This is a genomic window from Ruegeria sp. A5 (assembly GCF_056543005.1).
In genome coordinates this window covers 1-57671 of sequence record NZ_JBQGAV010000012.1, presented here as the reverse complement: position 1 = coordinate 57671, position 57671 = coordinate 1, and the positions used below count along the sequence as shown (strand labels likewise).

General features: G+C 57.2%; 54 protein-coding genes and 1 tRNA gene (1 of these 55 running past the window's edge). 35 read left to right on the top strand and 20 right to left on the bottom strand.

Annotated elements, in window-relative coordinates; genetic code table 11:
• Positions 1 to 703, bottom strand: partial view of a LacI family DNA-binding transcriptional regulator gene (locus ACR0AY_RS19915; protein ID WP_170392925.1) — the 5' portion only. 335 nt of this gene lie to the left of the window's left edge; the window shows 703 of its 1038 coding nt (coding positions 1-703); the start codon lies at positions 701 to 703; the stop codon falls past the left edge of the window.
• 171 nt (positions 704 to 874) lie between these two features.
• Here ACR0AY_RS19915 and ACR0AY_RS19910 point away from each other — a divergent pair, with 171 nt between their 5' ends.
• The 15 genes from ACR0AY_RS19910 (at position 875) to ACR0AY_RS19840 (ending at position 13426) form a co-directional block, all read left to right on the top strand.
• Positions 875 to 1066, top strand: coding sequence for a hypothetical protein (locus ACR0AY_RS19910; protein ID WP_170513627.1), 192 nt, complete (start codon positions 875 to 877; stop codon positions 1064 to 1066).
• A 32-nt stretch (positions 1067 to 1098) separates the two neighbouring features.
• Positions 1099 to 2244, top strand: coding sequence for a TRAP transporter substrate-binding protein (locus ACR0AY_RS19905; RefSeq protein ID WP_170392537.1), 1146 nt, complete (start codon positions 1099 to 1101; stop codon positions 2242 to 2244).
• 102 nt (positions 2245 to 2346) lie between these two features.
• Positions 2347 to 2862: a TRAP transporter small permease gene (locus tag ACR0AY_RS19900; protein ID WP_170392538.1), complete on the top strand. Its 516-nt coding sequence runs from the start codon at positions 2347 to 2349 to the stop codon at positions 2860 to 2862.
• A gap of 15 nt (positions 2863 to 2877) precedes the next feature.
• Positions 2878 to 4209 (top strand): TRAP transporter large permease, encoded by a 1332-nt coding sequence (locus ACR0AY_RS19895; RefSeq protein ID WP_170392539.1) that lies wholly within the window; start codon positions 2878 to 2880, stop codon positions 4207 to 4209.
• Positions 4210 to 4245: 36 nt separating this feature from the next.
• Positions 4246 to 5553 (top strand): histidinol dehydrogenase, encoded by a 1308-nt coding sequence (gene hisD, locus ACR0AY_RS19890; protein ID WP_170513561.1) that lies wholly within the window; start codon positions 4246 to 4248, stop codon positions 5551 to 5553.
• An 8-nt stretch (positions 5554 to 5561) separates the two neighbouring features.
• Positions 5562 to 6299: an SDR family oxidoreductase gene (locus ACR0AY_RS19885; protein ID WP_170402129.1), complete on the top strand. Its 738-nt coding sequence runs from the start codon at positions 5562 to 5564 to the stop codon at positions 6297 to 6299.
• Positions 6296 to 7258, top strand: coding sequence for an alcohol dehydrogenase catalytic domain-containing protein (locus ACR0AY_RS19880; RefSeq protein ID WP_170513558.1), 963 nt, complete (start codon positions 6296 to 6298; stop codon positions 7256 to 7258). Before ACR0AY_RS19885 ends, ACR0AY_RS19880 begins: the two co-directional genes overlap by 4 nt.
• An 18-nt stretch (positions 7259 to 7276) precedes the next feature.
• On the top strand, positions 7277 to 7582 hold the full coding sequence (locus ACR0AY_RS19875; RefSeq protein ID WP_170392543.1) for a UxaA family hydrolase: 306 nt from the start codon (positions 7277 to 7279) through the stop codon (positions 7580 to 7582).
• Between the two features lie 12 nt (positions 7583 to 7594).
• A complete protein-coding gene (locus ACR0AY_RS19870; protein WP_480454525.1) occupies positions 7595 to 8773 on the top strand; it encodes a UxaA family hydrolase in 1179 nt (392 codons plus the stop codon).
• A 209-nt stretch (positions 8774 to 8982) separates the two neighbouring features.
• Positions 8983 to 9399: a universal stress protein gene (locus tag ACR0AY_RS19865; protein WP_170513555.1), complete on the top strand. Its 417-nt coding sequence runs from the start codon at positions 8983 to 8985 to the stop codon at positions 9397 to 9399.
• A gap of 155 nt (positions 9400 to 9554) precedes the next feature.
• Positions 9555 to 10442, top strand: a complete 888-nt coding sequence (locus ACR0AY_RS19860) for a helix-turn-helix domain-containing protein (protein ID WP_170392546.1) — start codon at positions 9555 to 9557, stop codon at positions 10440 to 10442.
• 113 nt (positions 10443 to 10555) lie between these two features.
• Positions 10556 to 11509 carry an alpha/beta hydrolase gene (locus ACR0AY_RS19855; protein WP_170513551.1) on the top strand — a complete coding sequence of 318 codons (954 nt, stop codon included), beginning with the start codon at positions 10556 to 10558 and terminating at the stop codon, positions 11507 to 11509.
• 58 nt (positions 11510 to 11567) lie between these two features.
• Positions 11568 to 12062 (top strand): nuclear transport factor 2 family protein, encoded by a 495-nt coding sequence (locus tag ACR0AY_RS19850; protein WP_480454524.1) that lies wholly within the window; start codon positions 11568 to 11570, stop codon positions 12060 to 12062.
• 53 nt (positions 12063 to 12115) lie between these two features.
• On the top strand, positions 12116 to 12622 hold the full coding sequence (locus ACR0AY_RS19845) for a nuclear transport factor 2 family protein (protein ID WP_170513548.1): 507 nt from the start codon (positions 12116 to 12118) through the stop codon (positions 12620 to 12622).
• Between the two features lie 111 nt (positions 12623 to 12733).
• On the top strand, positions 12734 to 13426 hold the full coding sequence (locus ACR0AY_RS19840) for an SDR family NAD(P)-dependent oxidoreductase (RefSeq protein ID WP_170513545.1): 693 nt from the start codon (positions 12734 to 12736) through the stop codon (positions 13424 to 13426).
• Between the two features lie 3 nt (positions 13427 to 13429).
• On the opposite strand, the gene ACR0AY_RS19835 is transcribed toward ACR0AY_RS19840, so the two are convergent.
• On the bottom strand, positions 13430 to 14266 hold the full coding sequence (locus tag ACR0AY_RS19835; protein ID WP_170513542.1) for a LysR family transcriptional regulator: 837 nt from the start codon (positions 14264 to 14266) through the stop codon (positions 13430 to 13432).
• Between the two features lie 91 nt (positions 14267 to 14357).
• On the opposite strand from ACR0AY_RS19835, the gene ACR0AY_RS19830 reads away from it, so the two are divergent.
• Entirely contained in the window at positions 14358 to 15353 is a 996-nt protein-coding gene (locus ACR0AY_RS19830; protein ID WP_170513539.1) for a zinc-binding dehydrogenase, read from the top strand.
• Positions 15354 to 15390: 37 nt separating this feature from the next.
• A complete protein-coding gene (locus ACR0AY_RS19825) occupies positions 15391 to 16131 on the top strand; it encodes an SDR family oxidoreductase (RefSeq protein WP_170513536.1) in 741 nt (246 codons plus the stop codon).
• Positions 16132 to 16159: 28 nt separating this feature from the next.
• Here ACR0AY_RS19825 and ACR0AY_RS19820 read toward each other — a convergent pair whose 3' ends face one another.
• Positions 16160 to 17047 (bottom strand): MurR/RpiR family transcriptional regulator, encoded by an 888-nt coding sequence (locus ACR0AY_RS19820; protein WP_170392553.1) that lies wholly within the window; start codon positions 17045 to 17047, stop codon positions 16160 to 16162.
• 130 nt (positions 17048 to 17177) lie between these two features.
• Here ACR0AY_RS19820 and ACR0AY_RS19815 point away from each other — a divergent pair, with 130 nt between their 5' ends.
• From ACR0AY_RS19815 to ACR0AY_RS19800, 4 genes are all read left to right on the top strand, one after another.
• Positions 17178 to 18260, top strand: coding sequence for an alcohol dehydrogenase family protein (locus tag ACR0AY_RS19815; protein WP_480454523.1), 1083 nt, complete (start codon positions 17178 to 17180; stop codon positions 18258 to 18260).
• Positions 18257 to 18835: a dimethylsulfonioproprionate lyase family protein gene (locus ACR0AY_RS19810; protein WP_170513533.1), complete on the top strand. Its 579-nt coding sequence runs from the start codon at positions 18257 to 18259 to the stop codon at positions 18833 to 18835. The genes ACR0AY_RS19815 and ACR0AY_RS19810 overlap by 4 nt, the downstream gene beginning before the upstream one ends.
• Positions 18836 to 18860: 25 nt before the next feature.
• Positions 18861 to 19967, top strand: coding sequence for an enolase C-terminal domain-like protein (locus tag ACR0AY_RS19805; protein ID WP_170513530.1), 1107 nt, complete (start codon positions 18861 to 18863; stop codon positions 19965 to 19967).
• A gap of 107 nt (positions 19968 to 20074) precedes the next feature.
• Positions 20075 to 21196, top strand: a complete 1122-nt coding sequence (locus tag ACR0AY_RS19800) for an aminotransferase (protein ID WP_170513527.1) — start codon at positions 20075 to 20077, stop codon at positions 21194 to 21196.
• Here ACR0AY_RS19800 and ACR0AY_RS19795 read toward each other — a convergent pair.
• The 5 genes from ACR0AY_RS19795 to ACR0AY_RS19775 all read right to left on the bottom strand — a co-directional run bounded on the left by ACR0AY_RS19795 (position 21193) and on the right by ACR0AY_RS19775 (position 27533).
• Positions 21193 to 22275, bottom strand: a complete 1083-nt coding sequence (locus ACR0AY_RS19795) for a sn-glycerol-3-phosphate ABC transporter ATP-binding protein UgpC (protein WP_170392556.1) — start codon at positions 22273 to 22275, stop codon at positions 21193 to 21195. The genes ACR0AY_RS19800 and ACR0AY_RS19795 overlap by 4 nt on opposite strands.
• Positions 22276 to 22278: 3 nt before the next feature.
• On the bottom strand, positions 22279 to 23934 hold the full coding sequence (locus tag ACR0AY_RS19790; protein WP_480454522.1) for an alpha-amylase family glycosyl hydrolase: 1656 nt from the start codon (positions 23932 to 23934) through the stop codon (positions 22279 to 22281).
• Positions 23935 to 23943: 9 nt separating this feature from the next.
• Positions 23944 to 25092, bottom strand: a complete 1149-nt coding sequence (locus ACR0AY_RS19785) for a carbohydrate ABC transporter permease (RefSeq protein WP_170392558.1) — start codon at positions 25090 to 25092, stop codon at positions 23944 to 23946.
• Positions 25093 to 25104: 12 nt separating this feature from the next.
• On the bottom strand, positions 25105 to 26112 hold the full coding sequence (locus ACR0AY_RS19780) for a carbohydrate ABC transporter permease (RefSeq protein WP_170402173.1): 1008 nt from the start codon (positions 26110 to 26112) through the stop codon (positions 25105 to 25107).
• Positions 26113 to 26177: 65 nt separating this feature from the next.
• Positions 26178 to 27533, bottom strand: coding sequence for an ABC transporter substrate-binding protein (locus ACR0AY_RS19775; RefSeq protein ID WP_170512843.1), 1356 nt, complete (start codon positions 27531 to 27533; stop codon positions 26178 to 26180).
• Between the two features lie 214 nt (positions 27534 to 27747).
• Here ACR0AY_RS19775 and ACR0AY_RS19770 point away from each other — a divergent pair, with 214 nt between their 5' ends.
• Together ACR0AY_RS19770 and ACR0AY_RS19765 are read left to right on the top strand one after the other, a co-directional pair.
• Positions 27748 to 28779, top strand: a complete 1032-nt coding sequence (locus tag ACR0AY_RS19770) for a substrate-binding domain-containing protein (protein WP_170512845.1) — start codon at positions 27748 to 27750, stop codon at positions 28777 to 28779.
• A 1-nt stretch (position 28780) separates the two neighbouring features.
• Positions 28781 to 30100: a GH1 family beta-glucosidase gene (locus tag ACR0AY_RS19765; RefSeq protein ID WP_170513519.1), complete on the top strand. Its 1320-nt coding sequence runs from the start codon at positions 28781 to 28783 to the stop codon at positions 30098 to 30100.
• A 34-nt stretch (positions 30101 to 30134) separates the two neighbouring features.
• Here ACR0AY_RS19765 and ACR0AY_RS19760 read toward each other — a convergent pair whose 3' ends face one another.
• Complete coding sequence (locus ACR0AY_RS19760; protein ID WP_170513516.1) at positions 30135 to 30674, bottom strand: ZrgA family zinc uptake protein; 540 nt, start codon at positions 30672 to 30674, stop codon at positions 30135 to 30137.
• Positions 30675 to 30905: 231 nt separating this feature from the next.
• On the opposite strand from ACR0AY_RS19760, the gene ACR0AY_RS19755 reads away from it, so the two are divergent.
• The 10 genes from ACR0AY_RS19755 to speB all read left to right on the top strand — a co-directional run bounded on the left by ACR0AY_RS19755 (position 30906) and on the right by speB (position 41983).
• Positions 30906 to 32174 carry an imelysin family protein gene (locus ACR0AY_RS19755; protein ID WP_170513513.1) on the top strand — a complete coding sequence of 423 codons (1269 nt, stop codon included), beginning with the start codon at positions 30906 to 30908 and terminating at the stop codon, positions 32172 to 32174.
• A gap of 128 nt (positions 32175 to 32302) precedes the next feature.
• Positions 32303 to 32596, top strand: coding sequence for a (2Fe-2S)-binding protein (locus ACR0AY_RS19750; protein WP_170512852.1), 294 nt, complete (start codon positions 32303 to 32305; stop codon positions 32594 to 32596).
• Positions 32544 to 33029, top strand: coding sequence for a bacterioferritin (bfr, locus tag ACR0AY_RS19745; protein ID WP_170392566.1), 486 nt, complete (start codon positions 32544 to 32546; stop codon positions 33027 to 33029). Before ACR0AY_RS19750 ends, bfr begins: the two co-directional genes overlap by 53 nt.
• On the top strand, positions 32989 to 34536 hold the full coding sequence (locus tag ACR0AY_RS19740) for a di-heme oxidoredictase family protein (protein ID WP_170513510.1): 1548 nt from the start codon (positions 32989 to 32991) through the stop codon (positions 34534 to 34536). The genes bfr and ACR0AY_RS19740 overlap by 41 nt, the downstream gene beginning before the upstream one ends.
• A 3-nt stretch (positions 34537 to 34539) precedes the next feature.
• Positions 34540 to 35550: an imelysin family protein gene (locus ACR0AY_RS19735; RefSeq protein WP_170513507.1), complete on the top strand. Its 1011-nt coding sequence runs from the start codon at positions 34540 to 34542 to the stop codon at positions 35548 to 35550.
• 3 nt (positions 35551 to 35553) lie between these two features.
• The gene (locus ACR0AY_RS19730) at positions 35554 to 36639 is read left to right on the top strand and encodes a DUF1513 domain-containing protein (protein ID WP_170513504.1); all 1086 of its coding nucleotides are present in this window, start codon (positions 35554 to 35556) and stop codon (positions 36637 to 36639) included.
• A gap of 102 nt (positions 36640 to 36741) precedes the next feature.
• Positions 36742 to 38631, top strand: a complete 1890-nt coding sequence (speA, locus tag ACR0AY_RS19725) for a biosynthetic arginine decarboxylase (RefSeq protein ID WP_170609702.1) — start codon at positions 36742 to 36744, stop codon at positions 38629 to 38631.
• A 22-nt stretch (positions 38632 to 38653) separates the two neighbouring features.
• Positions 38654 to 39865, top strand: a complete 1212-nt coding sequence (locus ACR0AY_RS19720) for a saccharopine dehydrogenase family protein (RefSeq protein ID WP_170513498.1) — start codon at positions 38654 to 38656, stop codon at positions 39863 to 39865.
• A 109-nt stretch (positions 39866 to 39974) separates the two neighbouring features.
• Positions 39975 to 41144 carry a carboxynorspermidine decarboxylase gene (nspC, locus tag ACR0AY_RS19715; protein ID WP_170513619.1) on the top strand — a complete coding sequence of 390 codons (1170 nt, stop codon included), beginning with the start codon at positions 39975 to 39977 and terminating at the stop codon, positions 41142 to 41144.
• Positions 41141 to 41983 (top strand): agmatinase, encoded by an 843-nt coding sequence (speB, locus tag ACR0AY_RS19710; protein ID WP_170513495.1) that lies wholly within the window; start codon positions 41141 to 41143, stop codon positions 41981 to 41983. Before nspC ends, speB begins: the two co-directional genes overlap by 4 nt.
• Here the strand turns inward: speB and ACR0AY_RS19705 are convergent.
• A complete protein-coding gene (locus ACR0AY_RS19705; protein WP_170513492.1) occupies positions 41980 to 42570 on the bottom strand; it encodes an HD domain-containing protein in 591 nt (196 codons plus the stop codon). The genes speB and ACR0AY_RS19705 overlap by 4 nt on opposite strands.
• A gap of 102 nt (positions 42571 to 42672) precedes the next feature.
• Between ACR0AY_RS19705 and ACR0AY_RS19700 the strand changes: the two genes are divergently transcribed.
• A complete protein-coding gene (locus tag ACR0AY_RS19700; RefSeq protein WP_170513489.1) occupies positions 42673 to 43506 on the top strand; it encodes a LysR family transcriptional regulator in 834 nt (277 codons plus the stop codon).
• Between the two features lie 2 nt (positions 43507 to 43508).
• On the opposite strand, the gene lptF is transcribed toward ACR0AY_RS19700, so the two are convergent.
• From lptF to ACR0AY_RS19660, 8 genes are all read right to left on the bottom strand, one after another.
• Positions 43509 to 44648, bottom strand: a complete 1140-nt coding sequence (lptF, locus tag ACR0AY_RS19695; protein ID WP_170392575.1) for an LPS export ABC transporter permease LptF — start codon at positions 44646 to 44648, stop codon at positions 43509 to 43511.
• Positions 44649 to 44720: 72 nt separating this feature from the next.
• Entirely contained in the window at positions 44721 to 46136 is a 1416-nt protein-coding gene (gene qhpG / locus ACR0AY_RS19690) for a flavin-dependent monooxygenase QhpG (protein WP_480454521.1), read from the bottom strand.
• A 4-nt stretch (positions 46137 to 46140) separates the two neighbouring features.
• Positions 46141 to 47451: a radical SAM/SPASM domain-containing protein gene (locus ACR0AY_RS19685; RefSeq protein WP_170513483.1), complete on the bottom strand. Its 1311-nt coding sequence runs from the start codon at positions 47449 to 47451 to the stop codon at positions 46141 to 46143.
• Entirely contained in the window at positions 47448 to 49208 is a 1761-nt protein-coding gene (locus ACR0AY_RS19680; RefSeq protein ID WP_170513481.1) for a ferritin-like domain-containing protein, read from the bottom strand. Before ACR0AY_RS19680 ends, ACR0AY_RS19685 begins: the two co-directional genes overlap by 4 nt.
• Positions 49201 to 50874: a hypothetical protein gene (locus tag ACR0AY_RS19675; protein WP_170513478.1), complete on the bottom strand. Its 1674-nt coding sequence runs from the start codon at positions 50872 to 50874 to the stop codon at positions 49201 to 49203. The genes ACR0AY_RS19680 and ACR0AY_RS19675 overlap by 8 nt, the downstream gene beginning before the upstream one ends.
• 39 nt (positions 50875 to 50913) lie before the next feature.
• Positions 50914 to 52479 carry an FAD-binding oxidoreductase gene (locus ACR0AY_RS19670; protein ID WP_170513476.1) on the bottom strand — a complete coding sequence of 522 codons (1566 nt, stop codon included), beginning with the start codon at positions 52477 to 52479 and terminating at the stop codon, positions 50914 to 50916.
• Positions 52480 to 52599: 120 nt separating this feature from the next.
• On the bottom strand, positions 52600 to 55905 hold the full coding sequence (locus tag ACR0AY_RS19665; RefSeq protein ID WP_170513473.1) for an adenylate/guanylate cyclase domain-containing protein: 3306 nt from the start codon (positions 55903 to 55905) through the stop codon (positions 52600 to 52602).
• A 228-nt stretch (positions 55906 to 56133) separates the two neighbouring features.
• Positions 56134 to 56209 (bottom strand) — tRNA-Trp (locus ACR0AY_RS19660).
• Positions 56210 to 56351: 142 nt separating this feature from the next.
• Between ACR0AY_RS19660 and ACR0AY_RS19655 the strand changes: the two genes are divergently transcribed.
• Positions 56352 to 57056 carry a DUF374 domain-containing protein gene (locus ACR0AY_RS19655; RefSeq protein WP_170402235.1) on the top strand — a complete coding sequence of 235 codons (705 nt, stop codon included), beginning with the start codon at positions 56352 to 56354 and terminating at the stop codon, positions 57054 to 57056.
• A 34-nt stretch (positions 57057 to 57090) separates the two neighbouring features.
• Here ACR0AY_RS19655 and ACR0AY_RS19650 read toward each other — a convergent pair whose 3' ends face one another.
• Complete coding sequence (locus ACR0AY_RS19650; RefSeq protein ID WP_170420395.1) at positions 57091 to 57312, bottom strand: hypothetical protein; 222 nt, start codon at positions 57310 to 57312, stop codon at positions 57091 to 57093.
• 270 nt (positions 57313 to 57582) lie between these two features.
• Positions 57583 to 57671, bottom strand: an 89-nt coding sequence (locus tag ACR0AY_RS19645; RefSeq protein ID WP_206020970.1) for an EF-Tu C-terminal domain-related protein, incomplete at its 5' end; no start/stop codon positions are given.

The following is a 57671-nucleotide window of genomic DNA, read 5'->3' as shown; positions in this document are numbered from 1 at the left end:
CACCAGTTTCAACGCCGTAAGCGGTCTCGACAAGAAACATTGTATTCGGGTCCTGACCGGCCTCTTGTTTGGCATCCCGAATGCCTTGAACGCGTTCCCTTGCCCGATCATTCGAAGCGGTTGGAGCAGAGATACACGCGATATGCTGATGCCCATATCCAATGACCTGCCGGGCAAGGGCAAACATCGCAGCCCGATTGTCAAAGCCGATGGCAGGCGGGGATTGGTCAGGATCAAATGACCAGGCGATCAAAGTTGGTACACGCTGCTTTTCCAGAAACGCATAGATTTCCGGTTCGCGATCGTACCCAATCAGCAGCAACCCATCTGCACCCCGCGCTACTAACGCACGCACCTGTTGTTCTTCCAGCTCTGAATCATAGGCGGACGAAGCAACCAGAAGCGTTTTACCATGCCTCACCAGCTCTTCCTGAAACGCCTGTAATCCGCGTGCAAAAACAGCGTTCTCCATAGTCGGTATCACGGCGGCGATGGTATTTGTCTGCCTTGCTGCAAGGGCTTGGGCTCCGAAATTTGGCGCGTACCCAAGTTCTCGTACGGCTGCCAGAACTCGTTCCCTTGTGCTTTGCCCTACCCGCTCTGGCGAGTTCAGGCACCGCGAGACAGTTGCGGTGGACACGTTCGCATGTCGGGCAACATCTGCAAGGGTTGGGACTGTGTTTTCGTGACCGCTTTGAGGCATGGTTTTTCTTGTCATTTTGGATGGGCAACTAGCTCAAGACGAATTCTATCAAAAGCACGATTTGTCGGGAACCTACAACACATGTGCAATGTAAGCGCTTGCATAACAAAATGTAAGCGCTTACATTGCGGGCGACTCAGTGCGAGGCATTAGATGGGTTGGGGAGGACGCATGCCATACTTGATAGCTGGAATATTGCTGCTCGCGTTTGTAGCGAACGTAGTGATCGGAGCAGTGTCGAATGCGCCCTTGGTCAACAATATCTGGGAAATGTTGATCTTGTTTGCCGCGGCCATCGCCTTTTCGATCGGCATTCTGCGGAGCGAAGCAAAAGAAATTTCGGATAAAAAATCAAAGGAATAAATCCGAAAAAAAGTCCAACGGGAGGAGAACACATGGACAAGACTAAACAGGAGCTGGCTTCGGCCGAGCGTCGGAATTTTTTGAAACTCGCGGGCACCGGCTCGTTCACGGCGGCCATGGTCGCCGGCGCGGCTGGGACATTGTGGTCCAGCGAAGCGGCAGCACAGACCGCCGCCGAGGAACGCGATCGCGAAAACGCGGCTGAATTCAAGATGACGTTGGCAACGGCCTATGTTCTGGGCGCGTCTCGCAGCTATCCGATCATGCAGCTGGACCTGAAAGAAAACATCCAAAACATGACGAATGGCAAGGTCTATGTGAAACTGGCGCCCGGTGGTCAGCTTGGTGCAGGTGGTGCGTTGGCGCAGGCGGTTCAGGGGGGGACCATTCAAGCCGCGCAACACTCGTTGTCAAATTTCGCGCCCTTCGCAAGCGTCGTCGACCTGATCAACCTTCCATATTTCTGCGGGTCCAACCAGCGGTTCACGAACCTAACTTCCTCTGAAGCTTGGAAGGCGGAAGTAGACCCCAAGATCGCGGCATCCGGCTTTAAAGCGCTGATGTATATCGTGATCGATCCGCGCGTCGTCGCTGTTCGCCAGGGAGGCAACGCAATTATCACCCCCGGCGATATGTCCGGTGTCAAATTCCGCGTACCCGGATCAAAAATGCTGCAGCAGTATTATGGCATGGTGGGTGCGAACCCGACGCCTGTTGCGTGGGGTGAGACTCCGTCAGCGATCCGGCAAGGCGTCGCAGATGCGCTTGATCCCTCGGTGGGCGCGCTGCATGTCTTTGGCTTTGGTGAGATCCTCAGCCATGTGACCTTCACTCAGGCGGTGCCGGACAGTCAGGTCTATTCGATCAACCTTGAATGGTTCGACAGCCTGCCGATGGACGTCAAGGAAGGTATCGAATTTGCGGGCGAAGTCACCCAGCAGCAGAACCTGTCCAAAGTGCCTTCGGCACGGGCCTACGCCATGTCTCAATTGATCGCGAACGGCGTCGAGTTCCACTCGCTGAGCGAAGATCAGTTGGGCGAATGGAAAGAGGCCGGTGGCTATCAGCGCAGCGAATGGGACAGCTTCAAGACCGAGCTGGCCGGATCGATGGATGCCTTCGCCAAGCTGGAAGAAGCCGCAGACACGCGTGCGAAATACTACGTGCACGACGCCTGATCGCGTCTTCGGGCCGGCGCGTCCAGCGTCGGCTCATCCGATGTTTGCCCATTAAAAACCCACTAGAACACGTCGCCGCTGCGTGACGGTAGTGAGGATGCTATGTCTCAGCTCTTTCGAGCGATTGATAAAAATGCCGAACGTTGGCTGCTTTTAGTCTTCTACGTCATGCTCGTCGGCACGATGTTTATCGAAGTGGTCCGGCGCGAGGTCTTTGCCTACTCGTCCATCTGGGGCGAAGAAATCGTCCGGTATGCGTTCATCTATCTCGCATGGATCGGTGCCGCCGCTGCAGTCAAGGAACGCGGGCATATCCGCATTGATGTTCTGATGCACTACGTCCCGCGCACGGTCAAAACGCTGCTGTACATCTTCGGCGACATCGTGATGTTCATCGTGGCACTCGTCGCGATCTATTGGTCGTGGGAGACAGTCCACGTGTCCTGGAAATTCGGGTCTGTCACACACGGCCTGCGGATCAGCCAGGTCTTTTTCCTCATGGCGGTGCCGTTTGGCTTCGCGCTAGTCATCTTTCGGCTGGTGCAGTCCTTCCTCCGCGATATTGCCGACCTTCGAACGGGCCGTCCCGTCTACGAAGGCGACAAGCTGTTTGATTAAGGGAGGGCCTGAGCCATGATGTGGCAACAACTCGGCGGTCAAACGCTTGAACTTGGGTGGGATTTCTACGCCTCCGTCATTCTCTTCGTCGCTCTTGTCGCGCTCGCCGTTCCGGTCTGGGCCGCGATCGGCGCAGCATCGATCACAATGCTGATCATGTCCGGCGCATTGCCGCTGAGCCTTGTCGGCGAAAAGCTGTTCTCGGGCATCGATGCCTTCGCGCTGACAGCTGTGCCGCTGTTTATCCTGACCGGCGACGTGCTTGTCCGAACCGGGCTTAGTCGAAAGTTTCTGGACGTCGCCGAAGCCCTGACCTGCTGGGCCAAGGGTGGCTTCGGTTCGGCCACCGTCCTGGTCTGCGGCATGTTCGCGGCGATCTCCGGGTCGGACGCAGCAGGTGCGGCAGCGGTAGGGCGCATGACTATCGACCGGCTGGTCGAGAGCGGTTATCCCCGCCCCTACGCCTGCGCTTTGGTCGCGGCGGGGGCCTGTACCGGAATCCTCATCCCGCCCTCTATCGCCTATATCATCATCGGCCTCGTGCTGGGTATAGCGGTCTCGACCTTGTTCCTTGCTGCGCTGATCCCCGGCCTCTTGATCCTGACGGCCATCCTGATCACCAACGTCGTGATGAACCGGCTGAACCTTTGGGAAGGCGGCGGCATGATGACCGCAGCTGAATGGCGCGCGAACCTGTGGAAGACGGTCAAGTCCGGCTGGTACGCTTTCCTTGTCCCCGGCATCATTTTCTACGGCATCTTCTCGGGGAAACTGACCCCGACCGAGGCAGGTGCCGTGGCGGTCGTCGTGACCATATTCATCGGGTTTATCCTGGGCACACTGAAATTGTCCGACTTCCCGGCCATGCTGGTCAGTTCGGCCAAGGTCAACGGTGTGATCCTTCCGATCATCGCCTTCTCGATCCCTCTGGCCGAAGCTCTGGCGATCATTGGAGTGCCGCAAGGATTTGTCGGAGCTTTGACCTCAGTCAGCAGTAACGAATTCGTACTGATCGCCATGATGGTCCTTATCCTGATCATTGCGGGCTGCGTTATGGAAACGACGCCCAACATCGTGATCCTGGCACCGATCCTCTACCCGCTGGCGCAAGAGATCGAGATGAACCAGATTCAGTTCTGCATCATGATGATCACCGCGCTGGGGGTCGGGTTTATTACTCCACCCTTGGGGCTGAACTTGTTCGTGGTGTCGGGGATTACGGGCGAGTCGATCCTCAAGATCGCCTACCGCGCCATCCCGTTTGTTTTCTTCATGCTGATCGTGACGTTGATGATCGCCTATATCCCGGCGTTCTCTACCTCACTGTTGCCTGATGTCTATCGATAAGCCGCCGAAAGACGCGGTAAGAAAAGGACTCGATACATGACCCGTGAATACCTGAAGAAAGCCACGCTGACCGCGCGCAGCGGAGCGTCAGACGTCAGTGAAATTGTGCAGGGAATCCTGACTGATATTGAAGCAGGCGGCGATGCCAAGGCGTTGGAATACGCCGCCAAATTCGACAACTACGAAGGCAACGTCATTCTCAGCGATGCCGAAATACAGGCCGCGATGGATGCCGTGCCAGAAAAGCTGAAGCGCGACATCGAGTTCAGCCACAGCAACGTCAAAAGCTTTGCCGAGGCACAGAAAGCGTCCATGACCGACATCGCAGTCGAGGTTGTGCCCGGCCTGACCGCTGGCCAGAAGATGATCCCGGTGGATGCAGCCGGTTGCTACGTCCCAGGCGGGCGCTACAGCCATATCGCCAGCGCGATCATGACCGTGACGACGGCGAAGGTGGCGGGATGTAAACATATCGTCGCGTGCTCACCGCCGCGCCCCGATGTCGGCATTGCGCCTGCGATCGTCTACGCCGCGCATATCTGTGGCGCCGACAAGATCATGGCCATGGGCGGCGTGCAGGGGGTTGCGGCGATGACCTTCGGGTTGTTCGGGCTTCCCAAGGCTAACATCCTTGTGGGCCCCGGCAATCAGTTTGTGGCCGAAGCAAAGCGTATCCTGTTCGGGCGTGTCGGCATCGACATGATCGCGGGCCCGACGGACAGTCTGGTCCTTGCGGATGTCACTGCTGATCCGATGGTTGTTGCAACTGACCTCGTTGGGCAGGCCGAGCACGGATACAACTCACCGGTTTGGCTGGTGACAGACAATCGCGACCTCGCCGAAGAGGTTATGCGCTTGGTGCCAGTGCTGATCGAGGACCTGCCCGAAGTGAACCGCGAAAACGCTACGGCTGCGTGGCGCGATTATGCCGAGGTCATCCTGTGCGCGGATCGCGAAGAAATGGCGGCGACATCGGATCAATACGCTCCAGAACACCTGACAGTCATGGCCGATGATCTTGATTGGTGGCTGGATCGGCTGACGTGCTATGGGTCGCTTTTCTTGGGCGAAGAGACCACGGTTGCCTTTGGCGACAAAGCCTCGGGCACCAATCACGTGCTGCCCACGAGCCGGGCGGCCACTTACACCGGTGGCCTCAGCGTCCATAAATACATGAAGATCGTGACCTGGCAGCGCTCGACCGCTGATGCGATGAAGCCGATTGCGCAGGCGACGGCCCGTATCTCACGCCTTGAAGGTATGGAGGGGCACGCGCGTACCGCGGATATTCGACTGGCCAAGTTCTTCCCCGATGAAAACTTTGACCTGACAGCCGAAGACTGACCCAACCCGTGACCTATCATCCTGATCTCACTGGACATACCGCTCTTGTGACCGGGGCCAGCTCCGGCCTTGGTCGCAGAGCGGCAGAGGTACTGTCGCATGCTGGCGCTAAGGTCGTGGGCGTGGCGCGACGTGCAGAAGCGTTGGCCGAGCTGGATCAGGTTCATGCGCTGCCATGGGATCTTTCGGATCGCGATCGGTTGGCAGAGCTGGCCGTTGCCGCGTCGCAGCCGTTTGGGGCACCGGATATTCTGGTGCATGCCGCCGGGATCAACACGCGCGAGCCTGCGGATTTGGTGTCACCAGAAGGATGGGACATAACAATCGGCTTGAACCTTGCCGTTCCCTTCTTTCTGTCGCAGCACCTAGTGCCCGATATGAAGGCCAAAGGCTGGGGACGGATCGTAAATTTCGCATCGCTCCAGTCCAGCCGAGCTTTTCCAGGTGGGCTTAGCTATGGGGCGTCTAAGGGCGGCGTGGCACAGCTGACCCGAGCAATGGCCGAGGCCTGGTCATCAAGCGGAATATGCGTAAACGCGATTGGCCCTGGGTTCTTTCGAACCGAGCTGACGGCTGCAGTGTTCAATGATCCTGAACGCGCGAACCGTAATGCTGCGCAGACCTGTATCGGTCGCAACGGTGAGCCCAAAGACCTCGACGGCCCGTTGCTGTTCTTTTGCTCTGATGCCTGTGCCTACGTGACCGGGCAAGTTTTGATGGTTGATGGGGGGTTTACAGCGAAATGAGAGCGTTAGTCTACACCGATGTAGAAACACTGGAATACCGCAATTTCGCGGACCCGGAGCCCGGCCCCGATGAGGTTCTCGTCCGTATCGATAGCGTCGGCATTTGCGGGTCCGACATGCACGCCTATCTGGGCCATGATGACCGCCGCCCGGCACCGCTGATCCTCGGCCATGAAGGGGCCGGAGTGACTGCTGATGGTCGCCGCGTAACCATCAATCCGCTGGTAAACGACCCCAACAGCGCGGCCAGCCGGTCCGGACGTGAGAACCTTTGCCCCTCGCGACAGATCATCTCAATGCCGCCGCGCGAAGGCGCTTTTGCGGAATATGTCGCTATCCCAGAGCGCAATTTGATTGAAGTGCCCTCGCATATCACGCTGGAGCAGGCCGCACTCGCCGAACCGATTGCGGTCAGCTGGCATGCGGTGCGGCTGGGGCTTGCAGCCCTGCACCCGGCAGACGAACGGCGTGCCCATGTGATTGGCGGCGGGGCAATCGGGCTAGCGGCAGCTCTCGCGCTCACTGCGATGGGGGTCGAGCAGGTGACCTTATCCGAACCCAACGCAGCCCGTGCGACCTATCTTCGCGACACCTGTGGAATCGCCGTTGTGGACACACCGGAACAGGACATTCCATTGGTGATCGACGCAGTGGGGTTTGCGTCTACCCGCGCGGTTGCCTCGGCGCTCGTCAGCCCGGGGGGGGTGATTCTGCACATCGGCCTAGGCAGTTCCGAAGGTGGATTGGATATCCGACGCATCACGCTGCAGGAAATCACGCTAATCGGCACCTACACCTATACCGCACAGGACTTCCGCGACACATGCAATGCCATGTTCAAGGGCCGCCTCGGGACGCTTGACTGGATTGAAACCCGTGACCTGTCCGACGGGGCCGCGGCCTTTACAGACATTCGCGCTGGCAAGACGCTTGCGCCGAAAACCATCCTTAAACCATAGCAAAAACCGGAGACCTTCATGTCAAATCCAGCCCCAAATGAAATACCGCACCTTTTGGTGCATGAAGAGGAAGACAATGTCGGTGTCGTGGTCGTCGAAGGCCTGACTGCAGGCACCGACATGCTGTGCTGTATTACACATGACAACTCGACCTTTCGCCTGACCGCAGGTGCGGATGTTCCGATTGGCCACAAGATTGCGCTCACGGACCTCAAGAACGGCGATACGGCGATCAAGTATGGTGAGGATATCGGCAAGATCATCGCTGACATCCCACGCGGCGGGCATGTCCACACGCAAAACTGCAAGACCAAGCGCTGGTAAGGGGTTAATACCATGAGCAAATATTCAAACATGACTGTCATGGGCTACCGGCGCGAAAACGGCCGGGTTGGTGTGCGCAACCACGTGCTGATCCTGCCCGTCGATGACATTTCCAACACCGCCTGCGAGGCAGTCGCCAACAACGTCAAGGGCACGCTGGCAATCCCACATGCTTATGGCCGCCTTCAGTTCGGCGAGGACCTCGAGCTGCATTTCCGCACCATGATTGGCACAGGGGCCAACCCGAATGTCCACTCGGTGGTGGTGATCGGCATCGAGCCGGGTTGGACCAAACGCATTGCCGACGGCATCCGCGAGACCGGCAAGGACGTGGCAGAGTTCTCAATCGAACAGAACGGTGACTTCGAGACCATCCGGCGCGCTTCATGGGCCGCCAAGGATTTTGTCCACAAGGCCACCGAGGTCCAGCGCGAGGAATGCTCGATCAACGAGCTTTGGATTTCGACCAAATGCGGTGAAAGCGACACGACAACGGGTCTGGGGTCCTGCCCAACCGTTGGCAACATGTACGATAAGTTACTACCCGAAGGGATCACCGGATTCTTCGGTGAAACCTCGGAAATCACCGGGGCGGAACACATCTGTCAGAAGCGGGCCATCAATGAAGAGGTGGGCGAACGCTGGTACAAGATGTGGAAAGCCTATCAGGACGATGTAATCTTTGCCCATCAGACCGATGACCTCAGCGACAGTCAGCCAACCAAGGGCAACATCGAAGGTGGCCTGACCACCATTGAGGAAAAGGCGCTTGGCAACCTCGAAAAGATCGGCCGGACTTCGCAGTATATCGACATTCTGGAACCTGCCGAGCAACCTAACTCGGGCAAAGGCCTCTACTTCATGGACAGTTCATCAGCTGCGGCGGAATGTGTGACGCTGATGGCGGCGGGCGGTGCTGTGATCCATACCTTCCCGACAGGTCAGGGCAACGTGGTGGGCAACCCGATCGTTCCGGTCATCAAGATCACCGCGAACCCGCGTACAGTGCGCACCATGGGCGAGCATGTGGATGTTGATGTTTCAGGCATCTTGCGGCGCGAACAAACCATCGATCAGGCTGGTGATGCTCTGATCGATATGATCCGCAGGACAGCAAACGGCCGTAACACCGCGGCAGAGGCGCTGGGACATCGGGAATTCTCGATGACAAAACTGTATCGCAGCGCATAGTAACCTCAAGGCGGCCATCGCATATGCGGTGGCCGTCTTTCTCTTGAACCGAGGTCCAGAATGGGCGCGGCTCGAGGTGTTTGGCCACTAAGGCAGGGCGGGGTCCTGGGCAACAGATCAGAACCTTTTAATTCTGAAAGTACTTATCAAGTTATGATGCACCAAGCCCTGCTCGTTGACATCGCCGAAACTCACTGGGAGTGCTTTACATGTATAAATCCATATTGATCCCCGTTGCCATTGATCATGAAGAGTTGGTTGCCGAGAAAATCACCACTGCCCGCAAGCTTTTGGCAGCTGACGGAAAGATCACACTACTTACAGTTCTGGAACAGATCCCGGGTTTTACGACGGAATTCGTGACAGTGAAATCCGAGAACCATCTGACCAACAAAATCATGGGAACCCTAAAGTCGATCGCCGGAGAAGCGACCGATATAAACTGCCAGGTAGAAACGGGAAAGCCAGGGCTGCGCATTACCGAGTTCGCACGGGAAATCGGCGCTGATTTGATTGTTGTCGGAGCGCATCACCCATCGGCAATGGACTATTTTCTAGGATCAACGGCAGCGCGTGTTTCTCGTCGGGCATCGTGTTCCGTCTTGATTCAGCGACCGCAATCTTGAAAATTCTCTAAGCGTCGACCCGAACGCTACAGCTGCGTTGCGAGAAGCAGGTGGCCACGGAACCACTCCATGGGTTCGCACCCCTGTTGGATGTTTTCAACTGTGTGCGATCGACGCCAGCGAGAATTGCCCAGGTACACTATGGGAGCCGACGATTGCCTTCGAGATATGCGGACATTTACCCCTCGGAACCTTTACTAAACAGCGATGCGATCGAGCGGCCTTCGGCTGCAGGGTTGATGTCCGTTCGGTATTTCCGGGCTGAGCCGGATCAGATGCCCGAGGATGTTTTCAAAGAGCATCACGTGCTTCTCAATCTCCAGACCATTCCGCACAGAGTTCGGAACTGGAGGGATGGTGAGTTGCGGGATTTCATGTTTCACAAGGATGAAATCATCGTCACTCCGGCTGGTATGCGATCGGGTTGGCAATGGTACGCGACGTCTGATGTCATCGTTATCACGCTGGACCCGGCTAAGGTTGAACGCTTTGCTCAGTCCGAGCTGGGCATGCTGCTTGACCCGCAGCAATTTCGGGATTTGCCGCAGTTCTCGGACCCTGATCTGTGCACGGCTGGCGTTATACTGCGTGACGCATTGGAATCGACCGACATGTCTTCGGTCGTGATGTTCGAAGCCATGAGCCGCGTATTCCTAGTGAAACTGCTCCAGAAATATGGAAAACGCCGGATCGAAGATGTTCAGCTGTCATCCCGCTTCACATCCCGGCATTACCAGCGCGTTTTGGCCTTTGTACAGAACCGGCTGGATCAGACCATAACCGTTGAGCAGCTCGCGACCGAGGCGGGAATGAGCCCTTCGCACTTCGCACGCATGTTCAAAGAGACGTTGGGCACGACCCCGATGCAATATGTCATGGCCTACCGAATTGAACAGGCGATGAAGATGATGCAAGACCAGCAGCGTCCTCTGGGTGATATCGCTTTGGAATGCGGCTTTTCCGATCAGGCTCATTTCACGCGCAGCTTTAAACAGGTGGTGGGACAAACCCCCAAGGCTTATCGCGCGGCCAACATGGCTTGATGCAGGATCATTCAAAAACACAGCAGTCCGGTGCAATCAAGTGAACCTCCGGCAACGTATCTCTTTCGTCATCGGGCTTGCGCCCATCCAGACAGACTTTGGGAGATATCGCGATGAAAACCCTCGCTCTGAATACCGCTGCGGCTTTAATGGCCTCGACAGCTGCCGTCGCACAGGTCGAAACCCGCATTGTCACCTTTGAGAATGAAGGTGCCACCCTATCCGGCACACTGTACCTACCCGAAGAACGCGGCGATGCACCATTGCCAACGGTCGTGGTCACAGGGGCCTGGACCTCGGTACAAGAACAGATGCCAGCGAACTATGCCCGGGAAATGGCCGAACGCGGATTTGCCGCCTTCACCTTCGATTTCCGGGGCTGGGGCAAATCCGGCGATCTGCCGAACCAAGCGCGCTTTGTCGAAAGCCCCGAAGCCAAGACCTCGGACATCAAGGCAGCGATCGAATTCATAGCGACCCTGCCAGAAGTGGACGCCGAGCACATCAATGGGCTGGGTATCTGCGCCTCAGCGGGTTATATGGTCGATGCCGTCTCGGGCAACCCGCTGGTTCAGCGACTTGGTTTGGTTGCTCCCTGGCTGCAGAACGCCGAAATTGTTGAGGCCGTCTACGGCGGCGCAGAAGGTGTTGCCGGCTTGCTTCAAGTCTCTCGGGCTGCCGAAGCCGCCGGGGGCCAGATCATTCCTGCCGCGGGTCCAGAAGGTGCCGAAGGCGTGTTGATGCCGATCGGTGGCTACTACTATGAGGCTGACCGTGGGGCGATCCCGGAATATGATGACAAATGGAACAATGCAGGCTGGGAAGGCTGGCTGACCTACCATCCCGCCGACAACCCACAGCGGCTGGATAAACCGCTGACCATTGTTCACTCTGAAAGCGCAGCGATCCCGCAGGGCGTGCAGACCTTCCTTGCCGGATTTGCCGGTGACGCGACTGCGCAGTGGCTCGAGGATGTCACGCAGTTCGATTTCTACGACAACCCCGAGGACGTGACACGGGCGGCCGACGCCGTTGCCGACCACTTCCGCGCCGGATTGGATAATTGATCCTGCTGATCAGGCGTCGGACCTCGCTATCCGACGCCTCATTGCCTTGGAGACCCCGATGAACCGAAAACTTCAACTAGCACTCGCGGTCGCGACCGTTATGGGAGGCAACGCAATGGCCGATACCCCCGAAGACAATATGAAAGTGGTTCAGAACTTTTTTGCGGCTTACGGCTCGAACGACCTTGATGGAATCGCCGCTGTCATGGACGAGGACGTACAATGGCACATTCCCGGCCGCCATCCGCTGAGCGGCACCAAAAACGGTCGGGATGAAGTTTTGGCCTTCTTCGCCCAATTGGGCGCAGCTGGGTTTCAGGCTGACCCGATCTACTTTGGCGCGGATGAAACCCATGTTGTAGATATTCACCGAGGCTGGTCCAACGCCGAAGGTCAGCCGAATGTCGATACCATCTGGGCTCTGGTTTACCGGATCGAGAACGGCAAGATCGTCGAGGCCACCAATCTCAGTGCCGATCAGGATGCGGCGAATACGTTTTTTTGGTCGCAATACACCTTAGCGCCCGTGCCTGAACGCCTGGCTAATGAATGAAGTAGGCGCAGCAACGTACGTTGCTTTGTCCAACTCTGACAAAGGACCCGGATATGAAACGATCCCTCATCGCCATGCTCACCGCCATAACAATGATTGGAGGCCCTGCATTGGCCGATCAAACCGACATCACCCGCACCCTAACGGATATCGCTGCAGGCGCAGACCGGCATGATTGGACCCGTGTAAGGGATGCCTTCGCCGATCACGTCACCATTGACTACACGAGCCTTTGGGGTGGAGACCCGGCAACCCAACCCGCCGATGAACTTGTTGCGGGCTGGGCCGCCTTCTTGCCGGGGTTCGACAGCACGCATCACATGGTGACCAACCACGCAATCACCTCAGTTTCAGAAACCGCCGCAACAGCGCAGGCTGATTTCACCGCCACCCACCGTCTTGACGATGACCTATGGGTTTTGGGCGGCCGCTATGACTATGCGTTGGAAAAAACAGATGACCGCTGGGTTGTAACAGCGATGACAATGACCGCTCTTTGGGAAACCGGCGACCGTGGTCTCGTCGCCCTCGCTGGTGAACGCGGGGCCGGGGCCAACTGACATCAGTTAACGCCGCATCGTTGCGCGCCGGTTGCCTTGCCAGAGCGATGTTGGCAATCTCACTATTAGGCTTTGCTTTCGGTTAACTGACTAAAATTCAAAGGAAACCTCATGACCGAACAACGTATCGCACTTGTGACCGGAGCCAATCGAGGCATCGGTAAAGAAGTCGCCCTACAACTGGCCCGCGATCATGGATTATTTGTTTTGGTAGCATCGCGCGACCCGCAAAAGGGACAAGCCACGGCCGAAGAGATTGGGCATGGAGCTAAGGCCTTGCAACTAGACGTGTCCGATCAGAGCTCGGTCAACGCTGCCTTTGATAAGATCAACTCCGAATACGGATATCTCGACATACTGGTAAACAATGCAGGCGTTGACTACGACACGGATCAGCACACGCTCAGCGCCGACCTGGTGCGCGTGCGCCGTGCTTTCGAGACCAACTTCTTCGGAGCCTGGGCAACAACCATTTCGGCCGTTCCTTTACTTCAAAATGGTCATGATGCCCGGATTGTAAACGTGTATTCCGGCTCAGGAGCGCTGACAGGCATGTCATCCAGCACTCCTGGATATGGCATCTCGAAAACAGCGCTCAATGCGCTGACCATCAAGACTGCGGCTGATTTGAAACCCGAAGGCATCCTTGTCAACGCAGTGTGCCCCGGCTGGGTCGCCACTGACATGGGCGGGGGTGGTCGCCCGGTGTCCGAAGGGGCCAAGGGCGTCGTGTGGGCTGCAACACTGCCCGTGAACGGTCCAACAGGTGGTTTCTTTCGGGATGGGGTGCAAATTGATTGGTAGGATTTATCTCGGCGCCATGAAATCGATCAGTTTCCTGACACGCTCGGGCAACAGGCGACGGCTGGGATAAACCGCATACATGTCTCGAGTCAGCGGGACAGTATTCTCAACTTCCAGTCGTCGCAGATCGCCCTCCACCATATCCTTAGGCAACATCGCTATCCCCAGATTACGACGAGCGGCCTGTGCTATGACATCAAGGTCGCCAATATTATGGGCTATGTGGGCTGGATTCACCGTCTCTCCCGTTTCCAGTACCCAAGGTTGACCCGCCATCAGCGCAGGAAGAGTCTGGAACTTCGGTCGCATTAAAGGACCTGAAAGCCCGTGCTCTCGAATGAAGCCCTGCCCTGCGCAAAAACAATATGGAACTGACCATAACCGCTTGGCAACAAGACCGGAGTCCGCAAGCGGACCGACCCGAAAGGCGAGGTCGATATTGTCCGCGAAAAAATCCAGCATGATGTTAGTCGTCGTCAGTTCAAGCTGGACCTGAGGATTTTGTTCGGCGAAATCCACCAGCTTTGGCCCAATCGTTGTACGAGCTGCCAAGGGTGGGGCCGTAATGCGGATCGTGTGGTGCCGCGTGTCATCGGTAAAACCCGCAACACGCTGAAGCGCTTCAATCGGATCCTGACAACGATCCAGAAGACGGCGCCCCTCTTCGGTCAGGCGCACCTGCCTTGTCGTGCGCTCGAATAGCTTAGCGCCCAGATGATCCTCTAACATGGCAATCCTGCGACTAATCCTGCTAAGCGGAATACCCAGCCGATCTGCAGCTTTGGAAAAGCTGAGATGGTGGGCGACAACAGTAAACAGGCCAAGGTCGTTGTAGATCATAATTCTATTTATGAGATAATACCTTCTAGATTCAACTATTATCACGAAATGGCGTCATCGCTATCTTCTGCGAAACAAAAGGAGATGCATGATGCCGTACGCGATAGAAATCACCCAAACTGGCGGGCCCGAAGTTCTGCGAAGCGTTGACCAAGCTGTCGCACAGCCCGGTGCCAGAGAAATCCTGATCCGTAATCATGCCGGGGCGGTAAATTTTATCGATACGATTATTCGCCGTGGCGAAATGCCAGAGGGCATGATGCCAGACCTGCCCCATGTACCCGGCGTTGAAGGTGCCGGAATCGTCGAAGCGACGGGCAAAGATGCCGTTGGTTTCGCCGTGGGTGATCGCGTCGCATGGATGGGGCCGATTGGTGCGGGCGGCTATGGTACGCATTCCGTAATAGGTGCACCTTATGTAACCAAAATTGCCGATACCATCGCCTTTGAAACCGCAGCAGCAATCCCTGTCAACGCAATGACGGCCTATCACATGCTGGTCAATCTGGGCGGTGCGGCGGCCGGAAGATCCGTACTGGTGCATGCGGCTGCAGGCGGAGTGGGCACGATGGCCCTCCACATCGCCAAGCATCTGGGCATGACTGTGATCGCTTCGGTCAGCACTGAAAAGGTCGGATACGCCCAGGCGCAAGGAGCAGATTTTGTCATCGACTATCGTACTCAGGACGTGGCCACGCTGGTGTCAGAGATCACAAGTGGGCGCGGTGTTGATCTGACGTTGAATCCGGTTTCCGGTGACTCCTTGAAATCAGACCTTGATGCGCTGGCTCCCCTTGGAACGGCTGTGCTCTTCGGATTCCTTGCCGGGCCGCCAGCTGGCGATTTTGCCGAGGATCTGGCGAAACACTTCCAGAAATCTGTCTCAGTGCGGGTCAGCGACATTTACACGTATTTTTCCAACCGACCAACTGCATTCGGCGCGGACATGACCAAGGTATTCAAGCTGTTGGAAACTGGCATTCTGCGTCCTCAGATCACCACATACCCAATCGCCAAGGCTACGGAAGCGCATCGCCGCCTAGAGGCGGGCGAAACCACCGGCAAGTTGGTGCTCAGCATCGATTGACTCATTTAACAGACACGACATGCAAGGAACCAAAGCAATGAACTCGGTTTTCGAAACGGCCCTCATCGGCAAACACGTTGTTATCATTGGCGGCAGCAGCGGCATGGGTAAGGCCACCGCAAAGCTGGCGGTGGCGCTCGGTGCGAAAGTTACCATCGCCAGCCGGAGTCTCGCCAAGCTGGAGGCAGCAGCGGCAGACATCGGAGGCGGAGTTCAGATCGCACCGGTCGATACCACCAACGAAACTGGCATGAAGTCCTGGGCCAGCGGCCTTGAAAAAGTAGATCATCTGGTCATCTCTGCCTCAAGCGCAGCGCGTGGGGCCTTCGCCGAATTGCCAACCACTGACCTGCGCGCGATGTTCGAGGCTAAATTTATCGGGCCCTATGTGGCGGCGCGTGAAGTCTTGCCTGTCTTGACTGAAGGCGGCTCCATCACCTTCTTTTCTGGCGTCCTCAGCCGCCGACCCTCTGCCGGTGCAACGGGTCTTGGGGCCGTGAACGCGGCGGTCGAAGCCCTGTCCAAGGGGTTGGCATTGGAGCTATCAAACCGTGCGCGTGTGAACTGCATCAGCCCTGGAATGGTTGCGACCGAGGCTTACGCGGCAATGTCGAATGAGGCTCGCGAGGCCATGTTCGCTCAGGTTGGTAACAGCCTGCCCGTCGGACGCATTGGTGAGGCAGAGGACATCGCCCAAGCTGTGATAATGGCAATGACAAATGGCTATCTCACAGGCGCTGTGCTGGATGTGGATGGAGGTTACCTGGTGCGTGGCTGAATGGCCAATGCGGATTGGCCTGATCCAATCAGGGCTCTTCCGCGTGATATAGGCCTAGCTGATGGCGACGCTTGTGAAAGGTCGCCACTCTTTCGACGATCTCGTCGCTGGCCACTGCAATGACGAAGGACAAAAGCGTTTCGAGCAATGCGATAGTACTTACTGATGACGGGAAGAATTGCGGCGTATCCGCCGAGATGACGAACCCGTGTTGTGCATTGCGCAGAACAGGGCTGGCTGGGCTGTCAGAAAGACCGACCACCGTCATGCCCTGCTCTCGGGCAACTTGCACCGCCTCGACCACTTCATTCCGATAAGGTTTGCAGGTCATCGCAATTAGTACATCGCGTTTGTCCGCCCATGCCAGATCGTCAATCGGATTTGATCCGGCGCGCGGGATAGCATGAAACTGCACCATGCCCGTCGAGGCCAGATAAACAAAGTTTCGCGCATTCGAATTGTTCACACCAACGCCCAGCACGAACACGTTACGCGAATTCCAGATATCTTCAGCGGCAGCTTTCAGCTGTTCGGACGAGATATTGGCAAACGTCTCCTCGACATTGCGCAGGGCGTCCTGAACCATATCCGCATAAAGCCCGCCCATATTGCCGGACTTACGAATATCCTGCAGCCAACGCGCGCGCTCCGGGAAATCGGCCTGCCCGCGCCGGATCGCCTCGCGGAAGGGAACCCGGAAATCTTCGTAGCCTTCGAACCCCACCTGCCGCGCCATTCTGACAATGGTATTGGGTTTCACATTGGCGGCTTCAGCAATTTCGCGTACAGTCGATACGCCCACGTCGCGCGGGTTCTCAAGCACATAGGTCGCAGCCTTGCGTGCCTCGGGTGTCAACTGAGACAGTTCTTCCGCCAGCCGTTCCAAAACTAAATTTGATACATCTGTCCCATTCATGATTGACGATGGTACTTTTGTTTGCATACGGTGTCGAGACCAAATCGACTCAGGGGGCCGGACCGATGTATTTCAGCTCACTCCCGCATTTGATTGAGGTCACCGTAAATGCATCGACGGAGTTTGCCGCATGGCCCAATCCGAGACAATGAAGGCGATGGTCACCATGGGGCACGGTGATCTGGATCAGATGGTCTGGCACGAAAACTGGCCCTGCCCCACTCCCAAACCGGGCGAAGTTCTGATCAAGGTTGGTGCCTGTGGCCTGAACAATACCGACGTAAACACTAGGTCCGGCTGGTATTCTAAAACAGTCAGCGATGCGACCACCGGTGGCGCGTTTGAAGAGGTCGGCACTGATGACCCAACCTGGGGCGGAGCGCCACTGGCCTTTCCGCGCATTCAAGGGGCGGATGTCTGTGGGCAGATCGTTGGAGTCGGGGACGACGTGGATCCAAACCGCTTGGGCGAGCGTGTGATAACCGATTGCTGGTTGCGCGATCCGACCGATCCGGTAAACAAGGACAAAACCGGCTACTTCGGATCAGAGCGAGATGGCGGCTTTGCCGAATACACAACGATCCCGGCCGTCAATGCGATAGCCATCCAATCAACACTTTCGGATGCTGAGCTGGCAACCTTCTCCTGTTCCTACTCAACCGCCGAAGGCATGCTGACCCGCGCCAAGGTCACCGCGGCTGACACTGTTCTTGTTCCGGGCGCATCTGGCGGCGTCGGTGGCGCTCTGGTTCAACTGGCCAAGCGCCGAAATGCGCGGGTCATCGCGATGGCGTCGGAGGCTAAGCACGACGACGTGGCCCTGTTGGGTCCAGATGTCATCCTGTCCCGCGCCCCCGATGATTTGCGCAAATCGTTGGGAGACGAAAAGATCACGGTCGTTGCCGACGTGGTGGGCGGGTCATACTGGCCGCAGCTTATCAGCATTCTTGAACGCGGCGGACGCTATACCTGCTCGGGCGCCATCGCGGGACCTATGGTCGAGTTCGATTTGCGGACGTTCTACTTGCGCGATCTGACCTTTACAGGCTCGACTGTCATCGACCCCGAAGTAATGCAAAATCTTGTACGTTATATCGAAGCGGGCGAAGTAAAACCGGCCCTGGCCGCAACCTACCCTCTGAGCCAATTGCATGAGGCACAAACCGCCTTCATCGCGAAGAAACACACCGGAAACATCGTGGTGATCCCATGACGTTGGATGATGTTTTAATGGCCGCCAGGCGATTGCATCAGAACCACCCGGATTTGGCGGGTTTTGGGGGTTGGCCAACAGATTTATCCAGAACGGACTTACAGCCCGCACAGATTCCGGCAACCCGGCTTGTCAGCAAATTTGGTCTGAACGGTACGCCCGAAACACAGGCATTGGTTACGGCTATTGCAGCAACTGCTGAGCAAGCGCACTGGAAACTGACCTATTCCGAATCCGAAGTCGGTGCGGATTTCTTGTCTCGATACGGGTATTACGAACTGTTCGGACCCAGCGGGCATTTCCATTCGACCCAACTACGCGGTTATGTCGCCTATTGGGGCGCAGGTCTGCAGTATGACTGGCACAGCCATCAGGCTGAAGAGCTATACCTGACGCTCGCTGGAAAAGCCTGTTTTAAGGTTGAAGGGAATGCACAGCTTGTCGGGCCGGGCCAGACCCGCCAGCATGAAAGTTGGCAAAGCCACGCCATGACGACAAGCGATCATTCAATCCTGACCTTTGTCTTATGGCGGGGCGATGGAATGGATGAACTGCCTCGGATGGATGCCGCATGACATACTGCGTCGAGGTGAAACCAAAATGAAAATTACCGGGATTTCTGTCTTTCAAATCGACCTGCCATTGGAGCATCCATACTGGCTGTCAGGCGGGCGATTGAAGTTTGAGAAGCTGGATGCGACGCTGGTCAAGATTGAAACCGACAAAGGGCTTGTTGGTTGGGGCGAAGGCACGCCCTGGGGGCATACCTATGTACCCGCCCACGGCCCCGGCATACGGGCCGGGATCGAGACGATGGCACCGTTTGTTCTTGGCCTCGACCCGCGGCGAGTTCTGGATGTTGAACGCGCGATGGATCAGGCCCTACCCGGACATTTCTACGCCAAAAGCCCGATTGACATGGCGTGCTGGGACATAGCCGGTCAGGTTGCTGGTCTTCCGATTGCTGATCTGATGGGGGGAGGGTCGCGTACGCCGCGCCCAATCGCATCCTCCGTAGGAGCCAAGACAATTGAAGAAACCCGCGCCGTCATCGAACGATACCGGCAGCGCGGCTATATCGCCCATTCCGTCAAAATCGGCGGCGATGTGGCCCGTGATATCGCCCGAATCCGTGACATGGAAAGCCTGCGCAATCCCGAAGACATCGTCCTCTATGACGTCAATCGCGGCTGGTCGCGGCAGCAGGCATTACGCGTGATGAGTGCGGTCGAAGACCTCAATGTCATGATCGAACAGCCGTGCGAAACACTGGATGACATTGCCGCGATCTCAGGCAAACATGCTTCGCCTGTTTCGGTTGATGAAAGCCTTGTTACCCTTCAGGACGCGACGCGCATAGCCCGCGATGGCATTGCCGAAATATTCGGCATCAAGCTCAACCGGGTCGGCGGGCTGACCAAAGCGGCCCGAATGCGCGATGTCGCGCTGGCGCATGGGATTGACATGTTTGTAATGGCAACCGGTGGTTCTGTGCTGGCGGATACCGAAGCGCTGCATCTGGCGGCGACAATTCCGGATGCGAATTGCCATGCTGTCTGGGCCTGTCAGGACATGATCACCGTCGATATCGCCGGTGGGCGTGGACCGAGAAATGTGGACGGCCACCTGCATCTACCCGAAACACCCGGCCTTGGCGTTCACCCAGATGAAGATGCGTTGGGTGATCCTGTGGCGATCTACCGGTAACGATACGCGCCTCTTGTGCAAGTTCGATGACGGTCATCTGCCGAGGTTGACCTTGCCGCATCGCCATGGGAACGATGCGCGATGGCTTAGTCGAACAGGATAGCGCGATGAAGATCGAACCCTTTGGCGTCGAAATTTGGATGGATGAATGGGAAACCCGCTGCGCCTATAACCTTGCAGAGACTTGCGTCGAGAGCCTGAGTATCGCCGAGCTTTTGAAGCTTTCCGGCAAAAACTCGGATGATCTGTCTGAATTGCTGGGGATGAAAATGACCTATGGCGCGATCCGGGGCTCGGACCGGCTGCGCGATGCGATTTGTAGCCTATATGACCAGCAAAAGCGTGAGAATGTCATCGTCACCCATGGCACCATCGGTGCCAACATGCTGGTCCACAAAACGCTGGTCGAGCGCGGCGACAAGGTGGTGGCCGTCGTGCCCACCTATCAGCAACACTATTCCATCCCGGCCAGCATCGGCGCGGAGGTGACGCAGATCCATTTACGGGCCGAGAAGGCTTATTTGCCCGATCTTGAGGAGCTGCGCGCCGCCGTAACTCCGAGCACCAAACTGATTGCAATCAACAACCCCAACAACCCAACCGGTGCGATGATGGATCGCGCGTTCCTGCTTGAGATCGTCGAAATCGCACGCTCCGCTGGAGCATGGTTGCTGTGTGATGAAGTCTATCGCGGTACCGGGCAAGAAGGTTCGGGCATGACGGATGCGGTTGCAGATCTTTATGAGAAAGGCATTTCAACCGCGGGCATGTCCAAGGCGTTTTCGCTGGCAGGGCTGCGACTGGGTTGGATTGCGGCCAACCCAGAACTGATCGAAGCGGTTTCGATCCATCGGGACTATGACACGATCTCGGTCGGCATGATCGACGACCATTTCGCGGCGCTTGCGCTGGAAAACCACGACAAGGTTCTGGCGCGCAGCCACGCCATTACGCGCGGCAACCTCGCCATGCTGGAAGAATGGGTCGAAAGCGAGCCCAAAATCAGCTGGGTCAAACCCAAAGCAGGAACAACTGCACTTTTGCATTACGATGTCGACATGCCCTCGCGCGAGTTCTGTGTGAAACTGCTGCGGGAAACCGGCGTGATGTTCACGCCGGGCTCTGCCTTGGGTCTCGAAGGCTGTGTTCGGATCGGTTACGCCAATACTCCGTCGATCATTCGCGAAGGGCTGGAAAAAGTTTCCACCTTCCTTGCGAAGCTCGACTAGCGCCTCATCGACTGGCCGTTGTGGAACAGATGCACCTTTTCGGGTGCCGCCGTGACCGAGACGGTTTTTCCTCGCAGATTGCGCTGAACACCAGGTAGTTTTGCAATCACGGCCTCCCGTCCATCCGGGACCGCAAAGTAAAGCAGCGTGACCTCACCCAAAGCTTCGGTGAAATCCACCAAGCCGGAATAAATTGGTGTTCCATCAGTGATATTTAAGTCCTCAGGCCGGACACCGATATTGACCTTTTTGCCTTCGTCAGCGGCATCCGTCGGGATTGATGAGATTGCCACGCCGCCATCATCCAGCGTGACGGTTGTTGTCTCTCCTGTCGCGGTAATGGTCCCGGGCAGCAGGTTCATTGCTGGTGAGCCGATGAACTGCGCGACAAACTCGTTATCTGGCGTCTCATAGAGTTCCAGCGGCGTGCCAACCTGCGCAACTCCCTTATTGGCCAAAACCACAATGCGGCTGGCGAGTGTCATCGCCTCGACCTGATCGTGGGTGACGTAAATCATCGTGCTGTCGGGCATCGCCTCTTTCAGGCGTGCAATCTCGATCCGCGTCGCCACGCGCAGGGCAGCGTCGAGGTTCGAAAGCGGCTCGTCGAACAAATATACTTTGGGGTCGCGCACGATGGCACGACCGATGGCAACGCGCTGGCGTTGTCCACCAGACAATGCCTTGGGCAGGCGATCCAGCAGGGGTTCAAGCTGTAGAATCTGGGCCGCGCGCTCCACGGCGGCATCAACCTCAGCGCTCGGCATCTTCGCGATCTTGAGCGCGAAGGCCATGTTTTCGCGCACCGTCATATGCGGGTAAAGCGCATAGGACTGGAACACCATCGCGATGCCGCGTTGCGCAGGTGGCACATCGTTCACCACCTGCCCTTCGATCTCAAGCGTACCGCCAGTGATCTTTTCAAGGCCCGCGATCATCCTCAGCAAAGTGGATTTTCCGCAACCTGACGGACCGACAAAGACAATCAGTTCGCCTTGCTCGATCTCGAGATCGATATGTTTCAGAACATCGACAGGACCATAGGATTTGGCCACATCCGTAAGCTTGAGTTCCGACATGGTTTACCTCTTTTCCCGAGCCAATAGACAGAATTGAGCGGCATCCAGCGTCACGTTGCTTTCCCCGCGAACGCCGCCCAACTCCTCCCCGATCACTTGCCAGTCACCTTCTGGCAGGGTCACGCCAACCGAACAGTCACCCAGATTGAAGGCGCAGAAGACCTGCTCGGCTTCATCCTCTCGGGTGAAGGTCAATACCGAACCGATTTGTGACATCCCTGTCTGCGCGCCGGACATCAGCGCTGAATGCGCATGACGCAATGCAATCGCATGGCGGTAGTGGTGCAGCATCGACGCTGGATCTTTTTCCAACCGATCCACCGCCCGCTCGGCCTGCGCAGCGCTGACTGGCAACCAGGGACGGCTCGTGCTGAACCCGGATTGTTCGTCCTGTGCGGCCCAGACCATCGGAGTACGGCAGCCATCGCGACCTTTGAATTCAGGCCAGAATTCAATGCCATAGGGGTCTTGCAAATCTTCGAACGCAACATCTGCCTCGGGCAGGCCCAGTTCCTCACCCTGATAAAGACAGGCTGAGCCACGCAGGCACATCATGAGAACGGCGTGCTGCCGGACAGCTGCATCGTCCAACCCCCAACGCGAAGCATGGCGTTGCACGTCGTGGTTTGAGAAGGCCCAGCATGGCCATGCATCACCCGCCTTGTCCTCAAGCTGGTCAAAAACCTGCTTTGCGTAAGCTGCCGTCAAAGCCCGCTTTTCGAGGAACTCGAAAGCATAACACATGTGCATCCGTTTATCGCCGCTGGTGTATTCGCCCATAATCTCAAGCCCGCGCTGCGCGTCGCCGACCTCACCCAGACAGGCGCGGCCCTCGTATTCGTCAGTCAGGGAGCGCAGCATTTCCAGGAAGGCGATATTCTCGGGCTGACTTTTGGAATAGAGGTGATCCTGATGGTTATACGGGTTCACCATCGGCGCAATTGATGAGTTCCTCTGATCCATCGGCAGGCCGGGATTGTCACGCAGCTGGGCGTCGTGGAAATAGAAATTGATGGTGTCCAGACGGAACCCGTCGACCCCCATATCCAGCCAGAAGCGCGCCACATCCAGCAGCGCATCCTGAACTTCCTTGCAGTGGAAGTTCAAATCCGGCTGCGAGGTCAGGAAGTTGTGCAGATAATACTGCAACCGCCGCGCATCCCACTGCCACGCCGAGCCGCCAAAGATCGAAAGCCAGTTATTCGGAGGTGTCCCGTCGGGTTTGGGATCAGCCCAGACATACCAATCGGATTTCGGGTTCTCGCGGCTGGCGCGGCTTTCGTTGAACCATGGATGCTGATCTGAGGTGTGGGATAGCACCAGATCGATCATCACCTTCAACCCATGCGCATGGGCTTGATCCAGTAGCTCTTTCAAATCTCCCATGGTGCCGAACATCGGATCGACATCGCGATAGTCGCTGACATCATAACCGAAATCCTTCATCGGAGATTTGAAGAACGGCGAAATCCAGATTGCATCAACCCCCAGCGAGGCGATGTAGCCTAACCGCTGGGTGATACCCTTTAAGTCTCCGATCCCGTCACCGTTGCTGTCCTGAAAGCTGCGCGGATAGATCTGATAGATCACCCCGCCCCGCCACCAATCTGACGCCGACTTGGTTTTTTCGAATGCTGTCGCGTTGGTCTGCACGTTCATCACACGCCCTTATTTTACGGAACCGGCCAGCAAGCCGCGAACCAGATATTTCTGCATTGCAAAGAAGACTGCCAACGGCACCGCGATTGAGACAAACGCCGCCGTGGCCAAGATTTCCCAGTTACCGCCCCGCGTACCCAGCAGTTCGACGATACGGTTGGTCATTACCGTTGTCTGGCCGCTAGCATCGATCAGGAAGACTTTGGCAACCAACAGATCGTTCCATGTCCAAAGGAACTGGAAGATCGCAAAGGATGCCAGTGCCGGAAAGCTAAGCGGCAGGATCAACTTGGTAAAAATCTGAAACTCGGTTGCGCCATCTACCCGGGCGTTCTCAATCAGGTCACGAGGCAGCCCGGCCATGTAGTTACGCAATAGGTAGATCGCCAATGGCATCCCGAACCCGGTATGGGCCATCCAGACCCCCAGGTATCCTTTGCCGATCCCGATATTGAGATGCAGTTTCAGCAACGGGATCAGCGCCAGCTGCAATGGCACCACCAATAGGCCAACCACCGCAGCGATCAGCAGGGCACGCCCCGGGAAATCCATCCATGCCAGCGCGTAAGCCGCAAATGCTGCGACAAGAATCGGGATAATCGTCGCCGGGATCGTCACCGTCAGGGTATTGAAGAACGCCTTGCCCATACTGTCGGAACTGCTTTCGTTGAACAGAACATGGGCATAGTTTTCCAAGGTGAATTCAGGCGGCAGAGTAGTCGTCACAAACACGCGAGGGCCGCGCTTGCCCGAAAACTCTTCTGCGTTTTCCATCCGATAGTCACCGTTGGCCTGAACCGTGATCGTCCCGCCACGACGAAGCTCAGCCGTTTCGCCCGGAGCAAAGGCATCAATCGCACGGGAATTCACACCCCATCGCGAAATGTCCGAGGCCCGATCACCATCGAAGATATTGCCTTCGATCACATAGAGACCATCCTGCAAAACTTGCGTTTCAGGTGCCGCCGCGCGCAGAGTCAGGTTTTGTTCCGACGGGAAGAGCGCCCGCCACCAGCCGCTGCTGGAAATCTGGTCCGCTGTTCTGAATGACGAGATCAACAAACCGAGTGTTGGGAAAACCCAAAGCACCACAAGCAGCACGACCGAGGCGTGAACGACCCATCTTAGGGCTGGGCGGGTTCCTGCAATATCGCTCATAACCCCGTCCTCCTACTGCATTTCTTTGCGCGCATTGCGCACGTTCCAGATCAGGATCGGCGTCACCAGCAACATGATCACCATGGCCGATGCCGATCCCACGCCCCAGTCATTGGCGCGGAACATCTTGTCGTACATGTAATTGGCCAGAACCTGCGTCTCCCACTGGCCGTTGGTCATCGCAAATACGATGTCAAAGACCTTGAGAACCACGATGGTGATGGTGGTCCAGACCACCATGATCGTGGTTTTGATCTGCGGCACTTTGATCTTGAAGAAAATCTGGAACGGATTGGCCCCGTCCAGAATGGCGGCCTCGATGGTTTCTTCCGGGATGCCGCGCAGCGCGGCGGACAGAATGACCATGGCAAAGCCGGTTTGTATCCAGACCAGCACGATCATCAGGAAGAAATTGTTCCAGAAAGGCAGGGTCAGCCAGGTGTGTGTTTCGGTTCCACCAAAGAAGATGTAGATCGCGTTCAGGACGCCGATCTGATCCTGATCGGCCGGACGCGCATCATAGACCAATTTCCAGATTACCGAGGCGCCAACGAAAGAAATCGCCATCGGCATGAAGATCAGCGACTTGGCGACGTTACCCCAGCGGATGCGATCCGTTAGCTGCGCCACGAGCAGGCCAAATGCGGTGGACATGGCAGGTACAACAATCAGCCAAAGCATGTTGTTGCGCATCGCCTCCCAGAATTTCGGCTCGGCTACCATCTGGGTATAGTTGTCAAAACCCGCCCATTCATATCCACCACCGGCGACCCGATCAGTCAGCGACAGGCGCAGCGTCTCAAACACCGGATAGGCAAGATAGACCCCAAGGGCGAGGATCGCGGGAAGCAGAAACAGCCAGGGCCGGATCATATTCGCGCGGTTGATATTGCGACCCGCGTTCGGTCCACGCGCAGGGAACAGGACTTTATCCAGAAATTGGTTGGACAGGTAGAAATAGCCCACGCATCCCGACACACCGATTACGATTGTTAGCAGGCCCTGAATTGCCGGATTCATGGCGTCCTCTCCCTTGCTAGGGTTTCGGGCAACCTGATTGAAAGGTTGCCCGAAGGTTCAGCGGATTACTTGATTGCGTCCCAAGATGACTGGATTTCGCCGGTGACTTCTTCGGCGGATTTCCCGCCAGTATAGTCAACCATGCCGGTCCAGAACGTACCCGCACCCACGGCGCCCGGCATTAGGTCCGAGCCGTCGAAGCGGAAGGTGGTCGCACCCAGTAGAATGTCACCCAGACCGCGCAGAGTATCATCCTTATAGGCTTCGGTGTTCACGCCCTTATGCGGGGTCAGGAATCCGGTTTGTGCCATCATGACTTCATGTGCAATCGGCTGCTTGAGGAACTCCATGAACGCGCTGGTCGCATCCGATGGATTGCTTACCGCCATCAGAGTACCGCCACCCAGAACCGGGTTACCCAAGTCCTTGTCTGCGAAAGACGGCATGTAAAAGAAATCTGCATCCAGGCCGAACTCGACATCTTCGGGGAAGAAGGCCGGAACAAAGGACGCCTGACGGTGCATGTAGCACTGGGGCGGCGATGAGAACATGCCTTTGGGGCTGTCGCGGAAGTCAGTCGAGGCGACAGCATCTGACCCACCCGAGACCTTGGCGTCATCACGCGCGAACCAGCCAAACTCTTCGATTGCGGCGATAACGCGCGGATCGTCAAATGGGATCTCGTTTGTCACCCACTGGTCGTAAACCTCGGGCGGCTGAGTCCGCAGCATCATGTCTTCAACCCAGTCGGTCGCGGGCCAACCGGTGGCGGCACCCGATCCCAGGCCAATGCACCACGGGGTTTCGCCATCGGCGACGATCTGCTCGGTCAGGGCCTTCAGTTCTTCCATGCTCGTCGGCACTTCGTATCCGGCATCCTCGAAGTTTTCCGGGTTATACCAGACCAGAGACTTGACGTTCACATTGTAGAAGAAGCCATACATCTGGTCATTGCCGTCGGCGTCTTTGTAAGTGCCAAGATCAACCCAGGAATCGCCAGCCGCATAATTGTCACCAACCCAGGCCGCCATATCTTCACCCAGCGGTGTCAGCTGCCCTTTGGATGCCATGATCGCCGCCAGTCCTGGCTGCGGGAAGACCGCGATATTGGGGGCTGATCCTGCCTCGGCATCGATAACGATCTGCTGCTCGAAACTGTCGGAACCGGTATAGATCACATCTGCGCCAGTCGCCTCTTCGAAATAGGCAATCATGTTGTTGAAGTAACCGTCTTCCGGGGTCAGCCACGGACCAAAAATCGTGACCGTCTGACCGCTCAGATCCGGGGCGCTTTCGGCCCAGGCATTATAGCTGTCCCAGTTGAACGGCCCCTCGCCCGGCGCGAAGACCAAATCTTGTGCTTGTACCGACCCGGCCAGCAGAGCGATCGCCGCCGCACCCGAATAAAGTGCGTGTCTCATGAGTTCTCCTCCCAATATTTTCGGCGCAAACGAGATTCGTTTTCAAAGCGCTTTGGATGCCGTACTTTATCCGCTAACATTCAGACCCTGTCAATATCTCGCCTACTAACACCTAAAAAACTGCCATTCTAAGACATTCTCTCGAAACATGTTGACTGAGCTAGGTTTTCACAACAAAACAAATGGGCATCAATTTGAAGGCGCTTTGAGTAAAATGAACCTAAAGCAACTCTCTGAGATCCTCGGCCTTTCACAAACAACCGTCAGCCGCGCGCTGAACGGTTACCCGGAGGTCAGCGAAGGGACGCGCATCCGGGTTCAGGCTGCTGCGAACAAGCATGGTTACCGCCCCAACAGCCGCGCCAAGGGGCTGGCGACAGGGCGGTCTATGGTCATCGGCCATGTGATTCCCACCTCGTCCCGGCACGAAATGGTCAATCCGATTTTCGGAGATTTTGTGGCAGGCGCAGCCAAAACCTATGCGGCGAACAATTATGACATGATGTTCACGCACGCGCCGGACACATCAATTGAAGAATCCTATCGCAGCCTGTTCAATCGAGGCGTCGTAGACGGCGTGGTCCTGCAAGGCCCCAAGGTACGAGAGCCGCGCATCTCGGTGTTATCGCGCCTCGGCGTACCCTTCATTGTTCATGGCCGGTCGACCTACGCCAAAGAGCCCTATGATTGGATCGATGTGAACAACCAGCGTTCTTTCGAACGCGCTACTCGGTTTTTGATCGATCTGGGCCATCGGCGCATCGCCTTGATCAACGGGCTCGAGGAAATGGATTTCGCGCGTCGGCGGAGGAACGGCTATCTGTCGGCGCTCAAAGAAGCCGGGATCGCGCCTGATCCAAACCTACTGCGCAGCGCCGAGATGACCGAGATTTATGGACATCAGACAGCCTGCGACATGCTGAAGCTCGACGACCCGCCAACAGGAATTTTGGCCTCTTCGATTATCTCTGCGGTTGGAGTCCGGCGCGCACTGGAAGAAAGCGGCCTGAAAATGGGGCGCGATATCTCGGTGATCGCTCATGATGACGAGTTGTCATACATGCGCAATGGTATGGATGTTCCAATTTTCACCGCAACGCGCTCGTCGGTCAGACACGCGGGCGAGGTGGCTGCCGAAATGCTGATCGAGCGGATCAACGCTCCGGATGACCCACCCAAAACGCGCTTACTGGAGGCTGAACTTGTCGTCGGCAGCTCGACGGGGCCAGCCCCACAAAGGATGTGAGATGAAGTACAAACGCGCAGATTTCCCGCCAGATTTTCAGTTTGGCGTGGCGACGTCGGCCTATCAGATCGAGGGACACGCCAATGGGGGCGCAGGCAAGACCCATTGGGACAGTTTCGCTGCAACTCCAGGTAACGTCGCCAATGCGGAAAACGGAGATTTGGCCTGCGATCACTATAACCGGTTCGAACAGGATCTGGATCTGATCCGGGGCGCCGGCTTCGACTGTTACCGGTTTTCAACCAGTTGGGCGCGCGTGCTGCCCGAAGGGCGCGGACCGATCAATCAGCAAGGCTTGGATTTCTATGATCGCCTGACCGATGCGCTGCTTGAACGCGACATCAAACCCTGCGCAACGCTGTATCACTGGGAACTCCCTTCACCACTCGCCGATCTGGGCGGTTGGCGAAACCGGGATATCGCGAATTGGTTTGCAGACTTCACCGAGATCATCATGGGCCGCATAGGCGATCGGATGTTCAGCGTCGCACCTGTCAACGAGCCTTGGTGCGTAAGCTGGCTGAGCCATTTCGAAGGCCAACATGCCCCCGGCTTGCGCGACATCCGGGCAACCGCGCGCGCGATGCATCATGTATTGCTGGCCCATGGCCGCGCAATCGAAACTATGCGCGGATTGGGCATGTCGAACCTTGGCGCAGTGTTCAACCTTGAATGGGCGGAACCTGCTGACGACAGCGATGAGGCACAGACTGCGGCGGCGCTTTACGACGGGATTTACAACCGCTTTTTCCTGGGCGGCGCTTTCAAGAAATCCTACCCTCAAAATGTTCTGGAAGGATTGGAGCCGCATCTGCCGGACAAGTGGCAGGATGATTTCGACACGATAGCTGCACCTGTCGATTGGTGTGGGCTCAATTACTATACGCGCAAGTTGATAACGCGCGCAGATACGTCTTGGCCTTCCTTCACCGACGTCCCTGGCCCCTTGCCAAAAACGCAAATGGGGTGGGAAATTGATCCGGCAGCCCTGTCCCGTTTCCTGATCCGGACCGCGCAAGAGTATACTGGGGACCTGCCTATCTACGTGACCGAAAATGGCATGGCGAGCGCAGAACGTCAAAACGACGCCGACAGAATTGACTACTTGAACCAGCATCTTGCCGAAGTGTGTAATGCCCTGGACCACGGCGTTCCGATCAAGGGATATTTCATCTGGTCCCTTCTCGACAATTACGAGTGGGCGCTGGGATATGAAAAACGGTTCGGGCTGGTCGATGTAGATTTCGAGACGCTGGAAAGAAGGCCAAAGGACTCCTACCGCGCGTTGCAGGCCGCATTGGTCCGGGATCAGTCTGGTTGACCGTCAAGCTTTGCTACTGCGGGCACACGCCGGTTCAGTTTGGCACCTTCAAATGTGGCGTTTGGCGTTCCACCGTAAGGTTCTGTGTGGCCGAGGATGATGTCAGCTCAACAAACAAGCGCTCGGCGCGCGCAAACCGTTCGAAATAGGTGAACTGGATTGAAGTCACTAACGACGGCTCCTGACACTGCACCAGATAGTCGGCCTGAAATTCGGTGTGATGCGCGGCATTATCGCTGACTTGCCCCTCATCCTGAACGAAGACATCACCAACAAGCGCGACATTGGCCGTTGCAGTCACACACCCCGCTTCAGGCGGCACCTCAAAGATCTCAAGCGGTTTAGAAAGGTCCGAGATTGCGACGGCAACATCCGCCCTCTCATCTTCGTTCTCGGCAGTGTGCTCGAACCCAACAATATCTACGCCTGGCACTTCAAGCGTCAGGCTAAATCCGGTTTCAACAAATGAAATTGCCATATGACCCGCGCCATGAGTATGCGCTTCGATGGCGGTCTCTGCCTGCGCCATCAGCGCGGCTGGTATTAGCGCAAGAACAACGGCCGCGCGTTTCATTCTGTTCACCATTAACCAAACAAACCGTAGGGCATTTTAATACAATTGCGCCTCAGCGCAATGTTCGCCGGGTGCCTCGGGCTCCCCAGATATGGTTAGTCAGAAATGGGAATAATACCTGACAATAAAACTCAGGTTGACATTACTGACTATTTCTCTAAGAAATTGCCACATCCAGCCCCGCTGCGTCTGCCGGGGTCCGAATCCCGCTAAGAAAGAAAAGTGTTCCACATGACCAGATTGTTCAACGCGGCCAGTTCCCTGACCTTGTGTATCGCAAGTACAGCTGTCGCCGAGGCCCCGTCCAAAGCCGATGTTCTGACCACATATTCCAATATCGCCGAAGCCAAATATGACGACAGTCTGATTGCAGCAAAGAAACTGCAAGCTGCCGTCAACGCCCTCATTGCTGACCCGTCCGATGCCACTCTGAACACAGCCCGTGCCGCATGGATCGCCGCGCGCGTGCCGTATCAGCAGACCGAGGTTTATCGCTTTGGCAACGCCATCGTCGACGATTGGGAAGGCAAGGTGAACGCATGGCCTCTGGACGAGGGCATGATAGATTATGTGGATTCCTCCTACGGAGGCCCCAGCGATGAGAACGAGTTTGCGGCGCTGAACGTCATCGCCAACCCCAGCTTTGATCTGTCTGGCGAGACCATCGACGCAAGCGAAATCACCCCTGCCCTGCTGTCGGATACGCTGCACGAGGCTGACGGGATCGAGGCGAACGTCGCCACCGGCTATCACGCCATCGAATTCCTGCTGTGGGGTCAGGACCTGAACGGCCACGGCACGGGCGCAGGAAGTCGTCCTTATACCGATTATCTAGTTGGTGACGGCTGTACAGGTGGCAACTGCGATCGCCGCGCCCAGTATCTGAAAGCGGCAACCGATCTGCTGATCAGTGATCTGGAATGGATGACTGCCCAGTGGACCGAAGATGGTGACGCACGTGCCGCTCTTGCCGCAAATGAAACTGCTGGCGTTAGTGCGATCCTAACCGGCATGGGTTCGCTGTCCTACGGCGAGCAGGCTGGTGAGCGTATGCGCCTCGGCCTGATGTTGAACGACCCCGAGGAAGAGCAGGACTGCTTCTCGGACAACACCCACAACAGCCATTACTATGACGGCCTGGGCATCCAGAATGTGTATTTGGGCAGCTATACCCGCATCGATGGCACGCCTGTTTCGGGTGCATCCCTATCGGATCTGGTGACCGCAGCCGATCCGACGCTTGATACAGAGATGAAAGCCAAGCTGGCCAACACCATGCTGGCGCTAGGCCGTATCAAATCAACCGCCGAAGCGGGTTTTGCGTATGACCAGATGCTGGAACGCGGCAATGAAGGTGGCGAAGCGCTGATTATGGGTGGCGTCAATGGACTGGTCGATCAAACCAAGACCATCGAACGCATCGTGACCGTGCTGGAGCTTGAGCAGATCGATTTTGAAGGCTCGGACAGCTTGGATAACCCTGACGCGGTATTCCAATAGGCATCATGGCCGGGCGCATTTTTAGTGCTCTCGGCCTTTCTCAACATCGAGTGTGGCGTCTTGGCACTGGACGCGCCCTCAATAACCAACTATTTCACTCGGAAATAGCATATACCGACTGAGTCGCCATGATCGTTTGCCATTGCACCAACATCTCTGACCACGATATCCGAGCGGCGATCGATTGGATGCGCACGGCAGACCCACAGACCATCATCACTCCCGGCAAGATCTATCATGCCCTTGGCAAGTCAGCGGATTGCGGCGGATGTATGCCGCTTTTCCTAGACACAATGCGCGCAGACGATAATCTTAAAGTCCCCATGCAGCTTCGGTCATTGCGATCCGAAGTATCACAGGAGAAAGCACATGAAGGGCGATCCCAAGGTCATAGAATACCTCAACAAATCTCTGCGGCATGAACTGACGGCGGTCAGCCAATACTGGCTACATTACCGCCTGCAAGAGGATTGGGGGCTTGGCCATATGGCCAAGAAAAGCCGTGAGGAATCCATCGAGGAGATGGGCCATGCAGACAAGCTGATCGAGCGGATCATCTTTCTGGAGGGCCACCCCAACCTGCAGAAACTTGACCCACTCCGCATCGGGCAGACCCCGAAAGAAACACTGGAATGCGATCTAGCCGCCGAACAAGACGCGCGGGCGCTTTATGTCGAAGCGCGGGAATACTGCCGCGAGGCCGGCGACTATGTGTCCATGGGTCTGTTCGAAGAACTAATCAGCGACGAAGAAGGACATATCGATTTCCTCGAAACGCAGCTCGACCTTTATGAAAGGATTGGCGAAGCCAATTATGCGCAACTTAACGCATCCAAGATGGACGAAGGCGAGTAAGCTTGCCCTTGCATCGGTGGCCGCACTAACGGCCACCTCTTCCCAAGCCACCGAGCTGCGGGACTCTCATCTAAACTTCCTTCCAAGAACTGCCGAAGAACGCGCCCGGATCGACGCTGTCACAGCTACGCCGGATGACTTCAGTGTGCCGCAGCGGTTCGAAGAACTGTCCGCTGGTGCTGCGACCGTGCGGGCGCGCACTGATACGGACGCGTTTTCTCAGCCCTCCGCCAATTTAAGCTTCGAACAGGAGCTGGACTTCAAAGTCGGCAACGGGTTGTTCAAAAAGATCTGGGTCTCGTCTCCGTCGTCCACTCTGGCTTCGGACGGTTTGGGTCCGCTATACAACGCCCGCTCGTGTCAGCGCTGTCACATCAAGGACGGGCGCGGTCATACGCCTAACGGCCCGGATGACAATGCCGTCTCGATGTTCCTGAGAGTTTCGGTTCCCGGCAAGCCAGAGGGCGCGCCTGCCGAGATCGAAGACTTTGTCGCCACCCTGCCTGATCCGAGTTATGGCACTCAACTGCAGGATTTCGCTCTGGCAGGCCATCCCGCAGAATATCGGCTGGACATCACGTATGAGGAAGTCCCCGTCGCGCTGTCCGACGGCGAAACGGCCTCGCTCCGCCGCCCCAGCTATAAGGCCGCCGATTTAGGCTATGGCCCGCTGCACCCGGACGCGATGCTTAGCCCTCGAGTTGCGCCGCAGATGATCGGACTGGGGTTGCTGGAATCAATTCCGGTTGAGGACTTGCTGGCCAAAGCCGATCCTGATGACGAAGACGGCGATGGTATCTCGGGCCGTCCGAACATCGTATGGTCGACGGAATTTGGCGAACCAATGATGGGCCGCTTTGGTCACAAGGCCGGGATGCCCACGGTGATGGAGCAATCGGCGGCGGCCTTCGCAGGTGATATCGGCATATCAAGTCCGCTTTACCCCGCGCCGCACGGCGATTGCACCGAATTGCAGGCCAACTGCATTGAGGCACCGCACGGTGACAGCGATGTGCGGGGATTCGAGATTGACGCAATTGGCATGGACCTCGTCGCCTTCTACAGCCGCAATCTCGGTGTTCCGGCGCGCCGAGACACCGATGACCCTGAAGTGCTGCGCGGGAAAGAAGTGTTTCTTGCCTCGGGCTGCGCATCCTGCCACACGCCTGCTTATGTCACCCACAGGATGCCCGATAGGCCCGAACAGAGCTTCCAGCTTATCTGGCCCTATACCGACCTGCTGTTGCACGACATGGGCGAGGGTCTGGCCGATAACCGCCCCGAGGCCCGCGCAACGGGCCGCGAATGGCGCACGCCGCCTTTGTGGGGCATCGGCCTGACCCAGCGCGTCTCGGGCCACACCCAATTCCTGCACGATGGTCGCGCGCGATCCCTGCTTGAAGCCATCCTTTGGCATGGTGGCGAGGCGCAGGCCGCCCGCGACACGGTTGTTTCAATGCCAAAAGCCGACCGCGACGCCCTGATCCGCTTTCTTGGGAGCCTCTGACCCATGCGTAGCCTTACTTTCGCCGCCGCCCTGCTAGTGCCCTTGGGCGCCTTTGCTCAGGATCGTGCTCCGATTTTGATGGATGTGACCGAAACGCATATTCTACCGCGCTTTGCAGAGCTGGCTGACGCAACCGGTGCTTTGTCGACCACAGCCCAAACAGATTGCGAACCGGAGTCAGACGACCTGCGCGCTGATTACGCCACGGCATTCGATAGCTGGATTTCGGCCAGCCATTTACGTTTTGGGCCGTCCGAGGCTGACGATCGCGCTTTTGCACTGGCTTTCTGGCCAGATACCAAAGGATTCACGCCCAAAACCCTGTCCCGACACATCGCCAGTGAAGACACTGCCGTCGACGACCCCGATGCCTTTGCCGAAACCTCAATCGCCGGGCGCGGCTTTTTTGCATTGGAACGAATGCTCTTTGATCCAGCGATGACAGAACAAGGAAGCGCCGACTATCGTTGCGCGCTTATCCGCGCCATCACCACTGATATCAACCGAAATGCCGTCGCGATCAACACGGACTGGCAAAGCTACGCACCACGACTGACGCAGCCGGGGGACAACAGCCTCTATCGCTCGGGCGATGAGGCAATGCAGGAGCTGTTCAAGGCGCTTACAACGGGGCTAGAGTTCACAGCCGACACACGCATTGGACGCCCTTTAGGAACGTTCGAGCGTCCGCGCCCGAACCGTGCTGAAGCGCGGCGGTCCAAGCGGTCGTTGCATCATGTCACGCTGTCTCTGATCGCCCTGCGTGACTTGGCCGCCCGTCTGTCCTTTGACCACCCTGAGATTGCTGCAGATCTGGATGCCGGTTTCGCGCGGGCCATCGACCGGGCTCAATCACTGAACGACCCCGCCCTTGCCGGTGTTGCGACACCGCAAGGTCGCGTCCGCATCGAAGCGCTGCAGCAATCGATCAACGACATTCGCGAGATCGCCGCGACCGAGCTTGGCCCGACGCTCGGCATCAGCGCCGGATTCAACTCACTGGATGGGGATTGACCATTGACGAACCGCCGCGAATTTCTTGCAGGCCTTGGTGCCGCCAGTCTTGCTTCGGTGCCGGGTTGGGCGTCCGTCGGCGCGCCCCGCTATCTGGCCGCTGCCTTATTCCCAGATGGTAGCTACCGCCTGTCCGGCCTGGATAACTCGGGCGCAGTTTTGTTCGCTATACCGCTACCCGCACGCGGGCACGCGGCCGCGGCCCATCCGTTCAAAGCCCAAGCGGTCGCCTTTGCCCGCCGCCCCGGGACCTTTGCAATTGTAATTGATTGTACAGATGGTTCTGTCCTAAAGCGGCTGGAGGCACCCAATGGCCGCCACTTCTACGGGCATGGTGCATTCTCGGCTGATGGAACACAGTTTTTCACAACCGAAAACGACTATGAGGCCGCAGAAGGTGTGGTTGGCGTCTGGGACGCGATCAGCTTCGCACGGCTGGGAGAGTTCTCGTCAGGTGGGATAGGCCCCCACGACATGCGCTTGCTGCCCGGTGGCGCCATACTGGTCATCGCCAATGGCGGCATCGAGACACACCCCGACAGCGGTCGGACCAAGCTAAATCTGCCAACGATGCAGCCCAACCTGAGCTATCTCGACATTTCGGGTTCGATATTGGAGCAAGTAGAGCTACCCCGCGCGCTGCACAAAAACTCGATCCGCCATCTTGCGGTGCGTGACGATGGTCTAGTGGGTTTTGCAATGCAATGGCAAGGCAGCCAGACCAAGTACCCTGCCCTTCTGGGGCTTCACCGAAGGGGCGAAAAGCCTCGCCTTTTGTCAGCGCCCGAAACGCAGCAAAGAGAGTTGCAATGGTATGCTGGCAGCATTGCCTTTTCCACCGATGGCCAATCGGTTGCGATCACCTGTCCGCGAGGCGATGCATTGCACCGTTTCGACGTAAATTGCGGAGCATTCATCGAAGCTTTAGTGTTCGAAGATGTTTGCGGTTTAGGCGCCGGCAAGGCTGGGTTGGCGTTTACCACCGGAACCGGTGCATTTGGCACTCTGACGACCACCGGCGCCGAAATCACCGCGCGGTCGGATTGCCAGTGGGACAACCACCTGATCCCGATCCGTACATACGGCTAGAATTCGGCGGCGAACCCTCTCACAGTTTACACTTGGACGAATCAAACTGCTGCCGTATTGGCAGGCGCTAAACCAGCACACCCAAGTTAAGGACTGATCTGATTGAAACAGACGCCCGACGCACCGCATTCCATCTACGGGGTTGAGAAATGGGGCCATGGCCTCATTGAGGTGACAGAAAGGGGCGAGATAGCTCTGCGCAATCCGATGGCCCCCGAGGCCGAGGCAATCAGCCTGCCGGGCATCCTCAGCGATCTGGACGACCGGGGGATCAAAGCCCCGATGGTCTTGCGTGTTGCGTCTTATCTAGAGCATGAAATCGCGCACCTGAACGAGAGCTTTGCCGAGGCAATCGCGCGCGTAAACTATAAGGGCCACTATCGCGGTGTTTTTCCGATCAAGGTGAACCAACAGGCGCAGGTGGTCGACCGGATCGTCGAGTTCGGCAAGAAATACAATTATGGCCTTGAAGCAGGATCAAAACCTGAACTGGTGGTGGCCCTGGCCCATCGCCTGGCCCCCGAAGCGCTGATCGTCTGCAATGGCGTCAAGGATGCTGAATTCATCCAATTGGCGATCCTGTCTCGCAAGATCGGGTTCAACACCGTCATCGTGCTGGAAAGCCCAAAAGAGGCCAATACCGTCATCGAGGTCTATAACCAACTGGGGATCGAGCCCCTGATAGGCGTTCGGGTCAAATTGACCAATCAGATCAGCGGCAAATGGGAAGAAAGTTCGGGCGACCGTTCCGCCTTTGGAATGAACACCGACCAGCTTGTTGCCACCGTGGACAAGCTCAAAGCGGCGGGATTGCTGCACTGCCTCAAGCTGCAACATTCGCATCTGGGTTCACAGGTGCAAGACGTTAACGATGTGCGCCGCGCTGTTGGCGAGGCATGCCGGTATTACACCGAACTCTCGCGTGAAGGTGTACCACTCAGCTATCTGGATCTCGGCGGCGGCATGGGGGTGGATTACACGGGCGAAAAAAAGGCCGCGGAAAACTCGATCAACTACACGGTCGAGGAATATTGCGCCAACGTAGTCGAAACCGTGGCTTACGCCATGGACGAGGCTGAAATCGACCACCCCACACTGATCACCGAAAGCGGCCGTGCGGTGGTTGCGACGTCGTCCATGCTGGTCTTCAACGTGTTGGAAAGCACACTCTACGACGCCCCGGACGGACCAATGGCCGAGCCCGATGACCACCACATGGTTTCGGACCTCGCCGCAGTACACGGCTATCTCAGCAAGGATCGTCTGCAGGAATGCTGGAACGACGCAACCTTCTATCGCAATGAATTGCGCGCGCTTTTCAGACGCGGGTATGTCGACCTGCGCCAGATGGCCCGGGCCGAGCGCATCTACCTGTCCCTTATGGCCCGTCTCAAGGCCTTGGCGGCAAGTGATGATCTGGACACGGAAGTGGATGACCAGCTTGAGAAGGTCGCAGACATCTACCATTGCAACTTCTCGCTGTTCCAATCCCTCCCCGATGTCTGGGCCATCGACCAATTGCACCCGATCGTGCCGCTGCAAAGCTTGAATGAAACACCAGACCGCCGCGCGGTCCTGTCCGACATCACCTGCGATAGCGACGGAAAGATCGACCGATTCATACTGGCCGACGGCGTGTCCCCCAGCCTGCCAGTGCATTCGCTGCCCGAAGAAGGCGAGTATTTCATGGGCGTCTTCTTCGTTGGCGCCTATCAGGAAACACTTGGCGACCTGCACAATCTGTTCGGCGACACCAATGTAGTCACCATCGACCTGCGCACCGACGGTGGCTTCGACTTGCTGCATGAACAAGAGGGCGACACAATTTCTCAAGTCTTGTCTTATGTGGAATTCGACCCGCAAGACTGTGTCGCCGCGTTCCGCAAAATGGTGGACGAGGCGATTTCGACCGGTACTCTGCAAGCCAAGGACCGAAAAACCCTGATGAGCGCCTATCGCGACTCGATCAACGGCTACACCTATTACGAATAACCCCTTGAGAGGAGACTATCCCATGGGCAAAACACTGGTTGTCGGCGCGGGCGGCGTGTCCCACGCAGCCGTGCACAAAATGGCGATGAATTCGGACATCTTTAACGAGATCACGCTGGCCAGCCGAACCAAGTCAAAATGCGATGCCATCGCCAAAGCCGTGAAAGAACGTGTTGGTGTAGACATCACGACTGCCGAGTTGGACGCCTACAAGGTTGAAGATACAGTCAAACTGATCAAAGAAACGGGTGCAGAAATCCTCGTAAACCTGGCCCTGCCGTATCAGGATCTGGTTCTGATGGACGCGTGTCTTGAGGCCGGAATCCACTATCTCGACACCGCGAACTATGAGCCCGAGGACGAGGCTAAGTTCGAATACCACTGGCAATGGGCCTATCAAGAACGGTTCAAAGAGGCTGGTTTGACTGCCATCCTCGGCTCGGGCTTCGATCCGGGTGTGACCAGCGTCTTCGCCAAATGGCTGAAGAAGCACAAGTTGGATACGATCCGTCAGATCGATGTGCTGGACGCGAATGGCGGCAGCAACGATCAAGAATTCGCCACCAACTTCAACCCGGAAATCAACCTGCGCGAAGTGCTGGCCGAGGTGCGCCATTGGGAAAACGGCGCATGGCAGCACAGCCCGGCGATGACCCACAATGTCGAGTTCGACTTCCCCGCCATCGGCCCCAAGAACATGTACCTGATGTATCACGAGGAACTGGAATCGCTCAGCACCCATTTCCCCGAGATTGAGCGCGCCCGCTTCTGGATGACCTTCGGCGACGCCTACATCACCCACGCCAAGGTGCTGGAAAACGTCGGTATGACTCGCATTGACCCGGTGATGCATGACGGCAAGGAAATCATCCCGATTCAGTTCCTGAAAACCCTGCTGCCCGATCCCGGCGATCTGGGCGCGGAGACCAAGGGCAAAGCCTGCATCGGTGACATCGCCACAGGTCAGGCCAAGGACGGCTCGGGCGAAAAGACCTATTATATCTACAACATCTGCGATCACGAGGAATGCTATGCCGAGGTCGGCAGCCAAGCCGTCAGCTATACCACCGGCGTCCCCGCCATGATCGGTGCGGCGCAGGTGCTGAAAGGCAATTGGCGCGAACCGGGCGTGTGGAACATGGAGCAACTCGACCCTGACAACTTCATGGACATGCTGAACGAACAAGGTTTGCCATGGCAGGTCCACGAACTCGACGGCCCGGTTAACTTCTAAATCCTCGCCCGGCGGCAACGCCGGGCAGCGCCCGACCGTCCCCATGGGCGGGCGCTTCGCACCCACCCGCGGTCAGGCACTGCCCTCCGCACTGTCCGGAGATAACCTCTTGGCCGACATGATGACTACACAAGCCGGAGATGCAGGAGCTTTCCGTAGGTTTGATCTAAACCGCATACCTACCCCCTGCTTCGTGGTCGATGAAAAAGCTGTCGAACGAAATCTGAACATCCTTGCCGATATCGGCACCCGCTCCGGCGCTCACATTCTCAGCGCCCTCAAGGCGTTTTCGATGTTCTCGCTGGCCCCGCTTGTACGCCAATACCTTGGCGGCACCTGCGCCAGCGGCATCTACGAGGCCCGGCTGGGCCGCGAAGAATATGGCGGCGAGGTCGCCACTTTCTGCGCCGGATATAAAGACGCGGACATGGACGAAATCCTGTCGCTATCGGACCACATCATCTTCAACTCACCCGCGCAAAAGGACCGCTTTCTGGCAAAAGCCCAAGCCGCCGGCGTACAGGTCGGTCTGCGCATCAATCCGGAACATTCCGAAGGCGAAATCCCCAAATACGACCCTTGCGCGCCCTGCTCGCGTCTGGGCACGCCGATCAGCCAATTGACCGCCGAGACTATGAGTGGCGTGGACGGGCTGCACATGCACACGCTCTGCGAACAGGGGTTCGAGCCGTTGCAGCGGACTTGGGACGCGGTTGAGCCAAAACTCAAACCGTACCTTGGCCAACTCAAATGGCTGAACTTCGGCGGCGGGCATCATATCACCCGTGATGACTATGACCGCGACGGGCTGGTCGCCTTCATCAAATCCATCCGTGAGATACACGGTATCGACGTCTATCTGGAACCCGGTGAGGCGGTGGCCCTAGATGCGGGCATTCTGGTTGGCGAAATCCTCGACTTGCCGACCAACGGTATGACCCTTGCGATCACCGATATCTCGGCCACCTGCCATATGCCGGACGTCATCGAAGCCCCCTATCGCCCCGCCCTCATGGATGAGGCCGAGGCAGGCCATACCTATCGCCTTGGCGGCCCGTCCTGTCTGGCGGGCGACGTGATCGGTGACTACACTTGGGACAAGCCACTGGAAATCGGCCAACGCTTTGCCTTCCTCGATCAGGCGCATTACTCGATGGTCAAAACCAACACCTTCAACGGAGTTCCGCTACCGACTATAGCGCTGTGGAACAGCGAAACGGACGAACTGAAAATCATCAAACAGTTCGGCTATGACGACTTTAAAGGCCGCCTCTCATGAGTATTTTCCTCGACAGTGAACTGTCCGCATCCGAGCGCACTGAGGACGCGCGGTTCCGTGTGATCCCGGTGCCGCTGGAACGCACTGTATCTTACGGGGCGGGCACCGCCAAAGGCCCGGACGCAATTATCGAAGCAAGTAATGAACTGGAACGCATCACTGGCCACGCCGAGCCCTGCGTCGAGGGGATCTTCACCGAAGAACCCGTTGACTGCGATGCAGCGTTGCCAGAGATAATGGAACGCCTAGCCCAACGCACGGAAGCGGCCGTTCGCGCCGGCAAAACCCCGGTGACGCTAGGTGGCGAGCATTCACTTAGCTACGGCGCAGTGTTGGGTGTTGCCCGCGCTCTAAACCAACCGATTGGTATCGTGCAAATCGACGCCCATGCTGATCTGCGCAACGCTTATCAGGGCGAGAAACACTCTCACGCCTCAGTCATGCATCTTCTTGCCGAAGAAGGTATCCGTCTGGCGCAATTCGGCGTTCGCGCCTTTTCGACTGAAGAAGCCCAAAGCCGCCTGAGAAACCACGTGTTTCATGTGGACGCCGAAGAACTGGTTACCGGCAACATCCACTCGGTTGATTTGCCCAAGGATTTTCCCGATCTGGTGTACGTCAGCTTTGACGTTGACGGGCTGGACCCGGCAATCATGCCCGCCACTGGAACACCCGTCCCAGGCGGGCTGGAATATTATCAAGCCCTGCGCCTGGTGGAACACGCCCTGAAGGGCCGAAAATGTGTGGGTTTCGACGTCGTCGAACTGGCCCCGAACGGCAATGCCGCCTGGGATTTTACCGCCGCCCAGATCGTCTATCGCCTGATGGCCGCCTGTTAACCCTCGGCGGTCTCATTCAGTTCCATGTGCCCTTCGCCCTTGTTCAGAACGCGGCGTAGCATGGGTTCGAAGAACTCCAGCGGTTTGGTCGGATAATCCGGGTCGAACGCCTTCTGATCATATTCATGACAAAAATAGCGGCAGTCCTCCCAATACGGGCTGTCGCGGTATTTGTCGCGAGCATTCCGATCACCACCTAGATGATGATTGTAGTAGTAGCCCTGAAACACGCAGTGGTGCTTGAGAATCCAGTGTATCTTCTCACTGACATAGGGCTTCATCATCGCGGCGGACAGTTCCCCGTGATTATAAGGCGACAAGATATCGCCGGTGTCATGGATCAGGGCAGCCACAACCAACTCTTCATCAGCGCCGTCCTCATACGCTCGTGTCGCGGCCTGTAGGCTGTGCTGATAGCGATTCAGCGGATACGGCGTCCATTCTTCGTCCAGTGAACGAATGGCGTCCAGTATGCGATCCGGCAAAGCAGCGTTGTAGCTCTCTTCATACTCCATGACCGCATCCCAGTCGGCCTTGGTCGCCTCTTCAAAATTGGTCCAGGTGGGTTTGTGGCTCTTGTCCAGCATCGCGCGAATCCTTTGGCTACGTTCGTCAAATCACTTTAAAGCGGCATATATAGGCAAAAAAATGAATTGATTTTATCAATACGATCAAAAAATACTTTCAATATGCAAACCAAATCTCTGGAAACATTTTTAAGCATAGCCGAAACCGGCGGATTTCACTCAGCGGCCCGTAAGTTGAATGTAACCCAAACCGCAGTCAGCGCCCGGATCAGGGCCTTGGAAGACGCAACAGGCAAACCACTGTTCTCGCGCGGGGCCGGCGGAACGGTATTGACCGAGTACGGTCGCCAATTCAAACCCTATGCTGAACAGATGCTGTCGCTGTGGTCGTTCGCCGCCAACGACCTGCCTGAACAGATTCAAAATCGGTTGGCACTGCGTCTGGGTGCCCAGTTGAGCGTGTGGGATCCGTTACTGGTGGACCTTGCTGTTCGCTTTGAACAACGGTTTGGACAATTGCTTTTAACCCTGAATTACGACCATGATTTGGATATGGTCGACGCCGTTGCGACCCACGTACTTGACGCCGCGCTGACCCATGAAAAACCTGCGGACCGGCGCGTGGTATTCCACGAACTTGCGCCCGAACGGCTGTCTTTGGTTCAAAGCAGGAAGGATGCGAACACCGACGCTGAACGGGTATTTGTCAACATAGAACTGGGCGAGACCTACCGGGATCATGTCCGTTCCACAGCGCGTCTCGCGACAGGGCAAACTATCTTTCTGGGTAATTGCTTGATGGCTTTACGCTATCTCCTACAGCGTGGCGGGTATGGGTATTTCCCGGACTATGTCATCACTCAGCATCTGAACTCAGGCGAGCTGTTGCGCGAGAAAGATGCGCGCGACTTAATGCTACCGCTGTATTTGGTGGTCCGTTCGGACAGTCAAGAAGTTGAAAACATCCTGCAGTGCCTGGAGGAACTTCGCCGCTGACTTCAGACCGGTGACGGCTTTGGTGCTCCGTTTCGAACCCTTTTTCGCAGCAAGGGTCGCCCCGCGGCCAGTAAAAACAGAACCGACACAAGCACGCCCATAACGGCGGGAAGATACAGCAAGCCCCAAAGTCTGGGATCATTGATGACGAACGGGGATACGAATCCCCGAACCCCCTCAAGCAGGACCAGAATGGTAAAGGCACCCAGGATCTGAGGCCAAAGCCCAAAGCGCGAAAAGCTACCCAGCATCAGGGTCGAATATCCGACCAATGCGACCGCAATACAAATCGCAATCCACGAGAACCTCTGGTGCAGCTCATCCACCAGATGGCCGATGCTGTGATCATCTTTCACTGAGACCGCTTCGCGATCCCAGATCAACTCGACCGTCGGGATGGCTTCAAGGCTGCGATGGCCCATACTCGAATTCTGGGTCAGTTCGGAAATGTCGTAAGAGGCGTCTTCGAACAACGTGGATGACAGCGTGTTACCAGCCTGATCATACCGCAGCGCAATCCCATCCAGCATAACCAGATGAATGCCCGAAGCCTGATTGACCAGATAGGCGGTGGCACTGGAATAACTGACAGGGTTAATCCCATCGCGACGGTCTGAGACGAAGACTTCGCGCAGCGTTCCGTCCAAATCGATATCGCCGATATAGACGGTTACACCTTCTGCTGGATGCAAGAATTCGCCCTCATTCAACAGCTGTGCGGTGACATCTCCGGCAACTTCATCCTGTCTTAATTCCAGTTGATCAACCGATGCAGGTCGCAAAAAGACGCTGATGACAGCCATCATCAGTCCCGCACTGAGCCCGAACACCAAGACCGCGCGCGCCAGTCGCCACGGGCTGGAGCCTGTTGCCAGCATCACCGTCATCTCGCTTTCGCGGCTCAAACGGTTGGTGGCGTAAACAGCGGCCGCAAACACCGCCATGGGCATGACCGTCCGGATCAGCGTCGGCAAGGTCAACGCCGTGAACTCCAGGAACACCATCGCCGATTGGCCGCCGCTGATGACCCGATCAAAAAGGCTGACCGAACGCGTGATCCAAAAAACCCCGACAAGCACAAGGGTGAAAAAGCCAAACAGCACCAGCAATTGCCGCAGGAAATACCCATCAAAACGCGACATGCGACCTCTTGTTTCTTGGCGATTGGCGTTGCGGCGGACTTTAGGTGATTCAACGCGCCGAGGAAACCTCGATTAAGCCTGATCAGCGGCGGGGATCACGATGCGATGATACCAAAGCCAGCGCAGAATGCGCGACGCCGTGTGTGTGGCCAAAACCTCTGACCAGCTCTTGATGATGTTCAAAGTGGTTGTCGGGGCGCCAAGCCGCTCTAACAACGGTCCCAGCATTGCGCCCTCCAGATTTGCAACTGGCCTTGGAAGATTCGGGTGCCCTATGACAAGGCCGGGTACGATATGCGAAGCGGTTTGCACGCCGGAAGCGATGAGCTTGGCCTGAGGTGACAGGATCAGGTGCTGATCATCACGCAACGCCTCCGTGTTTGGATCGAACGCTGGAGGCTTTACCCAATCCAACGGCTTTGCGCGCTCAGCCCAGAAGTGCGAAGGATCGACAGCATGCTGCCGTGCATAGAAATCGGCTGCGAGCGCTGCATGGGTCTGCACACGCTCGAATTGCCGATCCGCATAAAAAGACAAGGCCAGATCACTATGATCGGGGGTTGTCAGAAGCGTGTTCACCACGGCTGCGGCCTGCACCGCCTGCCCCATCGCCAATTGCACCCCCTGCGACGACAACGCGTCGACCGCGAAGCTGGCCTCTCCGACCCGCAGAAGGTCGCGTGTTGGTGGTGTTGTCTCGGCCTGGCTGGTCGCATCCGCCCGCCGCACAGGCCCGATACGGCGCTGTTCCAGACAGGGTGCCAGTAATGTCGAACGGGCCAGAAGATTCAGATAGAGATCGCGTCGATCTGCGGGTTGCAGCCCGATGCAGGCGTCGGGATCGACAAAAACCATTGCGTTGACCACTCCTCCCGGTAACAACGCGCCCCAATACCAATGCCTTTGTCCCGCCTCGACCCGGGCTTGCGGGCCAAAGCCCGGCGGCACGTGCCAATAAGCATAAAGCGCCAACAAAGGTTGGGATGCAGGGCGAAACCTGCGGCCCAGCCCGGCTTGCCGTCCCGCTGCGTCCAGCAGGATTTGTGCCTGGATCCGAAAGGCGCCCGTGTCGGTCCGAACGGGAATCTCCCAACCAGACTGCTGGCGCACCGGGCGGTATGCGCGCGCAGGTTGGACGACCTGCGCCCCTGCCGCTTGTGCTGCACGTAACAGCACGGCATCGAACTGGCCCCGGTCAACCAAAAGTCCGGGGTGATCACCGGCGACGCCGCGACGTTCGAACGCTCCGGCCCAATGCAAAAGCGATCCGCTTGTACGCAGAAAACCGGCTTGGGTAACGGTTTCGTCGACCCCCAACAGGTTCAGGATCGGCCAGATTGATGGCGGCAATGACTCGCCGACATGTTGGCGCGGGAACGTTTGCCGCTCGATCAGGCAGACGCGCCGACCTAGCTGAGCCAACCTCAGCGCAGCAGCGCTACCTGCCGGGCCGCCTCCGATCATGCAGATTTCGGTCTCAATCTCCATCCTATCAGGCAGAGGCCACCCGTGCGGACACGCCAAAATAATCCGGACGTGCTTCGGACAAGCGGACATAGGCCTGAAGGCAATAGTGCAACCAACCTCGAATGTAGTCGCAAGCGGGGCGTCCGCGATGGATGACCTCGTGATGACAGCCGCCGCCGCACAGATACCGCGCCCAGCAAGTGCCGCACGGGGACTGGGTGTGCACGTGACGGTTCGTCAACCAATTTTCTCGCCGAAGATCAGGGCCATCATAGACATCGCCCATGGCTCCGGCTTCGTCTTCAACAAAGCGATGGCAGGCGAACAGTCCACCATCAGCAGACACGCCGAAATACCCGCCCCCTGCCCCGCAGGCATAGGGCCGGTGGGTGCCTCGGTGGATCTCCTGCATCGCCGCTGCCATGTTCGAGAAAGGGTAGCGCCGCCCTTCGATTACCGCCGCCTCGAAAACTTCGCCGCAACGGATCATCTGCGATAGCATCTCGTCCAAATCACTCCGGTTCAGTTCATGCTGACCGTTGGGCGAGGCCAGCATGGGCGAGAATCCAATCGAATGAAATCCCATTCCCACAAACCGATCCAGCGTCTCTGGCAGGTTCATATTCTGCGGCGTAACCGTCACCCGGGCACCAACCTGCATACGGTGTTGAGTTGCCAGCAAAGGTTCGACCCGTTTCAGGATCGTATCAAAACTACCCCGACCGCCACGATTTGGGCGCAGCTTGTCATGGACCTCGCCCATGCCATCCAGACTGATGGTGACAGCAAATCCATGCGCTTCGAAAAACGCCGCATCCTCGGGGCGTAGCAGGGTCCCGTTGGTTGTGATCGATAACCCGACGCTCAACCCGTTGGCATGCGCCTGATCGACGGCATATTCCGTAGTGCGTTGCACCAGATCACGGTTGATCAGAGGTTCTCCACCCAAATAAGCAAGGTTGATCCGCACACCGGGTTCGGCTTCGGCCACCAGCCGATCAACCGAAGCCTTGGCGACTTCCCATTCCATATTCCGCGCGGGTCCACCAAATTCTCCCCCTGCAGCATAGCAATAAGTGCAAGCCAGATTGCATTTCTGCGCCACTGCCAGTGACAGCGACCTCACGGGCATACTCTGAGGCAGCGTGTCATCGATGAAAGGTGTTCCATCCAATCCCATGGACCTGAGGAAAGCGCTTTGACTTCTCTTGTCCATCGTTGCGAATTGGTCCGCCGTCCCCTCAGGCACATCAAACACGCGCGATCCATCAACTGCCAGCATGTGATCTCCATGCCCTGTGTCAAAGAAATGCACCTGCGCGGCGGGTGGGATCACGCCTTACCCTCCGTCCAGAACGGGATGCCAATCCCCTTGGCGGCCAGCGCTTCGCCCTCGACGCGGAACAGCTTCATGTCATCGCGCACCTGCTGGATGTAGGCCTGGGAGTCTTCAAATTTGCCATCCGCTTCAAGCGTATAGGCGTTGGCTAACCCATCCTTGACCTTCGCGTAGAGTTCCAGCGCCGTCCTGGCCTCCTCTTCAGTGCCAACCTCAATCTGACGCAAATAGGCAGGCGTGCCCTCTCCCGTATCGTATTTGGCCAAAACGTCCTTCATTTGACTGAAGCGCAGGAAGTGCTCGTCCCCGTCGGTGTCGATCCGTACCGCCAGCGCATAAAGGCGGCGTTCCGGGAACAAATCCTCCTGCTCCAAAGTCGCCACACATTGCGCATAAGCGCGGTCGATAAAGCCTCCGGGGCGCTCGATCTCGATGAAATCCGCAAGCGCTTCCGCCGTCAGTGGCCTTAGTGCGCGCGGCTGAGTCTTACCCTTGCCCGCCGGCAAGGTTTCGGACGGGGTCAAGATGGGTTCATACCCCTCGGGCTCAAGCTCCCAAAGCAACTGGTTCGCCCAGCGCATATGGGTCATCTCGCCAATCGCGACCTCCAGCACCGAACGCCGGGCAAATATCAGATCGTCTTTCAGCGTCGGCCATTTTCGGGTATCCGCCGTTTCGGGATCCGCCAACGAAAAATAGGCATAGAGATATTGCAGGCTCAGCGTCATCTCCATCGCGGCCAGACGCGTCTTGAGGTCCTCGATCATCGCCTGCGGCGTGTCATAGGGCTCCACGCCTGGCATTTCGGGATCAACTTCATAAACCTCGCCCGTTTCGCGGCCTTCAACGACGATAGGCAATTCGCTCCACATCTGATTTACCTGATAATGGTCAATCTGGTAGGGGCGGTTTTGTTCGACCGTATTCAGCGCCGCGACGTTACCGGACGGAGACTTGTCCGAGCGCAGCCAATCCAGATAGGTCTCGGCCTCGATCGGGTTCTTTGACTGGCCCGAGGGCAGCTGATCGTCATGTGCAACCTCGGCCATCACCACATCGGGATGGTTCGAGGGCCAGTAGTGGCAGCCGCAGTCGCGGAAGTCATGGGACCACGGGTTGCACAGGCTCTGCGTCAGTTCGCCGGGATCATAGGCTTCGCTGAAGACACCCGCCTCGGTCCGGTACTGGCGGCGAAAACCGTGCAGGACAACCTGCTCGGTATCCACGATGCCTTCATGATTGCGCCGTTCCAGCGCAATGCTGACCGGTTTGTCATCACCATGTTCCAGACTGCGGATGAACCGCCAAATCATCAGCCCGTCATAGGGTGTGCCGTCTTCCTCCTTGAAAGTGATGCGCTTACCGCTCTGCTCGACCCATGACAGGAACCAGCGACCTTGGCTGAGCTTTGCGCCGATGTCACCGCTGTAGGCCTCCAACAGCGTCTGCACCCACTCCTCGGGGCTGTTGTCAGGCAGCATCGGGTCGTAGAAATAGTCCACAAAAACCAGATGGAAGCCCTGCGAATTCTTCGGTGCCTCGGGCACGGGGTTCAGCGGCACCCGCGCGGCGTTGAACACCAGACCGGGGAAAAAGCGGCGGTCCAGGTTGCGCACATCCATTTCCAGACCGGGAAAGCAATTCCCCACCGATCCGTCCAGTCGCGTGTTGTCGGGGTTGCCCGGTACCTTATAGGCCGCGCGGGCGGTCAGGTTGCGGGGTTTAACGCGGATTTGGCCGGGCTGATCAGACATTCTGAGCCTCCGTTTCCTGTGCAACCAGATAGTCGATGAACGAGATCACCAGATGGTACTGCCTGCGCGACAGCGACAGCGGGTAATAGTTGGAATCGCGCATATAAGGCGGCATCCGCGCGTCGTGCATCGAGTCGCGGATAATCCGAGGATCGCGAAAATCCGGGTTCGGATTTTGATCAGGGTTCGGGTTTGTCTCAAGCGCGGTCAGGATACCATATGGTGGACGCAGCAGCGTTTTAACGAAATCCGGGCGACGGCGCAGGAAATCCAGCAGGTTGGCCTCGTCAATCAACTGCTCATGCACGAACTTCGTCGCCACTGTATAGGGCAGCCGATCATTCGGCACGGAGTTCGAAAAGACTGAGATCGGTTGCGGGCGGATCAGTTCGTCGATCTTGTCCGGCGGCCTTGCATCCTCCTCCGTCATGGATTTCGCATCGGTTGACGGCAGGCCCGGCGTCGGGGAAATCCCGGTTTTCGCCTGTAATTTGGCATTGTCCTTCAAACCTTGCGCGCGGATATCGTCGAGGTTGATCAGGCTGTTGGTCTCGAAGGCGCGGCGGAAGATATCGACCACCTCGTCTTTGGCCTGGGTGTAGTTTTCTTCAGTTACCGAGATTAGCGACAGATCACGATCGGCCAGATCATCCTCAAGGCTGTAGAACGGCCGCGCATCAGGTGCAAAATCGGGTGGTCCGGTCATGATCGTGGCGCGTGCGGTTAGGCGTTCGCCACGCACGGCCAGCGTCGCCTCGATCACGCCATCGCTGGTGTCATCGGCCACTCCCCAGGATTGGTCATTGCCCACACGGGCACCGTCGTAACTATCATGCGGCTCAGGGTCGTCCGAGGTGCCGGACATCATGATCCATTTCGACCAAGGGGTGTCGGGGTTCAGGATGCGGTTCTGTTCGGGCACGATTTCGTGGATGCGACCATATTCCGATTTCGGCGGGTCGTTCTGATAGCCCGGTACGGCCAGCGTCGCCGGACCGTATGCAGCATCAGGCGGGCCATAAACCTCGCCTTTCGGAGGCATAAAGCGCAGGCGCAGGATACTGCGGTCGATGAACTCCCCTTCGACTGGTTCATCATGACCCTGCACAGGATGCATCACACGGATCGAGCCTAGCGGGATCGGGTTATGCTCATAGACCATCGGCTGTTGTTCGGACGTATACGGACTGAAGGCCAGCAGGGGTTTCGGGGTGAAATCCTGACCCGCAATCTCGACCCGTGCACGAAACCCGCAAGCCGCGTCGCCAGTCCGGCGCTCGGCCTTGGTGTTCCCGACGGTGACCGAATAGCGCACGTTTTGCAGCGACAGGCCCTGATCGTCGAGCAGATCGAGCGTCACCGGTGTCTCATATTCCTCGCCCGTCTCGGCATCATGCATCCGCGCCCACAGCTCAAAGAACGGGGCAACCGGGCGCAACGCGCCGCCTTCGTCGCGAAAGCGGATTGTGTCGGGATCGGGAAGATAGGCAGTGACACTGCCATCTTCAATCTCGCGAAAGGTTATGTTCGACCGGATGACCGTTTTGTTGTTGCCATGGGCATCCATGTCCTGCTGCCACTCATAACTTTCCAGCGGTGTCTCACCCGGTCCAAGACGGGCAACCGCCATGGGTGGCAGAAAGAAAATCTCTTGGATCGTGTCCATACTGGGCCCTCCCCCGTTTGGCCTTGGCAGCCCCCGCTTTCAGGGGTTCGAATAGCTCTCGTATGTGATAGTTGGGTCGTCGAAGATCGACTTGGACGTATCTCGGATGATGTCTGGCGGAGCGTCATCCGGCACCGGCGAAATGCTCTGCTGATAATGGAAGAAGTTATGCGGGTCGAATTTCTGCTTCACGAACAGCAAAGAGTTGAAATACTCGCCCCAGTATTGCCAGCGATAGTTCTTCTGGGTCCGCCGTGGATAGTTCTGATAGACGCGGTCAATGAAATAGCCTTCTTCGGTCATCAGTTCCATGAATCCGTCGAGCCACGGCACCACGATCTCTTTTTCTTCTTCCGACACCCAGAACACATCGACGTAGAAGTTCAGCGACACATCACGGTGAATGAAGGCATTGCCTTGTTTGCCCAACGGCATCCGATTGATCGCCCCCCCATAAGGTTCGATGGCCACAGCGCCATAAGCATTGGGCGTGCTGTCGAGGTAGTCTACGACGCGCTGCCATTCGACTTCGCTGAGCTGGCGTTCAATATATCCGGCCTGCTTATCTTCACGCGCCTGATCGGGGACGACGGGGATGTCATATTTGTCGTCATATAACCATGAGTTGATTTCTTGATAGGTGCCATAGTTCTGGTCGTCCTCACCCATCTCGCCGCCGATTTCATCGCTCAGCAGGGGCTGAACAAACGCGTTCCCCTCTTCGGACGTGCCATCATAGAGCGCCGACACCAGCAACACCTTTCGATCTCCCTGATAGGCCAGAAAGATATAGGCCCCGAAACGGTCATCTTCGCAGGTGCGCATGTAGTTGGCCTGCAGGTACTCCAGTGCCTTGGCGGCTTTGTCCAACGGCCATGTGATGTGGCAACCCCAGACTTCATACAGCTGGTGCAGCTGGTAGCGGATTTCCAGCAACACACCAAAGTTGTTGCCGGTCCCGCCTCGTATGGCCCAGAAGAGGTCGGAGTTCGTGTCTTTGTCCGCGATCACGATACTGCCGTCCCACAGCATCACGGTGACACCCAGAACGCTGTCGCAAGCCATCCCAAGCCTGCGCGAGGTAAAGCCATAGCCGCCGCCCATCATGAAACCCGCAACGCAGACATCCTGACAGGCCCCGCCCGGCACGTGCAGGTGATAGGAGTTCAACTCCGAATTCAGCATCTTGAACGGTGTGCCCGGACCGACATAGGCCATCGGCACCTTTGGATCGACGGTCACGTAACGCATTCGGCTGGTATCCAGCACCATCTGGTTATTGACCGAATACCCCGCCGTGCTGTGACGCCCTGACCGCGCAACAACCCACAGGTCATGCTCACGCGCGAAAGCAAGGCTGGCGCGTACATCCTGAATGGTCTCGCAATAGACGATGATCTCTGGGTAGTCCTGGAAAGCCGGATTCCAAACCTGCCGGTCATTGTTGTAATCCGCGTCGGTCGGCAGAGTGACCGTTCCGATCAGTTTCTTCTCAAATTCACGTATCTCATCGGGCGTGATCGAATGGTACTGCTGCAGCGCCAGATCGGTACGGCTTTGCGCCAAGACATCCTTGGCCAGAAGTGTTTTGCTGATCTTACGCATTAGGTCTCCTCATACCACAAGAGCGGGGCGCCGGACTGGTGACCCAGCGCTTAAAAGTCGAAATTCAGGTATCATCCCAGCTCTGCCCGCGCCCAAGCTGGCAGCAAGTTGGCCTTCGGGTCAAGTAATCGTTTCCATCAACGCTCGTGCGTCTTTGAGGTCCGGCAGTTGGGCATCTTGATGGAAATGCGACATGACCGAATTCAACGCCTCACCAACCGGTTCGCCTCGGTGTTGCCGCCACTCCGCCAACGCGACCGCCGCACGAAGCTCGTAAAGCCGCGCGCCTTGCCTTTGCGCTGTTTCGATAGCGCGCAACAGCAGCGGTACGGGATCGCCCCCTGTCTTGGCTACAAGGGCGGCCTCAATACGAAGCTGATCGGCCTCGGCCCATTTCTCTTCGGTTTTACTCAGAACATTTCTGGCGTGCGTCAAAGTCTGATGCGCCGCGTCGTGATGGCCGGCGTTTGTCTGAATCTCGGCAATCAGCGAAGGGAAGAAAGTCTTGTAATTTCCGGCCCCAACCGACCACCAGTCTTCCGACGCCTGACGCAGGTCCTCGATATGCTCGACTTCAGAGGTCGTGGTCGCCTTTGCCCAGCTTTCCCATAGCCGCGCAATGGTCGCCATAAAGGGTAGCGAATGCTCCTCGGCGACTTCGGACAGCGCCTTAACATCCCTTTGCAATGCAGGGATGTCGCGCGCCAGCAGGTGAACCTTGCACATGTAAACCAAGATCTGCGCCACACTATGCGCGTGCTTGAGGTTCTTGGACCATTCCAGCGCTGTATTCTGCACCTGCAGTGCATCTTGATGCCGACCCATCAGGCAATAACATGTGCCCAGAAATGCTGATGTAATCGCGGCATGATCCGTTCCATAGACATAGGCTAGCTGGCTGTGCTGATCAAAATCATAAAGCTCCCAAGCTTGCTCAAGATGGCGCTTTGCATCTGACAGGTTGCCCAGATGCAATTGCACCGCCCCCATAGCGCGATGACCGACCATGCGGTGTTCGGTCTTGCCGCTTGTCGCCGCCAGATCGAGGATCTGCGCAGCCACGCCTTTCGCCAATCGATATTCGGCACGCACAAGATGGAATGCATATAGCCCGTTGAGCACAGGAAACAGCCGCTCGGTCTCGTCAGCTCGGTGACATAGTTCGCGCAGACGCCCATAGGCCTCACCCGTCGCATCCCCTGAAATACCACTTGTTGAGCGCAGGACACCGGCACGCAGAATCTGGATGTCGATCTCTTGCAAATCCCGTGCACGGCTCTTTGGCAGATCGGCAAGCTGATCCAGAGCTTTCGACAGATGGGTCAACGCCTCGGCCTGGGCCGAGCGTTCGATCGCTCGACGCCCCGCGCTTTGCCAGTGCATCACGGCCTCATCCGCGCGTTGGGCCAACGTGTAATGCTGTGCCAGAACCTCGGGCTGAGTCTGGGCCAGTTGCGGCTGGTTCTCCAGCAACGCACCCGCCGCGCGGTCATGCAGCGACTGCCGTTCCGTGCGCAGCAGGCTGTCATAAGCCATGTCGCGAATCAATGCGTGGCGGAAGATGAACTCATCCTCTGCCGCATCCGGGGCTTGAAGAATGATCCCGGCCGATGAGAGCTGTTCCAGTCCGGCCTGCAGAACCGTCGGAGACAGAAACGAAACAGAGGCCAGCAACGCGATCGAGAACTGCCGCCCGAACACGGCGCCGGTTTGCGCCACTTCTTTGGCCTTGCCCAAACGGTCCAAACGCTCCATCAGCGAATCCTGCAACGTGCTGGGAACTGAAAGCGATGGCAGGGGGCCGCGCACGACATAACCCTTGTCGCTCAAGCGCAATTGCCCCGATTCCAAAAGACCGCGGGTCACTTCCTGGACATAAAGCGGAATGCCATCCGTCTTGGCCGCAATAAGGTCGCAAACCTCGGGTGGTACTGGGTGCCCCCCCGCCACCTCAGCTACGATCTCAGCCACATCCCGATTGGTCAAACGCTTGAGAGGTATACGTAGGGTATTGTTGTGGTGACCCCAACCCGGATCGAAACCGGTACGTGCTGTTACGACGATCAGCACCGGTAGGTCCCGAATATGTTCGATCACCCGATCTGTAAGAGACAAGGTGGTCGGATCAACCCAATGCGCATCTTCGAACAACAGCAACACCGGTCGTTCTCGCGCTAACGTCGCAAGCTGTTCTGTCACTGCCTCCAACGTCTTCTCAAGCTTCACTTGCGGCGGCAGGTCGAGAGGCCCCAGCGTAGCATCAGCATCAACGCTCAACAAATCAGCGATCAGGCGCACATGCTCAGGCGGGTGATGGCGCAAGAGGTACGAGAGTTTTCCCAGTTTATCCTCATCGTTGTCTGTCGGCGCAAATCCTGCGGCGCGTTCCAGATGCTGAATGATCGGATAAAGTGCCGAGTTGGCATGAAAGGGCGAACACTGGAAGTTCAGGCGAAGCGCGCCTTGATCCAGCACTTCTTGGCTAAGCCCCTCAATCAGGCGTGATTTGCCGATCCCTGCCTCGCCAGTGACAAGAACCGATTGTCCAGCGCCCTGACTTGCCTCATTCCATTTGTCGGTCAGCTTGCGGAACTCTGCCTGGCGCCCAATGAGCCGACCAGAACCGGCATCAGGCATTATGTCAAATCTGCGCTCGATCCGCGCCTGCCCTGTGACGCTCCAGGCTTGTATCGGTTCCGAAAACCCTTTCAGTGCGAAAGACCCGCGATCCTGCAGTTCAAATGCATTGCCCACCAATCTGCGAGTGGATGGGCTGATGATCAGTGTATTGGGCTCGGCCAAACTCTGCAAACGTGCTGCCAGATTGGGTGTACGCCCCATGACCACGTCATGTTCCTTCAACCCTTCGCCATGGATCTCGCCCACAACGACAAGACCGGTCGAAACACCGATCCGCGCAGTCAGACGCTCCTGGCCTTCCATGCGATTCAATCCTTCAAGAATATCCAGACCCGCATGAACGGCGCGCGAGGCCGCATCTTCCACCGCGTGAGGATACCCGAAATAGATCATCGCCCCGTCACCCATGAAATCGGCGATATGTCCACCAAAGCGAGCAACCGAGGTCGAGCAAATTTCCTTGAACCGCCGAAGCAGCTCCCCCAAGTCTTCGGGATCAAGCCGCTCGGACATGGCAGTCGAGCCAACCAGATCAACAAACATAACTGTCAGTTGCCTCCGCTCGGCGACAATCTTCCCGCTGCCTTGCACCGGGGTCGGATTGGCATCCCGCGCCTGCCCCAATGCGGCCATCAATCGGCGCCTTGGTCCAAGTGGCAGCCCAAGGTCGATCAAATCATGTTCGGAGAGATGTGCGAGATCGGCCAATGTAACTTCGTTCGACGCGAATACCGGCGCATATTTCGACAGCCCGTGTTCTTCAAGGAATGCGTCGATCTCTGTCATTATCCCCGTTGTCCCCGATCGTCTCCGGGTTCCCCTACCCGGTCAGGCTTGCATATTGTGACACAAAAGCCGAACGACTTTAGCACATTAGCTGGACAGTCCTGATGGCTTTTCCTTCAGCCTTGATCAAGCTTTTTCTTTATTGCCGCACACGTCAAGTGAATTGCGCCACACGTATGCACCAAGCCCGCGCCTCTGTTGCAGGAATTTCGCTTGTCCGGTGGGAAATGGCAGGGGCAGCAGGGTTCGAACCCGCGACCTACGGTTTTGGAGACCGTCGCTCTACCAACTGAGCTATACCCCTAGGCTGGGCCATCAGATATGACAGAGGCGCAGCGGACTCAAGAGGCTTTTTGAGTTTTCCGAACACTTTACCGCTGACAAAAAAGTTGCGCCCGGCGCGCAGTTCTTTAAGACAAGGCTCGGCCAGCAGGAGGACCGCAGCCTTGAGCATCCGCAAGAAAATCGCAGACAGCGAAGCCGTGCTGAACTGGGTCGCGCGACGGATCGCAAGCTATATCCGGTTGGTGCATCGCAACACACGCTGGCAGCGCATCGGTTACGAAGAGCTGGATCAACTGGCCGAACAGGGCGAACCGGTCATCGTGGTGCTGTGGCACCAGAGACTGGCACAATCGCCATATTTCTTCCCTCTGGACAAGGGCCGCATCTGCTCGATCACTTCGGCAGCGCGCGCGGGTAGCATGGTGGGGCGAGTGCAGAAGCTGTTCGGGATGGATACAATTGCAATGTCCAGCCGCAAGCGCCACGTCGCTTTGTCGCGCGAAGTGCTGGGAAAGATGAAACAGGGTATCTCGATTGGCATTGCCGCCGACGGCCCTCGCGGACCCGAGCGGGTATCCTCGACCGTACCGCTGGTCTGGGCTCGCACATCAGGTAAACGAGTTTTCGGCATCACCTATTCCGCGCGGCACGGGCGCGAAGCCGGAACTTGGGATCGTCTGCTGATGCCTCGCCCCTGGCGCAACGACGGCGTATTTCTGTGCCGCGAATGGACCGATCCAGTTCCACGCAAGGCCAGCGAAGAGCAGATTGAGGCCCTTCGTCTGAGCCTTGAGCAGCATATGAACGACATCACCGCCGAGGCCGACCGGATGGTCGGGCGTGAGCCATGGGCAAAGAGCATGTGAACCCAGAACCCGGCGTGAAACGACTATTGCGCCGTTAGGCCGCGTCTGCGCTGGTTTTGACCGAGGTCGCTCCTCTCGCCATGCTGTCCGACATTTCAGCAAGCTTGATATCAAATCGCTTGCGCTCTCGGCAAAAGTCGCTGATTTTGCACTCAACTTCCTGTTCGTCGTCACCGAGAACAGCGGCTCTCATATCATCCAAATCCTTGCTGTGAAGGATTTGCGTTCCATAGTTCAGAAATTCAAAACCAAACATCTTAGTCTCCCCTGATCGCCGGGACGCACTTGATTTGCGCGTCACCCTTGCTGTTGCAATAGAGAGCTGGGAGTTCAGTCTTCGTTTGGAGTGGACGGTAGATTAAGAATGCGAGATCGACAGCTGTTTTGTTCAATGAACTCAGCTTGCCCGAGATCATTCGACGAATAATCTCAATGCGCCGAGAAGATTGGATGAGAAAAGGCCGCCCCATGTGGAGCGGCCTTCTTTAGTTCACCGATTTGTCGGGCCAAAGCCCGACTACCGTGATTACTCGATGATTTTCGAGACGACGCCGGCGCCGACGGTGCGGCCGCCTTCGCGGATGGCGAAACGCAGGCCGTCTTCCATCGCGATCG

What these genes read in the sequence shown, in the direction of transcription:
- ACR0AY_RS19910 (WP_170513627.1), top strand. Translation starts at nt 875, where the DNA reads ATGCCATACTTGATAGCTGGAATATTGCTGCTCGCGTTTGTAGCGAAC.
- ACR0AY_RS19905 (WP_170392537.1), top strand. Translation starts at nt 1,099, where the DNA reads ATGGACAAGACTAAACAGGAGCTGGCTTCGGCCGAGCGTCGGAATTTT.
- ACR0AY_RS19900 (WP_170392538.1), top strand. Translation starts at nt 2,347, where the DNA reads ATGTCTCAGCTCTTTCGAGCGATTGATAAAAATGCCGAACGTTGGCTG.
- ACR0AY_RS19895 (WP_170392539.1), top strand. Translation starts at nt 2,878, where the DNA reads ATGATGTGGCAACAACTCGGCGGTCAAACGCTTGAACTTGGGTGGGAT.
- hisD (WP_170513561.1), top strand. Translation starts at nt 4,246, where the DNA reads ATGACCCGTGAATACCTGAAGAAAGCCACGCTGACCGCGCGCAGCGGA.
- ACR0AY_RS19880 (WP_170513558.1), top strand. Translation starts at nt 6,296, where the DNA reads ATGAGAGCGTTAGTCTACACCGATGTAGAAACACTGGAATACCGCAAT.
- ACR0AY_RS19875 (WP_170392543.1), top strand. Translation starts at nt 7,277, where the DNA reads ATGTCAAATCCAGCCCCAAATGAAATACCGCACCTTTTGGTGCATGAA.
- ACR0AY_RS19870 (WP_480454525.1), top strand. Translation starts at nt 7,595, where the DNA reads ATGAGCAAATATTCAAACATGACTGTCATGGGCTACCGGCGCGAAAAC.
- ACR0AY_RS19865 (WP_170513555.1), top strand. Translation starts at nt 8,983, where the DNA reads ATGTATAAATCCATATTGATCCCCGTTGCCATTGATCATGAAGAGTTG.
- ACR0AY_RS19855 (WP_170513551.1), top strand. Translation starts at nt 10,556, where the DNA reads ATGAAAACCCTCGCTCTGAATACCGCTGCGGCTTTAATGGCCTCGACA.
- ACR0AY_RS19850 (WP_480454524.1), top strand. Translation starts at nt 11,568, where the DNA reads ATGAACCGAAAACTTCAACTAGCACTCGCGGTCGCGACCGTTATGGGA.
- ACR0AY_RS19845 (WP_170513548.1), top strand. Translation starts at nt 12,116, where the DNA reads ATGAAACGATCCCTCATCGCCATGCTCACCGCCATAACAATGATTGGA.
- ACR0AY_RS19840 (WP_170513545.1), top strand. Translation starts at nt 12,734, where the DNA reads ATGACCGAACAACGTATCGCACTTGTGACCGGAGCCAATCGAGGCATC.
- ACR0AY_RS19835 (WP_170513542.1), bottom strand. Translation starts at nt 14,266, where the DNA reads ATGATCTACAACGACCTTGGCCTGTTTACTGTTGTCGCCCACCATCTC.
- ACR0AY_RS19830 (WP_170513539.1), top strand. Translation starts at nt 14,358, where the DNA reads ATGCCGTACGCGATAGAAATCACCCAAACTGGCGGGCCCGAAGTTCTG.
- ACR0AY_RS19825 (WP_170513536.1), top strand. Translation starts at nt 15,391, where the DNA reads ATGAACTCGGTTTTCGAAACGGCCCTCATCGGCAAACACGTTGTTATC.
- ACR0AY_RS19820 (WP_170392553.1), bottom strand. Translation starts at nt 17,047, where the DNA reads ATGAATGGGACAGATGTATCAAATTTAGTTTTGGAACGGCTGGCGGAA.
- ACR0AY_RS19815 (WP_480454523.1), top strand. Translation starts at nt 17,178, where the DNA reads ATGGCCCAATCCGAGACAATGAAGGCGATGGTCACCATGGGGCACGGT.
- ACR0AY_RS19810 (WP_170513533.1), top strand. Translation starts at nt 18,257, where the DNA reads ATGACGTTGGATGATGTTTTAATGGCCGCCAGGCGATTGCATCAGAAC.
- ACR0AY_RS19805 (WP_170513530.1), top strand. Translation starts at nt 18,861, where the DNA reads ATGAAAATTACCGGGATTTCTGTCTTTCAAATCGACCTGCCATTGGAG.
- ACR0AY_RS19800 (WP_170513527.1), top strand. Translation starts at nt 20,075, where the DNA reads ATGAAGATCGAACCCTTTGGCGTCGAAATTTGGATGGATGAATGGGAA.
- ACR0AY_RS19795 (WP_170392556.1), bottom strand. Translation starts at nt 22,275, where the DNA reads ATGTCGGAACTCAAGCTTACGGATGTGGCCAAATCCTATGGTCCTGTC.
- ACR0AY_RS19790 (WP_480454522.1), bottom strand. Translation starts at nt 23,934, where the DNA reads ATGAACGTGCAGACCAACGCGACAGCATTCGAAAAAACCAAGTCGGCG.
- ACR0AY_RS19785 (WP_170392558.1), bottom strand. Translation starts at nt 25,092, where the DNA reads ATGAGCGATATTGCAGGAACCCGCCCAGCCCTAAGATGGGTCGTTCAC.
- ACR0AY_RS19780 (WP_170402173.1), bottom strand. Translation starts at nt 26,112, where the DNA reads ATGAATCCGGCAATTCAGGGCCTGCTAACAATCGTAATCGGTGTGTCG.
- ACR0AY_RS19775 (WP_170512843.1), bottom strand. Translation starts at nt 27,533, where the DNA reads ATGAGACACGCACTTTATTCGGGTGCGGCGGCGATCGCTCTGCTGGCC.
- ACR0AY_RS19770 (WP_170512845.1), top strand. Translation starts at nt 27,748, where the DNA reads ATGAACCTAAAGCAACTCTCTGAGATCCTCGGCCTTTCACAAACAACC.
- ACR0AY_RS19765 (WP_170513519.1), top strand. Translation starts at nt 28,781, where the DNA reads ATGAAGTACAAACGCGCAGATTTCCCGCCAGATTTTCAGTTTGGCGTG.
- ACR0AY_RS19760 (WP_170513516.1), bottom strand. Translation starts at nt 30,674, where the DNA reads ATGAAACGCGCGGCCGTTGTTCTTGCGCTAATACCAGCCGCGCTGATG.
- ACR0AY_RS19755 (WP_170513513.1), top strand. Translation starts at nt 30,906, where the DNA reads ATGACCAGATTGTTCAACGCGGCCAGTTCCCTGACCTTGTGTATCGCA.
- ACR0AY_RS19750 (WP_170512852.1), top strand. Translation starts at nt 32,303, where the DNA reads ATGATCGTTTGCCATTGCACCAACATCTCTGACCACGATATCCGAGCG.
- bfr (WP_170392566.1), top strand. Translation starts at nt 32,544, where the DNA reads ATGAAGGGCGATCCCAAGGTCATAGAATACCTCAACAAATCTCTGCGG.
- ACR0AY_RS19740 (WP_170513510.1), top strand. Translation starts at nt 32,989, where the DNA reads ATGCGCAACTTAACGCATCCAAGATGGACGAAGGCGAGTAAGCTTGCC.
- ACR0AY_RS19735 (WP_170513507.1), top strand. Translation starts at nt 34,540, where the DNA reads ATGCGTAGCCTTACTTTCGCCGCCGCCCTGCTAGTGCCCTTGGGCGCC.
- ACR0AY_RS19720 (WP_170513498.1), top strand. Translation starts at nt 38,654, where the DNA reads ATGGGCAAAACACTGGTTGTCGGCGCGGGCGGCGTGTCCCACGCAGCC.
- speB (WP_170513495.1), top strand. Translation starts at nt 41,141, where the DNA reads ATGAGTATTTTCCTCGACAGTGAACTGTCCGCATCCGAGCGCACTGAG.
- ACR0AY_RS19705 (WP_170513492.1), bottom strand. Translation starts at nt 42,570, where the DNA reads ATGCTGGACAAGAGCCACAAACCCACCTGGACCAATTTTGAAGAGGCG.
- ACR0AY_RS19700 (WP_170513489.1), top strand. Translation starts at nt 42,673, where the DNA reads ATGCAAACCAAATCTCTGGAAACATTTTTAAGCATAGCCGAAACCGGC.
- lptF (WP_170392575.1), bottom strand. Translation starts at nt 44,648, where the DNA reads ATGTCGCGTTTTGATGGGTATTTCCTGCGGCAATTGCTGGTGCTGTTT.
- qhpG (WP_480454521.1), bottom strand. Translation starts at nt 46,136, where the DNA reads ATGGAGATTGAGACCGAAATCTGCATGATCGGAGGCGGCCCGGCAGGT.
- ACR0AY_RS19680 (WP_170513481.1), bottom strand. Translation starts at nt 49,208, where the DNA reads ATGTCTGATCAGCCCGGCCAAATCCGCGTTAAACCCCGCAACCTGACC.
- ACR0AY_RS19675 (WP_170513478.1), bottom strand. Translation starts at nt 50,874, where the DNA reads ATGGACACGATCCAAGAGATTTTCTTTCTGCCACCCATGGCGGTTGCC.
- ACR0AY_RS19670 (WP_170513476.1), bottom strand. Translation starts at nt 52,479, where the DNA reads ATGCGTAAGATCAGCAAAACACTTCTGGCCAAGGATGTCTTGGCGCAA.
- ACR0AY_RS19665 (WP_170513473.1), bottom strand. Translation starts at nt 55,905, where the DNA reads ATGACAGAGATCGACGCATTCCTTGAAGAACACGGGCTGTCGAAATAT.
- ACR0AY_RS19650 (WP_170420395.1), bottom strand. Translation starts at nt 57,312, where the DNA reads ATGTTTGGTTTTGAATTTCTGAACTATGGAACGCAAATCCTTCACAGC.